The sequence below is a fragment of the Candidatus Neomicrothrix sp. genome (genome assembly GCF_035329545.1).
GTDB classification, from domain to species: domain Bacteria; phylum Actinomycetota; class Acidimicrobiia; order Acidimicrobiales; family Microtrichaceae; genus Microthrix; species Microthrix subdominans.
The window spans coordinates 30909-78023 of sequence record NZ_DAOLGP010000001.1; the positions used below are offsets into that span (position 1 = coordinate 30909).

Consider the following 47115-nt stretch of genomic DNA (forward strand, 5'->3'; position numbering starts at 1 on the left):
GGGAGTCTTCGAAGACCTTCCCCCGCGTCCGTGACACAGCGGATGCTGCGATGACTTTGGGCCTGTTCGACCTTGACAACACGCTGATCGACCGCCGGGCGATGTTCGCCCGCTGGGCGTCGGGCATGTTGGAGCGGCAACAGATCGACGCGCCGGGTGCGCTCGAGTGGCTGATCGACGTCGACGGCAACGGCTACGGCGACAAGAACCGCTGGATGCCGCTGGCGGCCGAGCGATTCGACGTGGCCGAGGCGGCGATCGCCGCTGACCGCGAGGCGCACTGGGTGGCGTCGATCGAGGTCAACGCCTCGGTTGGGGTCGCCCTGACCCGGCTGGCGGATGCGGGCTGGGTGTTGGGCCTGGTGACCAACGGGCCCCCCGGCCAGTGGGACAAGATCCACGCCGCTCGCTTGGCCGGGCACTTCGACGCGGTGGTCGTGTCGGAGTTGGTCGGTGCCCGCAAGCCCGAACCGGAGATCTTCCAGCTGGCCGCCGAGCTGTGCGGCCACCCGCTCGATGGCTGGATGGTCGGCGACCACCCGCACTTCGATATCGAAGGTGGGCGCCGCGTCGGGCTGAACGGCGCGTGGATGCGGGGGCCCGACCCCTGGCCGGATGAGTTGGCCCCGCCGACGATGACCGTCGAGACGATTGAGGAGTTCGTCGACGCGGTCCTCTGCTGAGGATGGCGGCGCCGCTGGGTCCGGCGGGCTCCCTCAGGGCAGGTCGATGTCGTTCGAGGGCAGAAAGCTGAAGGTCAGGTCGCCGAGCTTGACCAGCGTGGACGCCACCCAGCCGCCCATGGCACCAAAGTGGTCGTCGAGGACCGAGCCGTCGGCCAGGGTGGACTCGTCGAGCTCGTAGACCCCTTCGTAGGACACCTCGACCGACCACTCGGTGCTGGTGAGGTGGCTGTCGTGTAATGCCTCGGTGGTCGGCCCCTCACGGTGAAGCCGCTCGGGGCCCACGTTGGGGCTGTCCTCGGGCAGGGCCGCCAGCAGGCTGGCCAGGTCGGGCGTCTCCGACATGCGCTGGATGCGGAACGACACCTCGATCTCGATGCTCGGCGCCTCGGTCAGATCCTCGTCGATGTACCACGAGCGGTAGGCGGTCTGGCTCCACGTCGGCCAATCCAACGAGATGTCGGCGCGGATACGCGGGGGGGTGCCCTCCCCGGGCAACCCGTAGGAGGTCTCCCAGCTCACGTCGCCGAGCAGGATGTCGGTCTGAAAGCGCTCCTCGAAGGCCTGGCGTTCCAGCATTGCCCGTTCCATGGCATCGCGGAGCGAACCGATGGCGTCGGTGAAGACATGATCGAGCATCGGAGGCGACCCTACTGCCGGTGCGCCCCTCAGGCGGATGCGGGGTCGCCCGGGTGCGGGCTCATGATGACGGTCGGCACCGACCCGCCCACCCGGTCGAGCCGCAGCGTGGAGATGAAACGTCCGGGCTGTACGGCCTCGCGGGGTGGGCCCAGCAGGTCGCCGAGCCCGACGGCGGTCGCCGCGAGGTTGGCGCTGGTCAGTGCCAGCCCGAAGAAGGCGGCGGGTCCGCCGGGATCCGCCGGCACGTCGGTCGGCCCGACCAGCTCCAGGATCACATCGCCGACCCAGAAGAACACCTGCACCATCGGTGCGCCGTAGCGGCCGGTCGTGCGTCGGCGGCGCTCCCGGAAGCCGTGAGTCGTCAGGGCGCGCACCGTGCGATCGACATCTGGTGAGCTGACGACGATGTGGTCGATCGAGCTCATCCGGTTGGGGTGGGTTGCGAGGGATGCCTTTGGGGTGTCGGCCACCCATGCGGTCGGCAACCCATCGAGGTCGCCACCGGCGGATGCGGATGGCGGGGAGTCGGCCTGTGAAGTCGACCGCTCGGGCAGAACAAGGTCCCATCGCAGCAGGCCGCGCGGCCCGTCGGCGCCGTGCAGCTGAATGCTCACCGCGCCGAGCTGGATCGCTGGAATCGTTGTCGACCGTTGGCTGATGTCGAATCCGGCAGCCCGCCAGGTCGTTGGATCATCGCCGATATGAAGGGTGCACAAGGTCGGTTCGGCCGCCATGATCGCCGACGCTATCGGCCGGGTGGGCTGGGGCCGTGCCGTGCACTCCCGGTCACTTCGACGGGGTGTCGCCTCGGGCCTGACCGTACGCCGCCAGGGCCCGCTCACGAGCATCGCCGTGGTCGATCAGCGGCAGGGGATAGGTCGTCCCCAGCTCAACCCCGGCATCGGCCAACACCCCGGCCGGGGCCTCCGATGGGCGATGGATCCACTTCGGTGGCAGACCGGCCAACTCGGGCACCCAGGATCGAACGAACTCGCCGCGGGGATCGAACTTCTCGGCCTGGGTCGTCGGGTTGAAGACCCGAAAGTAGGGCGCCGCATCGGGGCCGGTGCCGGCCACCCACTGCCAGTTGCCGACATTTTGGATGGTGTCACCGTCGACGAGCAGGCGGCGAAAGTGGGCTTCGCCCAGGCGCCAGTCGACGAGCAGGTCCTTGACCAGAAATGACGCCACGATCATTCGCACCCGATTGTGCATCCAGCCGGAGGCGGCCAGCTGGCGCATGCCGGCGTCGACGATTGGAAACCCGGTCCTCCCTTGGCACCAGGCGTCGAACTCGTCGGGATCGTTCTGCCAGGGCAGCCGGTCATACTCGCTACGCATCGCCCGGTCGGTCAGGTGCGGGTGGGCCCACAGCAGGTGGGCATACCAGTCCCGCCAGGCCAGCTGGCGGACGATCGCTGCGCCGCCCTCGACAGCGTCCGCTGGCGGCCCCTCCGAGTCGGAGCCGCCGGTCGCGTGCCCCAGCGCCGACGCTGCGCGTCGCGGTGACAGGGTGCCGTAGTGCAGGTCGGCCGACAGCTCGGTCGTGGTCGCCAGGTCGGGGCGGTCCCGCTCGTCCCGATAGCGGGGGGCACGCTGAACGGCGGCGCCCAAGCGACCAAGCGCCGCCTGGGATCCGCCGGAGTGATGCGGGACGTCGCCGGCGTGGTGAAGATTGTCGATCGCCATCGTCTCGCCGGCACCCCAGGCCGCTTGTGACGGCGGGCGGGTCACCTGCGGTGTGTCCTCGGCGAGGGGGTTGCGCTCCGGCCAGGCGTCCCACGGGGTGTCCCGCCAGCGCTTGTAGAAGGGGGTGAACACCTTGGACACCCCGCCATCGTTCGTCGTCACCGACAGCGGCGGAAGCACCAACGTGCCCCAGTAGGTGTGAAAGGGCACAGGCTCGTTGCGATGGTGGCGGGCGGCTGGTGTCGAGGCCAGCGCCTGGTGGACCCGCTTGTCGCGACGGCGGCTACCCGGGGCGGCGTCCGCGTTGGCGTACAGTGCGCCCGCCTCCACCTCGCCGACCACGTGGGGCACGACGGAGGCCGGGTCACCGCGCCGCAACCACAGCTGGCCGCCCGCCGAAGCGAGCTCCTCGTCGAGGGCGCGCAGGTGCGCGCTCAGTTGGGCAAGGCGGTACGGGCCGGCAGGTTCGACGATCGCCGGATCGACCACGAACAACGCCGTGATTCGGCGGCACTTGGACACGGCGGCATTCCAGGCCGGATTGTCGACGAGCCGCAGGTCCTTGCGAAACCACACCACGCCGTGGTCGACCATGCCGTGCTCGGGCGCGCCACCGCCGGTTGCGCGGTCCTGGGGGGTGCCACCCTCAACCACGAGCGGCCGATTCGCAGCGCTTGTTGGTCAGGAGCGGGAGGCCGGTGCCCTGTCTTGCGCCTGGCGCAGTGGGCTGTCCTGCGCCGGGCGGACGCGTCCGGTTCGTGTCGGTCGGAGAGAGATGTCGGCACATTCCGGGCAGTCTGCCGCGGCGAACAAGCCGGCGTTGGCCAATCGTCCATAGGCGACGCACCCGAGGCACAGCGCGAACCCAGCTTCAAGTCCGGCGGCGACGGCGATCCCCGCAACCAGGGCGAAGCCGGCCCCGCTCCAGTCCAATCCCAGCCAAACGATGGCAGCCAGGCTCGACATGACGGTTCCGATTCCCTGGGCAAAGCGCTTGGGGGCGCCGGGCACCAACCGTGGTGAGCCGGGTAGACGGGGAGCCACCACCCGGGTGGCGAGCTGGCCAAGCGGGCTGAGGGTGGGGCCGGTGAGCACCCGGGCCCAGAACCCCAGTGCCAGCGGGATGACCATCCACTTGGCGCCGGTAAACCCGGCGGCGGTGCCGACGATGATCAGGCCGGTGAGGGCGAAGACGCCGGTGGCGACGCTGCGCGCCGCGAGTTCGTCGACCGGATCGGGGAAGGTGAAGAGGGATCGCACCTCGAAACCCTACCTAGTTGACCAAGGTGGTCGGGTATTGCCCTCGGTTTACTACTGCTTGAACGCCGGGTCGGGGGTACCGAACTTCTTCGAGGCGGTCAGCTCCCGCTCGCCCTCGGCCGGGAACGAGCCCGACGGCGGGAACACCATCGCCTCGGACTGCATCGGCTCGACGTAAAACTGGCTGGCCCACTTGCGAAACTTCATGAACGGGCCGTCCCCGGGGGCCAACGCCGGCCGCACCAGGTGGGCCTTGTTTTCCCAGATCGGCTTGTCCTCGACCACCTGGCGGGACACCTCGTCGGCGAAAGCGGTGCCAACGGTCGATTCGAAGTTGGCGTCGCCCATGCGGCGCGTGACGAAGCTGAACTGCAGTTCGCACTTGTTGGCGCTGATCGGTGTGTTGCACCCCATGAGGACCGTGTCGATGATGCCGCTGAACCGGGTGATTGAGAAGCCCGGGCCCCAGCTGTCGGAATCGATCCGGCCGTCGACGACGCCCCGCGGCGTCGGGAACTTCTGGGCCGACCGCATCGTGCTGCGATAGCCGTCGGTGTCGTATCGCTCGAGCTCGGGCACCATTTCGGTGTTGTGGACGTAGCGGAAGTGGGCGGCGTCAACACCGTTCTCGGCCAGCTCCTGCCACGGCGCCTCGATGGTGAACGAGCGGCGGATCGGCTCGGTCCACTCCTCGGTGTTCTCAAACTCCTCGACCTCGGGGAGCTCGAAGCTGGGGGGCTCGTCGTAGGGGTGATACCACGCAGCGATGGCGCCGTTGCGTTCGACGGTGGGGTATGGGGTCGCCACCTCCCGCTTGTTCACCCGATCGGCGTAGGGGATGTTGGTGTTGTGGCCCTCAGCGTCGAACCGCCAGCCGTGGAACGGGCACACGATCTCGCAGTTCTCGACCACGCCACCGTGCCCGAGGTGGGCGCCCAGGTGGGGGCAGAAGGCATCGTTGACGTGGGCCTCGCCATCGTTGTCGCGCCATAGCACCAGGTGGCGGTCGAAGTACTCGAGTGGGACGACGTCGCCGATCTTCAGCTGCTCGGAGTACGCCATGGTGAACCAGCCGTAGGGCACCGGGAACGGCGAACGGGTCGTGGCAATGGGTCCGGTGACCATCTTGTCTCCTTCGAGCGCCCTGGGCGTCGCCAGGAACGAGGTCGGCAAAACTAGAACGTGTTCTCATTCTAGGGCTTCGGGGCCGTGTTGTCGCCTCCGAACCGGTTGGTGTTCCCGATGTCTCGCCGCTCGGTGCGGATGTGAGCGGCTAAAAACGATGCCATGACCGAGTCGTCGCCGATCCACCAGCGCCCCTATGTGCCACCGCCCGGTTCGGTGACCGTGACGCTGATCCGCCATGGCGCGTCCGCCCCGGTCATCCCGGGGCAACGCCACCCGATGTTCGCCGGTCAGGGCAACCCGGCGCTCGACCCGATCGGCGTAGAGCAGGCGCAGCGGACGGCCGAGGCCCTGTGCGAGCCCGGTCAGCGGCCCATCGATGCCATCTACACGTCGACGCTGGTGCGCACCCAGCAGACCGCCGAGCCGTTGGCGGAGCGTCTGGGCCTCACCCCGATCGCCCTGGCCGACCTGCGGGAGGTGTATGTGGGAGAGCTGGAGGGAGGTCTGTTGCGCGAGGCCGGTGCGGCGGGCGATCCGGTGGTCAAGGCGGCGATGCTCCTCGAGCGCTGGGACACGATCCCCGGCGCAGAGGCCGAGGAGGCGTTCTCCGAGCGCCTGGCCCGGGGCCTGGCCACCGCCGTCGAGGGGCGGCGAGACCAGCGGGTGGCGCTCGTCGTCCACGGCGGGGTGATCGCCCGCATGCTGGCCGACCTGACCGGGGCATCCAACTTCGCGTTCAAGGGTGCCGAGAACGGCTCGGTGTCCGAGTTCGTGCTGCTCGCCGACGGGCGTCGCTGGCTGCGCAGCTACAACGTCACGTACTGAGCGCCGACACCCGTGAGGTTTTTCATCGCCGGCCTGGCCAGACGAATGTGACGTATGCCCACCATGCGATCGGCCCCGGTGCGCCAACGAATCCGAGCAGCCGGCCGAACGGCTGACCGGGAGCAGCGCCGTTCTGGCTTACGCTGCGCGCCATGACCGCTCTGTTCCCCCCTGATCGGGCGCTGTTAGCGCGCCCGATTTTACCGACCCGCGCCGAAGTCCGCGCCTCGATACCCGCTGAGTGCTTTGAACGCCGGACGGCCAGGGCGTTCGCCCATCTCGCCTTGTCGCTGGTGCTGGTCGCCGGGATGGTCGGCGCCGCAGCGGCGTGGCTGCCGATGACCTGGGCGTGGCTCCCGGTCTGGCTGATCTACGCCGTGGCGTGCGGCACTGCGGCGACGGGGCTGTGGGTGATCGCCCACGAGTGCGGCCACGGGGCCTTCTCACCCAACCGGCGGCTCGAGAACGGGGTCGGCTTCGTGCTTCACAGTGCGCTGCTTGTGCCCTACTTCTCGTGGCAACGCAGCCATGGCGTGCATCACGCACGCACCAACCACCTCGACGAGGGTGAGACGCACGTCCCTCGTCGCGCCGCAGCACCCAGCCGCGACGCCGAAGGCCGCCCCCGCCGCCCGAGCGGCCCCGTCGCCAACGCGTTGGGCATCGCCCAAACCCTGCTGTTCGGGTGGCCGGCCTACCTGCTGGTCGGCCTCACCGGATCCGAGCGCCGCGGTCGCAGTAACCACTTCTGGCCGGTCCAGCCCTTCGACACCGAGCTGTTTCCGGCTCGCTGGCACCGGCGGGTATGGGCATCGGCGGCCGGGGTAGCGGTCGTCGTCGGTCTGCTTGTCGCGGCGGCGGTCAAGTTCGGAATCGTTGCGGTGCTGGCCCTCTACGTCGGCCCGTACCTGGTGATGAACGCCTGGCTGGTCGGCTACACCTGGCTGCAGCACACCAACGTCGACATCCCGCACTTCGCCGAACCGGAGTGGTCGTGGCTGCTCGGGGCGTTCCAGACGGTCGATCGTCCGTACGGGCGCCTGATCGACACCGTGCACCACCGCATCGGCAGCACCCACGTCGCCCACCACATCGATCATCGCATTCCCCACTACCAGGCGGCACGGGCGACCGACGCGGTCCGTCAGGCCTTTCCGGAGTGGTACCGCTACGACCCGACACCGATTCCGCTGGCACTGTGGCGGGTCGGCCGGGACTGTGACTTCGTGGAACCCGGCGAGCATGGCTGGTGGTTTCAGCCGCCGTCGCCCCGGTGACGGGCCTGGACCTGGGCGCATCGCGTCAGCCAGAGACCGAGTCGGCCACCTTCGACGCGATCGATATGGTGCGTCGCGCCTCGCGCAGGTTGTTGGCGTCGATGCCCGAGGTGACGAACCCCATCGACAGGCCGGTGTCGGGGTCGGCCCAGGAGATCTGGCCGCCGGCGCCGTTGTGCCCAAACGTCCGTGGTGAGCAGCCGGCGCCGAAGCCGCGCAGCGTGTTGTTGCCGTCGTGCCCGGCGATGATCAGCCCGGCGGACCGGTTGGCGGCGAAGCCGAGCATCGGGTCGGGCAAGTTGACGAGGATCTCCTGGGTGGCCAGGCGAAGCGCTTCGGGATCCCACATCCCGTCGGGGTTGGCCATCAGCGCCTGGTAGTAGCGAGCCAGGTCGGCGGCGGTGGCCACGCCGCCCGCACCGGGTACGCCGACGACCCGAACCCCCGGTTTGGCGAACATCGTGAGCACCTCGGGGGTGACCTCGCCCAGGTCGAAGCTGTCGGTGCCGAACACCGCCCGCAACTCGTCGGGGGAGGGCGGCTCGCCGACGGCGACCGGGTTGGCGATTGGGCCTTGAGCCTCGGGCGGCTGCCCCAGCCCGAACGTGAGCCCCAGCGGTCGGCACAGGCGCTCGTCGATCGCCTCGCCCAAGGGCTGGCCAAGAATCGCTTCGACCACCGCCCCCAGTACCCAATGCCCGGACGTCGGGTGATACTCGAAGTGGGTCCCCGGCTCGGTGTCCAGGCGCCATCGGGCAAACGCCTCGTTGCGCCCCTCGGCCGAGTCCCAGAGCGGCGGTCCCAGCGGGGCGTGGGGAAACCCGCCGGTGTGGGTGAGCAGGTGGGCGATCGTCACCGCGTTCTTGCCGTTGGCCCCGAACGACGGGACATAACGGGCGGCGGGATCGTCCAGAGCCAGGCGTCCCTCGCCGAGCAGCTGCCAGATCACCCCGCCGGTGAATGCCTTCGTGCACGAATACACCACGAAGCGGTCGGCGGTCGTCGCCGAGCCGAAGCTGACGTCGAGTATCAGTTGTCCGTGCCGGGCCACCGCCAGCTGAGCGGCGGGGAGTCGTCCCGTGTCGACCTCGGCTTGGATGCGGTCGGCCGCTCGCTGCAGGCCGGCCGGGTCGACGCCCAGCGACTCGGGATCGGCGGCGGTCCGCCCGGCGTCGGTCATGGGCACACGCATGTGGTCATGTCGAGCGGTGGGCGGTCAGCCCGGAAAGTTGGCTTGGGCCTCGGCAACGACGGCGAGTGCCTCGTCCCGGCTGTGCCAGCCACCAACCTTGACGTACTTACCCGGCTCGAGATCCTTGTACACCTCGAAGAAGTGGCTGATCTCGGCCAGCAGATGCTCGGGCAGGTCGCCGATGTCGCTGTACTGATCCTGGCGGTGATCGTCGTGCAGGACGCACAGGATCTTCTCGTCCCGGCCTGCCTCGTCGTGCATCATCATCATGCCGACCACCCGAACCCGCAGGTGAACGCCGGGGTAGGTGGGCTCGCCGAGCAACACCAACACATCGAGCGGGTCGCCGTCGTTGGCGAGGGTGTTGGGGAAGAAGCCGTACTCGACCGGGTAGACCGTCGCTTGGAACAGCAGTCGGTCCAACCAGACGTCGCCGGTGTCATGATCGATCTCGTACTTGTTGCGCGACCCCCGGGGGATCTCGACGACAACCTCGAACCATTCGTCAGTCACCGGTGCAACCTAGCGCTTTGTCTCTCGGCTCAACGCCGGGGGTCGGCGGGGTGGTCCGGCAGTTCGGCCGCACGGATCCCGCGCAGGCCAAACCAGACGAGTTCGGACACCTGCGCTGCCAACTCGGCGTGGTCGATGCTGGCGGGTTTGGCGATCCAGCGCCGACAGGTGCTTTCGGCCATGCCGACGATGCCGTGGGCGAGCAGCACGCGACGCTCGCGGGTGAGGCCGCTGATCACGATGTTGTCGGCCACCAGGTCCGCAATCGCATCCTCCACCCGATGTGCTGCGGCCAAAAAGTCGGGTTCGCGCCGAGTACCGGCCGAGAAGAGCAGATCGAAGGCCGCCCGGTTGTGGTCGACCCAGGCGAAGTAGGCGTCGAAGCCATGCTCGAGCTGTTGGCGGGTGGAGGACTGGTCCACTGTCGCCTTGGCGATCACGCTGGACAGGTCGGCGCCGATCTCGGCGAGCAATTCCAGGAACAGCTCGCGCTTGGAGGAGAAATGTTGGTAGAGGACCGGCTTGGTGACGCCCGCCGCCTCGGCGAGGTCGTTCATCGAGGTCGCATGAAACCCCCGCTCGCCGAAGATATCGAGGGCCACGCCCAACAACTGGCGGCGGCGGGCTGCGGCGGGAAGGCGCATGGCCTCAGGATAGCGGTAGTTACCGCACGGTAACTACGGGTGGGGGCGGACGGCGAAGAGGTTGATCGGGGCTACGATGCCACCGTGTCCGGCGGAGTCAGCTTCACCATCGACGTGGAGGACCACTGGGCCGACCCCTTGGGGGAGCTGCGCTACGAGCAGCTGGCCTGGGAGGTGCTCGGCTGGTTGCAGGGCCTCGGGGTGCGCGGCAGTTGGTACTTCGTTGGGGAACTGGCTCAGCGTCACGGCGACCTGGTGGCCGCCGTCGCTGCTGCCGGCCACGAGATCGGTGTGCACGGGTGGACCCACACCCCGCTTCCCGAGCTGTCCCCACAACGGTTCCGCGACGACGTGCGACGGGCCAAGGGGGTGCTCGAAGACCTGGGCGGTAGCCCTGTCATCGGTTTCCGGGCCCCGACGTACTCGCTGGTGCGGGAGTCGTTGTGGGCCACCGACATCCTCGCCGAGGAGGGCTACGCCTACTCCTCGGGTGTGTCGTCGCGTCGCAACCCGCTCTGGTGGTACCCCGGAGTTCCGCCCCACCCGTTTCGTTGGCCCTCGGGGCTGCTCGAGACCTCGGGCGAGTTCGCCAGGGTCGGGCGCTACGTCTATTACTTCGGCGGGGGGACTTTCCTGCGGGCCACGCCCTGGTGGATGGTGCGCGAGGGCTTCGCCCGCTGGGCGGACGAGGGCGTTGCCTTTCTGTATTGCCACCCCTATGACTTCGATCCGGGCGAGGAGCGCTTCCGGATCCCCGACGTGCCGGCGGTGCTCGCGCCCCTGCTGTGGGCCGGCCGCCGCAACACGTGGAGCCGGGTTGAGGCACTGCTGCAGAACGCTGCGGCACCGCTCGCAGAACGCTTGGATGAGGTGGCGGCGCTGGCCAGCGCCGGTCGGGCCGACCCGATCTCGCTGGCCGACGACGGCACGGTCACCGGGGCGCGGCCCTGGGCCGGCCGTGGGGCGCTGCGGGTGCAGGCGGGATCGTCGCTCGGCGGGTTGCGCCACACCTGGCTGGGCCCGCGACCGGGCTCGCTACCAAAGGAGTTCTCCCATGGCTGATCCCGACGACGCCGCAATCCCTCCGACCGACCCAGTACCGCCGACCGACCCAGTACCGCCGACCGACCCAGTACCGCCGACCGACCCCGTGCTCGCCAAGCGAGCCCGGGCCTCGGAGCTGGCCAACATGGGCAAGCGCCTCGGCTACTCGGTGATCCTCATCGCCATCGTCGTGTTTGCCATCGGCGTCATCACCGGCTTCGAGGAGTGGATGGTGGTCGTCGTCACCACCTGCCTGGCCTTGTCGGCGGTGTTCCTCGTGCCGGCGGTGATCGTTGGCTACGGAGTGAGCGCAGCCAACCGTGAAGAGCGGGAGGAACGGGCGCAGCGGGCCGGCTGAGCCGCCTTCCGCCGAAACCGGTCGCCCCTGCTCAGGCCTGTCGGCGGCGCAGTTCGGGCGCCAGCCGGGCCGCAGCGTCGATCTGATTTTCCCCCTCGAGATAGCGGCAGACGTCGAGGTAGCGCCGGGCCTCGGCCACATCGTGGAGGCGAAAGATGCGCTGGCCTCCGGATCGCAGGTGGCCGAGCACCGCCAGGGTGCCGGCCAGGCGCTGGTCGGGCGGCGACTCGGTCATGACGCCGATCACATCCTTGCGGGAGATCGCCATGAGAACCGGGACGCCCAGCGCATCGAACTCGGAGGCCCGTCGCAGGAGCTCCAGGCTCTGGGCCGGGGTTTTGGCCAGGTCGATGCCCGGATCGATGATCGTGGCCTCAAGGGCGCCCGGCACGCAGCCGAGCTCGTCGAGCTGAGCGCGAAAGTAGACGCCAACGTCCTCGACGACGTCGCCGTAACGATCGTTCTCGAGCAGCTTGGTCTTGGGGGCTCCAGGGTTGTGGGTGATCACGTGTAACGCGTCGTGGCGTACAGCCAGGGCGGCGAACTCGGCGTGTTGGGCGCCGATGATGTTGTTGAGCACGGACGCGCCGGCCTGCAGGGCAGCCTCGGCCACCTCCAGACGGTAGGTATCGACCGACAGCGGCACCTGCGGGAGCTCGGCGGCCAAAGCTTCGATCACCGGGAGCACGCGGGTGAGCTCCTCGTCCAGGCTGATCTCTGCAACCGCTGGGGAGGCGGTCTGGCCACCGATGTCGAGCAGGTCGGCGCCAGCGTCGACCAATTCGGTCGCCCCTGCGATCACCGCTTCGGGGCCCATCGTGGCTCGCGGATCGGAAAACGAATCGGCGTTGGCGTTGACGATGCCCATGATCAACGGGCCGTCGTCGTGGGCGAGCAGGGAACCGTGCGGCCGGGCGGCTGCGGTGGTCATCGGTGCGGAGCAGCCGATCAGGAACCGTCGGCGGGTGACGGGTCGTCGTCGGAGCCGGAGGAGCTCTCGGCGTCGCGCGTCGGTCGGCGCCCCCTGGCCGACGCGGGCACCCGCCATCTGCCCGGCGACGAGTCTTCGGGCACCACGGCGGGGGTGGATTGCGTCTTGAGTGCCTCGTGTTCGGCGGTCAAGGTGCTGTCGTCCGGGACCTCGGGCTCGCCGGCCGGCTCGGGCGGCGGCTCCGGTGGCGGAGCCGCCGGTTCGACGGGAGGAGCGACCGTCGCTGGCGTTGGGTTCATCGTTGGTCGGCGTCGGACCCCGCCGGGGCGGGTGCCGGGTGCGGGCCGGGACGCCGTGACCTCAGCTGGGGCTGCGGTGGGCGCTGGAGGTGAGTTTGGCGGGGGCGCCGGGGAGGGTGGGGTCGGTGCAGGTGCAGCTGCAGGGATCGGTGCCAAAGTAGGTGCCGAAGCGGGTACCGGTGCCGGTGCAGGCGTCGGTGCCGGAGTAGGTGCCGGGTCTCCGTCCGGCCACGGTTCGGACGTCTGGCGGGAATCGACCGCCCTCGACCAGCCAGGCGGCAGGTCGGCATCGTCACCCATCGTGTCCGGTCCGGGATCGGCCTCGCGTGGCGGAAGGGGCTCGAGGTCGACGACCGCCGACTCGCCGGTGTCGGGCCCCAGCCCCGACGGTGCCGGCCGGATGTCGCCCTGGGTCGGGACCACCCGGCGGCGGGGTCGGCTGGCGGGATCCGGATCGGCCTTGCGTTCGCTCCGGGAGACGCGATGAACGATCACGCTCCCGTCGTCGTCGATGGAGTCCGAACCGCTCATGCCCTCGACCTGCGTCCCGACCATGTCGAGTTGGGCTGGCGCGTCGGCCGTGCGCATCGGCACCGGGCGGACGTTGCCGGAGCTGCCCATCGACACGTGCTCGACCTCCACCCCATGGGTGTTGTCCGCCGGGCCCTGGCCCAGCGTCTCCAGGGCCTCCTGATAGGTCGCCAGCGTCACCCGTGGGCTGCGCTTTGGCGGTGCGGGGCCACCGATTCGCACCTGCCGCCGACGGAGGATGGCCTGGGTCACCAGGGTGACCCCAACGAGGGCGATCAGGTCGCCAAAGGAGATCACCAGACCGAACGGAAGCGGGATGACCGCGCCGAGTGGGGTGACGAGGTCTTCGGAGGTAGCCAGATGGCGCGGACCGGTCAGCTCGACGGTGCCCACTTCCGCCTTGGTCATGGCGCCGGAGGAGACCATGGCGTCGGTCGAGACCGGAGTTCCGCCGTTGACCAGCATGGGGACGAGGTTCATGGCCAGGCCGACGGCGACGAGCACCATGCCTCCGACGCGTCGGTTCATCCAGGCCACGTACACGAGGGCGGCGACCGAGGCCAGGCCAAGAACGAACGGGAACACCCCGGTCCAGCCGAACGCATCGGCGACCACTTGGACGACGATCGCACCGACCGCCACCTCCCACGCGGCGGGTCGCCACTGGAGAAGGTTTCCAATGTTGCCGCCGCCGATCAGCCCGATGCCGATGCCCAGGAGGATGGCGAGCAGCACGGGCAGCAGTGCCAAGAGCGCCGACATGGGGGGCAACGCTAGTTCACCCCGACACCGGCGGGCGGCACCCGTCGGCCGAAGCGCTGCGCCGAAGCGGTGACCTGGTTACGGTGCAACCGTGAGCGAACCGACCGACCAGCGACGATCCGACCGAGCGGCGCCACCACCCGCCTCCGGCGTGCCCGCAACCGATGCGTCCGCCGCCGATCTGCCCGGCGCCGGCATCGACGGCCTCGCCGTCGAGCTCGACGGGCGCACGCTGTGGGTCACCCTCGACCGTCCGAAGCAGCGCAACTCGTTGACCTGGGCGATGATCACCGGCCTGAAGACGATCTTCGAACGGGTCCGTAGCGATCGTCGGGTGGGCGCAGTCGTGCTGACCGGTGCCGGTGATCGGGCCTTCTGCTCCGGGGCCGACCTGTCGGGGATGACCGGCGGCTCGGCCTTTGAGATGCATGAGTCCCGGGGGCAACTGCCCGCCCTGTTCGAGGCGATGTGGGCAAGCGGCACCCCGACGATCGCCGCGGTCAGGGGTTACTGCCTGGCCGGAGGCATGGGACTGGCCCTCGCCTGCGACCTGGTCGTCGTCGCCGATGACGCGGTGTTCGGCACCCCGGAGATCAACGTGGGCCTCTGGCCCTATGTGATCTCGGTGCCGCTCCTGCGTTCGATGCCGCCCAAGCGGGCCCTCGAGCTGATGATGACCGGCCGCCGCATCGACGCCGCCGAAGCCGATCGTTTCGGGTTCGTGGCCCGTCTGGTCGCCGTCGACGAGCTTCGCAGCGCCACGACCGAGCTGGCGAGGGGCCTGTCGGAGGCGCCGACCGGGGTGATGGCGCTGGGCCGCGACTCGTTCTACCGGGTGGTCGACGCCTCGGCGACCGACGCCCTCGCCCACCTGCAAGCGATGTTGAGCCTAGGTTCGTCGCTCGACGATGCCACCGAGGGCACAACCGCCTTCCTCGAGAAGCGCCGACCGAACTGGAGTGGATCGTGACCGAACCGACCGAACAGATGCCGGCCCCAGATGCCGTCGTGCTCAGCGAGCGCCGTGGCGACGTCCAGCTGATCACGATCAACCGGCCCCGGCGGCGCAACGCCCTCGACGCCGAGGCGGTCGAGGCCCTTCACCAGGCGATTGACGCCGCCGCCGAGTCCGCACCGCGGGTGTTGGTGCTCACCGGCACCGACGGCCATTTCTGCGCCGGTGCCGACATCACCACCACCGAGGACCCCGACTACACGGTTGGTCTGCGCCACATGCTCGACGCGCTGGTCGGCCTGAGGTTCCCGACCGTGGCCGCTATCGCGGGATCGTGCATGGGCCTGGGCGTGCAGCTGGCCCTGTCGGTCGACCTCCGGGTAGCGAGCGAGGATGCTCGCTTTGCTGTGCCGGTGGCGCGGCTTGGCCTGCTGACGGACCATCAAACGCTCCAGCGCTTGACGTTGGCGGTCGGCTGGGGGATGGCGCGTTCCATGGTGCTTGCGGGTGACGTGTTGAACTTCGACGATGCCTGGCGCCTCGGTTTGGTGCAGCGGCGCGGCGACCTGGACGATGCGTTGGCGTGGGCCGCCGACATGGCCACCCTGGCGCCGCTGTCCCAGGCCGGCGCCAAGCTGGGTCTCGATCTGCTGGAGAAGCCGGTCGCCGACCACCCCCGCTACCGGGAGGCATTTCTGGCGGCCTGGGCCTCTGAGGACCTCGCCGAGGGTCGGGCGGCGTTCGCCGAGCGGAGGACCCCGACCTTTCGGGGCCGGTGACCCGCACTGCCAACAAAGCTTCCAGTCCGCCACAAATACCGTCAGGGAGGTGAAAGGGTCGAGTCCTGGTCGAGACTCATGACGCCAAACGGGTTGACTGTATGTGCTCAGAGGCGCATAATGCAGTTACCGCTTCATCACGCTGGACGCGTTCGGAGCTGTGGGGGGATTCAGATGTCTCGACACGATGATTTCGATGGTGACGGACGGGCCGAGCTGCTGGTGTCGAGTCCTTGGGGCATCGGGCTGTTGGAAATGTTGGGCAGCGCCTTCAATGCTCCCATGATGGCGCCGAACGGCACCCGATTCGGTGGCTGGAACCTGCAGACCGGCGATAACCGGTTTGGGCCGGTCGGCGACTTCGATGGAGACGGACAGGCGGAGATCGTGTTCTCCAGCCCATGGGGCCTCGGGGTCCTCGAACAGCGGAAAAACACGTTCGCACCCCTGATGATGGCGCCGAACAGCACCCGATTCGGTGGCTGGAACCTGCAGACCGGTGACAACCGGTTTGAAAAGGTCGGCGACTTCGATGGTGATGGACGTGCCGAACTCCTGATTACGAGCCCGTGGGGCGTGGGGATCCTGGAGCTTGCTGGGTCGACGCTCGCCGCTCCCATGATGGCGCCGAACGGCACGCGATTCGGTGGCTGGAACCTGCAGACCGGCGATAACCGGTTTGGCCCCGTCGGCGACTTCGACGGCGATGGACGGGACGAGATTTTTGTCTCCAGCCCGTGGGGTGTGGGGATTCTGCAAATGCAGGGGAACACCTTGCGGCCGCTCATGATGGCTCCGAATGGGACGAGGTTTGGCGGCTGGCTACTCAACACCCGCGACAACTTCTTTCGGATTGCGGCCGACTTTGACGGAGACGGCCGTGTGGAACTGCTCGTGACCAGCCCTTGGGGAATCGGGATTCTTGAGTTCACCGGCGGCACCCTCGGAGCGGTCACGATGGCATCCAACGGCACCCGATTAGGAGGGTGGATCGTCGACACCACCAACAACCGCTTCGGCCCTGCAGCGGACTACGACGGGGACGGCCGTGCGGAACTCTTGATGTCCAGCCCATGGGGGATCGGCACACTCGAGCTGAACGGCGGGGCGTTCACATCGCCGCTTATGGCCGCCAACGGAACCCGCGTGGGCGGCTGGGTGGTCGACACCCGCAACAATCGGTACGGACCTGCATTGGACTACGACGGGGACGGGCGGGCTGAACTGCTCGCTACGAGCCCTTGGGGTCTCGGTGTGCTCGAGCTGACCGTCCCCGGGGGTGGTTCGCCGGTCATGGCTCCCAACGGCACTCGCTTCGGCGGGTGGAACCTGCAGACCGATGACAACCGATTCGGCGTCCGCCGCTCCTGCTTCGACCACGTGGTCGTCCACTTCAAGATGCTCGTCGCGCCTTCCGCCGGACTCACCACGTTCATGGACAGGCAGTACAAGGCGATGGAGGACCTGTTCGCCGACTACGGCGTCGCAACCTACCGAGGAACGACAGAAGACCTCAGTGCTGATGCCAGACTAGCGGGCGTAGTCGACCTCGATGTCGGCGCCTGCACCCGCGGAAACCCAACGGCGGAGCACAATGCGCTCTTCGCTAACCGAAACGGTGTGAGGGCCAACGAGCTCGTCGTGTACGTCGTCCGCACGTTGAATAGCAGCGCCGCGACCAACGTTCTGGGGTGTGCGACCCACCCGAACAACCAGCCGGGATGCGCTGTCGTGCAGGCGAAAGCCCGGTGGCTGGTGGCCCATGAAATCGCACACGTGCTTGGGCTCCGTCACTGGCCCAAATCGCCAACAACCAATAGCCGGTACCTGATGTTCCCCAACGTCGGATGGACCGATACTCCGCCGGACATCGTCCAGACGGAGGTAGCAACCATGGTGGACTCGCCCCTAACCCGGGCCTTCTGAAAGGGGATGGAGATGGCCTTGAACATGCCGGAGTTGCGATTGCGTCTCAGCTCGATCGAGGGTGACCCGCAAATGTACGTCGACCTTGGCCCCGACGAAGTTCCCCTCCTGGTGGAACTCCTCAACGACGAGGAAGCGTGGATGGCGTCGCGTGCGGTGTACGCACTGACGAGAATCGCGACGCCGGAGGCCGTAGATGCGATTCACGAGGCGAGCGCCAGTCCCCGTGGCGAGGTCCGTGTCGCAGTAGCGGCCAGCGCGAACCTGCTCCCAGTTCCGGAGGCCGACCAGGTCCTCACCAGACTGCTCGCGGATCCGGATGTCGGCGTGCGGAAGTACGCCATCGGTTCCGTGATGCCCGACAGCGATGCGAGTCTCAAGCAGCTGGTCATGGACATTTCCGACTCGGACGACGCTGTCCTCAAGGGCACGGCAGAATCCCGGGCACGCGACCTGGGCCTGTGAGCCGTCGACGTGGTCGGTGAACGTGCATTGTGGGTCGAATCAAGGAGTTCCGATCACCCTGGCTGACGCTGCGGGCCTTGCGTGAAGCGCAAGGGTCCGACCACCTGACGAACACCGCCCCGGGACAACGCCGCCTAGACGCCGGAGCCCTCCATCGATCCCGTCAGGTCCGCCTGGCTGCGGTGAAAGAGCACGCAGCTGAGCTTGCGGTCGTTGCCCTTCTCCCACGAGACCGACGTGGGAAACCAGGTCTCGATGTCGAGATCGGAGTCGCGCCACACCTGGCCGACGAAGCCCTCGAAGCGCTCGAAGCAACGCTCCTCGGCGAAGTTTCGCACTGCGTCGTCGCCCGGGTAGCCGTCGGACAGGCCCTCGTTGAAGCTGTCCGTGGCGTACACCTCGTACTGATGCGCCTGCTCGCAGGGTAGGAGCAGCACCATGATGTCGCGTTGGCTCGGATCGGGCGCCGGGTCATAGCAGTCGCCGAGCTCCAGGTTCTCCACCCCGCCCGGCACCGCTCCATCCGCCGGCTGGGACAGGTCGCGCTCGGTCGGCTTGGCCTCGGTCGTCGTCGTGGCCTCGGTCGTCGGCGGGATGGGCACGGCGTCGCCCCCACCGCCGCAGCCGGTGAGCAGCACAGCGCTCAACGCCACGAGGGCCGCCACGTTCCGCATTGGTCCTCCGGTCATCGCAGGCCCGGGGTCACAGGCTGGGAATCCAGTTGTTGATCCAGGTGAACGCAAACCACAGGCAGAAGGCGAACGGCGGCAGGGCCACCAGGTAGACGATCCAGCGTTTGGAACCGACGAACAGCCCGACGCCGAAGGCCACCAACCAGATGCCGAAGGTGGCGCCGGTCCAGGCGAGAACCTTGGGCAGGTGCTCGGGATGCCAACCGAGATCGTCCAGCTGGTCGGTCGCCCCCTCCGCCAACTCCACGCCGGCCTCACCGGCCACCTCGGTGCCCTTGGCCTGGTTGCCCTTGGTCGTCGCCGCCGGGTTGCCCACCAGCTCGGCCGCGACGATGATCCGTTCGGCGGCGGAGTACTTGGGGTGGCAGGCGGTGAGCGTCAGGCGGTTGTCGCCCTTGTCCTCGAGTACCGATACGTCCGAGGGGGGCACGATCCAGTGGGCCGGGCCCTTCTCGCCGGAGAAGTCGGCCGGCGGCGGCAGCACCCGGTAGGTGAACTCGCCCTGGCGAGTGAACACGCTGATCAGGTCACCCGGCACCAGCTCGTCGATGCGGTGGAACGGTGAGCCGTAGGTCACCCGGTGACCGGCGATCGACGCGTTGCCCTTCTGCCCCGGGAACGGCGTCCCCAGGTAGTGCCCCGGACCCTTCTTGAGGTCGTCCTTGTCGGTGCCCTCGACGAACACCTTGCGCATGTCGATGCCCGCCCTATTGAGGTTCGGCTTGAACTGGATGATGCCCAGGCTTTCCCCTTCTTCCGGCTTGGGGAGTTCTTTGGTGTCGGCCGGGTCGATTTTGCCCAGGCTGGCTGCGACCTCGCCGAGGTCTTGGTCGGCCGCTGCCGAGTCGGAGGTCAGCTGGCCGGCGAGCTCGTTCTGTGCGTTCGATTCCTCCAGCCCGGTACCCCACAGCTGGAACGCGACGAACAGAAAGGTGATCACGCCGAGCGAGATCATCGTTTTACCCAAGCCGGAGAGGAAGCGGGCCAACATCGTTTCAACTCTAGGTGGGCCACCGGAGCGGAAGGCACAGGCTCGGACGCCGTTCTCAGGCCCCGCTGAGGTCGGTGGGCGCTCGACGCCTACGATGGACTGTCCATGGCCCCCGTTGTCCAGCTCTCCTCGGCGGTCGCACTGCTGGGCAGGTTCCCGGCGCTGGCCGGTGTCGATCTGACGCTTGAGCAGGGTGAGGTCGTTCTGTTGCAGGGGCCCAACGGCGCCGGCAAGACCACGTTGCTGCGCGTGTGTGCCGGTTTGGTGCCGGTCGTCGAGGGCACCGCCGTCGTGCTCGGTTCCGACCTGGTGGCCGACCCCACGACCGTGCGTCGTCGGGTGGGATACCTCGGTCATGGGTCAGGTCTGTACCCGGACCTGACCATCGCTGAGAACCTGCGCTTTTGGTCGAAGGCGGCCGGCATCGATCTCGGCCCCGACGATTCCGCCCTCGACGTCGTCATCGATCGACTCGGGCTTGGCGGTCGGCTGACCGACCTGGCGGTGGCACGGCTCTCCGAGGGTCAGCGCAAGCGGACCGCCCTGGCCGCGCTGGTTTTGCGCCGTCCGGAGCTGTGGCTGCTGGACGAACCCCACGCCGGCCTCGACCGGGCTGGACGGGACCTGACCGACGAGTTGATCCGAGAGGCGGCGGCTGCTGGGGCCACCGTAATGATGTCAAGCCACGAACTCGATCGTGCCCGCACCGTCGCCGGCCGGATCGTCACCGTCGCCGGAGGGGTCGTCGTCGCCGACCCGAACCCTGCTGACCCGTTGCCTGCTGACCCGTTGCCTGCTGACCCGTTGCCCGATCGGGCTCGGCTCGACTCGGCGGTGACCGATGGCTGACGCGACCCGCCGTGTTTTTCGAGATGTAGCCCTCCTCGCCGGCAAGGACCTGCGCCTCGAGGCGAAGTCCCGGGTGGGGCTGGCCCAGGTGCTGCCCTTCGGCGTGCTCGTGCTCGTCGTCATGGCCTTTGCCCTCGATGCCGAGAGCCGCCTGCTCATCGAGGTGTCGCCAGGACTGTTCTGGGTGACCGTCACCTTTGCCGCCGTCCTGACCGTCGGCCGTTCGGCCGCACTCGAGATCGAACCCGGAGTGGACGACGCGCTGCGCCTGTCCGGCATCGCCCCGATGGCGATGTTCCTCGGCAAGTGGATCGCCGTCGCCGTGCAGCTGCTCGTGTTGGAAGCGGTCCTGGTGGCGGCGATGGCGGTGCTCTACCGAACGCCGTTGTCGGGGCCGGCGCTCGGTATCGCCACGATGGTGACCGCCACGGCAGGCATCGCTGCGGTCGGTACGCTGCTGGCGGCGCTCGCCTCGACAACCCGGGGACGGGAAAGCCTCATTCCCCTGTTGATGTTGCCGGTGCTCGCCCCGGTGCTGATCGGTGCAACCCGTGCCACGGACGTGGCGTTGGGTGGCTCCGACGGAACCGGCGGATGGCCCTGGGTGGCATTGCTCGGGGTGTTTGCACTCAGCTATGTGTCGCTTGGCGTGCTGGCCTACCGGCCGCTGATGGAGGATTCATGACAGCTACTCGAACCGGTCCGGCCGCCGATGTCCGCACCGACGCTCCGCAGGGCACCGGCTCGACCGCCACCCGCGTGCTCGGCGTCTTCGTCGTCGTCGGCGGTGTGCTGCTGGCGGTGCTCGGCCTGGCGGTCACCAAGCCTGACGTCGACCTGGGCGAGCGGATGCGACCGATCTACGTCCACGTTCCCACCGTCTCCGCGGCCTACCTGCTGTTCGTCGTCAACGCCATCGGCTCGGCGATGTGGCTGTGGCGCAAGTCCCGGTTCTGGGACCAGCTGGCAGCGGCCGCCGCTGAGGTAGGGCTCATCTTCCTGGGCCTCACGCTGCTCACCGGGTCGTTCTGGGGTCGCATCACCTGGGGCGTCTACTGGGACTGGGACGCCCGGCTCACCTCGACCTTGGTGATGTTCCTCGCCTACCTGGGATATGTCGCCCTCCGCGGGTCGATCCTCGACCCGACGACCCGGGCCACCCGAGCCGCCGTGCTCGGCATCGGCTCGGCGCTGTTGATCCCGCTCGTGCACAAGTCGGTCGACTGGTGGCGGTCCTACCACCAGGGCTCGACGCTCTTCGGTGAGCTCGACCCGTCGATGGGCGGCCTGCAGCTGTTCACGCTGTTTCTGGGCCTGAGCGTCGGCATGGCCCTGGCGGCCTGGCTTCTCATCCACCGGTTCCGCGTCGGATGGCTGACGCTCCAACTTGAAGAGGGCGGGTTGACCGAGGCGATCGACGCCCGTCGTGCCGAGGCTGCGTCGGCTGCCGATGGCGTCGAGCGCCCATCCCAGGGGGTCACCACTGCCCCAGCCGAGGAGGCAAAATCGTGAGCGCATTCCTGGCCCAACAGATCACCGGTGCCGACCCGTGGCCCCTGATCTGGGCATCGTTTGCGGTGACCTTCGGCACCTTCGGGGTGTACGCGGCGGTGCTCGTACGGCGAGGTCGCCGGCTGAGCCGCGAGGTGCCACCCGAGCGACGTCGTTTCCTCGTCCAGGGGGGCCATGATGGGACGTCCCATGGCTGACAACTCGCTCGACCTCACCCCCCGAACCGGCCCCGACGATGCCGTCCCGCCCCGCAGCCGGTCCAGTCGGCGCGCCTGGGGTTTCGTCGGCGTCGTCGTGCTCGTTGGCTTGGTTGTCGCCGTCGTGATGGGTCTGTCCGACGCCACGATGTTCTTCCGCAACGTCGACGAGGCGGTGGCCGAGCGAGCCGAGCTGGGTGATCAGCCGTTCCGCATGCAGGGGTCGGTGATACCCGAGAGCGTCACCAAGACCCCCAACGGCGTCTCGTTCGACCTGACCTACAACGGTGCCACCGCCAGCGTGGCCCACTCGGGCAGCGAACCGGCACTGTTCGAGAACACCGACATTCCCGTGGTCGCCGAAGGCCGCTGGAAGGGCGACGTGTTCCAGAGCGAGCGGCTGGTCATCAAGCATGACGAGAACTACGACGAGGAAAACCCCGACCGGATCGACGCAGCCCGCGACGCCGGGCGATGAGTAACGGATCCACCTCGCTGAGCTGCGGTTCCCGCTCGTGAGCAACGTCGCCCTCGGGCGTTTGGGCATCACGATCGGCATGGTTGCCGCGGCCATGGGTGCCATCGGCACCGCCTTCGGCATCATCAGGCACCGACCAGCCATGGTGCAGTCGTCGCGCACCTATGCCTGGGCGGTGCTCGCCGGAGCCATCACAGCGGTCATTGCCATGGAGCGGGCCCTGATCACGCGCGACTTCTCGGTGAAGTACGTCGCCGAACACGGCAGCTCCGCCACCCCGCCCCTGTTCAACGTGGCGACGATGTGGTCGGCGCTCGAGGGATCGATCCTGCTGTGGGTCATCATCCTGTCCGGGTACCTGGCGTCGGTGGCGTGGCGCTTCCGCAAGCGCATCGACGACGAGCTCGTCGGTTGGGCGATGGTCACGCTGTTCGCGATCGCCCTGTTCTTCTTTCTGCTGTTGCTGGGGCCGACCAACCCGTTCGTGTCGACGACGGTGCCGCCCGGGTTCGACGGCCCGGGCCCCAACCCGCTGCTGCAGAACCACATCCTCGTCGCCTTCCACCCGCCGCTGCTCTACCTGGGCTACGTCGGGTTCTCCGTGCCCTTTGCCTTTGCCATCGGGGCGCTGATCACCGGGCGGCTGGGCGAGGGCTGGCTGATCGAGACCCGTCGCTGGACGCTGCTTGCCTGGGGCGCCCTCACCGGCGGCATCATCCTGGGCGCCTGGTGGAGCTACGAGGTTCTCGGCTGGGGCGGATACTGGGGGTGGGACCCGGTCGAGATCGCGTCGTTCATGCCCTGGTTGACCGGGACCGCCTTCTTGCATTCCGTGCTGGTCCAGGAGCGTCGGGGCATGTTGCGGGTCTGGAACCTGGCGCTGCTGTGCTCGACGTTCGCGCTGACGATCTACGGCACCTTCCTCACCCGGTCCGGCGTGGTCAACTCGGTGCACGCCTTCTCCGAGGGCACGGTGGGCCCGATGCTGCTCGGCGCGTTCGGCATGGTCGTGGCGCTGTCGATCGGGCTGATCGCCTGGCGGGGCGATCTGTTGCGGGGCGAGGGCCGGATCGATCGGGCCATGTCCAAAGAGGGGGCGCTGCTGGCCAACAACATCCTCTTCGCCGCCTTCACGTTCGTCATGTTGCTCGGCACGACATTTCCCCTGGTCGTCGAGGCGCTCAACCGTGGCACCCTGTCGATCGGTGAGCCGTACTTTGAGCGGATGTCGGGCCCGATCGGGCTGGGCCTGCTCGCGTTGATGGCGGTGGCGCCCGTGTTGCCCTGGCGCAACGCCGCCCCGGAGCTGTTGTCCAGACGGTTGCTGTGGCCGGCCTGGAGCGGTGCCGCAGCGCTGGTGATCGCCCTGGTGCTGGGGGCGAGGGGCCTGATGCCGTTGGTGGCGATCGGGCTGGCCGGGTTTGCCGGGGGTACCGCCGTGCGGCACCTCATCCTCGCCGTGCGCCGCCACGGGGTCAGCGGGCTTTTCGGTCGGTCCTCGGGCGGCATGGTGGTGCACCTGGGGCTGGTCGTCGTCGCGCTGGCCTTCACCGTGAGTTCCGCCTACGCCAGCAATGGCCAGTTCACGATGTCCGAGGGGGACACGGTGGAGCTGGCGGGGCATACGCTCACCTACGAGGGCGTCGTCCAGCGCGACCTGCCCCAGGGGCTCGAGTACACGATGGCGGTTCGCATCGACGACCAGGTGTACGAGCCCAAGGTCACCCGCTTCGCCTCCAGCGGCCAGGTGATCGGCACGCCGTCGGTGAAGACCGGCCTGCGTCGCGACATCTACCTGGCCGTGTCGGCTCCGCCGACCGAGTCCGAGCCCCGCATCACGCTGCGGGTGATCATCCAGCCCGGTGTGTCGTTCCTGTGGATCGGTGGCATGGTGATGGTGATCGGTACGGCGATGGCCGCCGTTCCGGAGGCGGGCCGGGCCCGGCGTCGCGGCATCTCAACGGTCGATGATGGACCGGCAGGGCGCGCTCCCATCGAGGGGGGTCCGATCGACGATCCGGTGGACGCCGACGCCGAACCGATCGGCGTGGGCGCAGCCGAGCCTCCGGCCCCGTGAGCACGACCGCGCGGCCGGGTTCCCCGGACGCGACCGTAGGGGGGTCGGAGCCACCCCGGACCAACGTGCGCCGGGTGGCGCTGGGTGTCGCGGGAGTGATGGCGCTGCTGTTCGGCGTGTTGATCGTGGCGACCACGCGCAGCGACGACCCCAAGGAATCGGCCAGCTCGCCGCTGGTCGGGGCCGAAGCGCCGCCCCTCGTCGCCGACACGCTCGACGGCGACACGGTCGACCTGCGCGACTACCGGGGTAGCTGGGTACTGGTGAACTTTTTCGCCACCTGGTGCGTGCCCTGTCAGGTCGAGCATCCCGAGCTGGTGCGGTTCTCCGAGCAGCACGCCGCGCCCGGTGACGCCCATGTGATCTCGGTGGCCTTCCAGGACGAGCCTGCCGATCTCAAGGCCTTTTTCGCCGAGAACGGGGGCGACTGGCCGGTGGCGGTCGGCGACACCTCATCGATCGCCCTCGACTACGGGGTGGTCAAGTTGCCGGAGAGCTACGTGGTGGCGCCGAGCGGCGTGATCGTCGCCAAGGTCGCCGGCGGAGTGAAGGCCGACGACATCGATCGGTTGATCGCGGCGGCCAGCGGGGCGAGCGCTCAGGTCGGCAACGATGGCTGAGGTGCGCACGCCGGCGCGGAAGTGGCGGTCGATCGCCTGGGGCCTCCTCGGCCTCGTCGTCGTTGTGGCGCTGGTGATCGGCGCGTTCGGGCGCCGGCCGACGGAGGGCGAGGATCGCGTGCAGGCGCTCGCCGGCCAGATCAAGTGCGTCACCTGCGTGGGCGAATCGGTCGCCGGGTCGCAGAGTGACTTCGCCGTCAACGCCCGTGAGGACATCCGCACGCGGGTCGACGATGGCGACACCGACGAGGAGATCCTCGGCTACTTCTCGTCCCGCTATGACGACGTTTTGTTGAACCCGTCGGCATCCGGGGTGAACTCGCTGGTGTGGATTTTGCCGATCGTCGTCGTTGCGGTTGCGATCGCCGGCGCGGTGTTGACCGTCCGTCAGCGCCGTCAGACAAGCGCCAGCCGCCCGAGCGCCGAGGATCGTCGTCTGGTGGAGGCTGCGCTCCAGGACTTTCTTGCGGGGGGTGAGCCCCATGGATGAACCCTCCGACGCTGGGCCGACCGCTGCTGGGTCATCCGATGCTGGACCTACTGATGCTGGACCTACTGATGCTGGGGATCCCGGGACCGGCCCGTCCGGTACCGAGCGGCCCGAGCACTCCCGGGGCGACAGCGCTGCGCATCGCGCCGACGAAGCCGAGCGCGACGAGTTGCTCGCCACGCTGCTCCGCCTCGACGAGGACGCTGCCGCCGGCGACCTCGACGCCGAGGAGGCCGACGCTGTTCGCGACGACCTCACGCTGCGCCTGGCCGCCGTGCTGCGTCGCCTCGACGCGCCCGCCCGGCCGGCTCAACGGTCGCGTCGATCCGAGGCGTCCACCGGCACCGATGAGGATGGAACCCAACGCGCGGAGGTCCCCCTCTGGCGTCGGCGCGGCAACCTGGCGGTCGTCGCCACGCTGGTGATCGTGGCGGTCGTCGGCGGCGTTCTCGTCGCCCAGTCGGCCGGCACCCGAGCTCCGGGCGGGGCGATCTCGGGGGCCACCGGCTTCTCCGAACGCCTCGATGCATGTCGCACGCTGCGAGCCGACTCCGGCGCCGAGATCGACTGCTACGAGCAGCTGGTCGAGGAACGGCCCGACGACATCGAGGCCCTCACCTACAGCGGGTGGGCCCTGGCCCGGGCCGGCCGGACCGACGAGGCAACCGACCGGTTCGACCGGGTGGTGAAGGTCGACCCGAGCTATCCCGATGTGCGGGTGTTCCGGGCCTCGGTGGCGCTGCGCTCCGGCGACCCCGAGGCCGCCCAGGACGAACTCGATGCCTTCTGGGCCTCCGACCCGCCCCCGGGCATGGTGACCATCCTGCGGGACCAGAACCTGGAGTCGGCGGTGGCCGAGGCCAACCTTCCCGACAACGTTCGGCGCTGCTGGAAAACCGTGGATGATGCCGCCTCGGCAGCGGCGACGACAACGACCCCCGGCCAGGACCTGCCCGACCTTGAGAGCGCCTTGGGCCTCACCGACGGCTTGAAGTGCTTCGACGACCTGATCGAGGCCAACCCCGACGACGTCGTCGCTCTCACCACCCAGGGGTTGGTGTTCACTGCGCTCGGCCAGGGCGTCTTCTACGACCGGGCGGTGCAGCGCCTCAACGCCGCCCTGAAGATCGACCCCGAAGAGCCGACGGCGCTGTTGTTGTCGGCGGGCATCGCCAACGCCCAGGACCGGCCCGAGCTTGCCATCAAGTTGTTGGACCGCTTCGACGAGGTGGGGGAGCGGCCGAGCGGTCTGTTGCCGCCTGAGGTAACCGCCGACGCGATCCGTCAGGTGGCCGAGGGACGCCTTGACGCCGGTACCAGCCCGACCTCGACAACGCAGCCCGAAAGCGGCCCGTCACAGACCACCGCCGGCGGTTCGAACCCAGACGGGGGCTAGCCGTGGGCTAGCCGGGCAGCGCTGATTTGGGCGGTGGCGCTTCCCAGTCGCCCCGCACGATGCGACCGTCGTCGACGGTGAAGGTCCAGAGCGACCCTTTGGTGAACCCAGCTCGACCCGGCACGATCATGCCCCGCCCCTGGGCGCGGCGCACCAGGTCGGGAATGACGTCGCCGTGGCTGCACATCAGGACGTCTCCGTTGTGTTCGAGCCCTTGGGCGATCACCGCCCAGGAGGTGTCGATGTCGGTCCCTTCGGCCAGTCCATCGAACAGCTCGACATCCAGCCCGGCGGTCACAGCAAGAGGCTCGACCGTCTGGTTGCAGCGGGGTAGGGGGCTCGACCACACGGCGTCGATGGGCTGGTCGATCAGTCGGTCGGCCAGCCAGATCGCCTGACGGCGGCCCTTGTTGTCCAAATGCCGCTGCGTGTCCAACGGATCACCGTCGTCGCGCTTCCCGGCCCTGCCGTGACGGACGAGGTAGAGGGTCACCCGGGCAACGCTACTACCGGACGGACCGCCTCGGATGGGACACCGTTAGCCTCCGCTGGTGGCCGACCTGCGGACCGAGCTGACCGAGATCGTCACCGGCCTGGGCACGCTCGGTTTTCGCGACATGCATCATGGGGTCAACGCTGCGCCCCGGGCGCTGGTCGGGGTGGCCCCTGCCGTGCTCGGCCGGGTGGGTGATCACCTCGACGATCCCGTGCTAGGACCCCTCGCTCGGGCGGCGTTCACCAACGGAGCCGCCTTCCTCGCCGCCACCGAGGGCCTGCGGGGCCGGGTGCCTCATCGGGTCGAGTGGAAGGGACCCCACAAGCCGCCGGGCTTCGAGACCGTGCCGGCCGACCTGCGCATCGACCACGTCTACCTGGTGAGCTGCAAATACGGCTCGGACATCCTCCACAACGTCAGCCCTGCTCACCTGATCGACCGCCATTTGGCCCAGAAGCGCCACCCCACGACGGTCGACTGGTTCGCCGAGGTTGCCCCCGAGGCCTATGGCGACCTGTACCGTCGAACGGTGGCCTGGTCTGGCTTGGACCTTCCGACAGAGGTGTCCCAGCTCGATCGGGATCAGCGCCGATCGTTGCGGGCGGCCCTACCCAAGGGAACTTGGCCAGACGACCTGGCCGAGGGCTACCGATCGTTTGCCGGCGAGGTGGCGCAGGCGACGGCCGAGCGCTGGCGTGCGGGGCTCGCTACGCCTGGCCAACGCGAGGAGATGGTCTGGCGGCTGTTGCGGTTGCAATCGGCGCCCTATTTCGTGCTCGGCCAGAGTCGCTCGGGCGAGCCGCGTCGCTACCGGGTGGACACCCCATGGGACTTTCGTCGCCGCTACGCCCTCGAGTCCTTCGAGGTGTTCGCAGAACCTGCCGGTCAGGCGGTCGTTCGCTGGCGGGCGGAGGTGCGCGACCGTCGGGACCTACTCGAGGAGGACGGGTCGTTCGGCGGACCCCAGCAACCGCAGGCGCTGCCCTTCGAGCCGGCCGATGGTCGGCGCACCGTCGAGGGTCGGGTGGAGCTGCGCTGGAGTCACGGCAAATTCTCGGGCAGCCCAGAGGCCAAGGTGTACCTCGCCACCCCGCCCCACGACGTGCCCGGCTATACGCAGTTGCTGTCCTGAACCTGCGCCGACCAGCTAAGGCGTCCCGGAGCGCTCGCCGACCGACGATCTGCACCTCATCGCCGTGTTGAAAGACATCCGTAGGTCCTTGACCGATTGATGGGACGTACGACCGGCCGACCCGCCCATTCCCGGCCTGGGTCCGGCCCTCGGTACCATCGCAGGCTGATCGACGACCGCCCCGGACCGGCGGCCGACGACCTCTGCACGCCGAAGCTCGTGAAAATGCATGAAGGAGCCCACCCTGTGACCACCGATGACGGACCATCACCCATCACCACCGACGACGTCACCAAGGTGGCGGCCCTCGCCCGGTTGGAGCTGACCCCGGCAGAGCTGGACACCTTCACGGGCCAGCTGGCCGACATCCTCGACCATGCCGCCGACCTGTCGTCGATCGACCTCGATGGCGTCGAGCCGCTGGGCACGCCGGTGGCGATGGAGAACGTGCTTCGGGCCGATGTTCCCGGTGACACGCTGGACCGCGACGAGGTGCTGGCCGCAGCACCCGCGTCGGAGGACGGCAAGTTCAGGGTCACCTCCATCCTGGGGGAAGGCTCATGAGCGCCGGATCAGCACTCGAGACCGCTGCGGCCGTCAGGGCCGGCGAACGCTCCGCTCGCGAGGTGATCGACGAGTCGCTCGCCGCCATCGACGAGGCCAACGCCGACCTCAACGCCTTCCTGTGCGTCACCGCCGACGAAGCGCGGGCCGCCGCCGACGCAGTCGATGCCCAGGTGGCGGCCGGCGATGACCCCGGCCCCCTTGCCGGCGTGCCCATCGCGCTGAAGGACAACCTGGTCACCCGCGGCGTGCCCACCAGCTGCGCCAGCAGGATCCTGGCCGGCTGGGTGCCGCCCTATGACGCCACGGTCGTCCAGCGCCTCAGCGCGGCCGGTGCCATCAGCGTCGGCAAGACCAACCTCGACGAGTTCGCCATGGGCTCCTCGACCGAGAACTCGGCGTTCGGACCTACCCGCAACCCCCACGACCGGGAGCGGGTGCCCGGTGGTTCCTCGGGTGGTTCGGCCGCAGCGGTCGCCTCGGGCATGGTGCCCCTGGCGCTCGGATCGGACACCGGCGGTTCGACCCGCCAGCCCGCCTCGCTGTGCGGGGTGGTGGGCGTGAAGTCCACCTATGGCACCGTCTCTCGGGTCGGCCTGGTCGCCTACGGCTCATCACTCGACCAGATCGGTCCGTTCGCCGCCAACGTCGCCGACGCCGCGCTGTTGCTCGAGGTGATCGGCGGGCACGACCCGGGCGACTCGACATCGCTCAACCGGCCGGCACCCGACGTCAGCAAGCACTTGGACGACGGCGTCGACGGCCTTCGGGTGGGCGTCATCTCCGAGCTGATGGGTGAGGGCATCGCCCCCGAGGTGGTCGCCCGCATCCGGGCTGCCGCCCAGGCGTTGGAGGCCGCCGGCGCCATAGTGGAGGAAGTGTCGATCCCATCGATCTCCGCCTGTCTGTCGGCCTACTACATCGTCGCCCCCGCCGAGGCGTCGTCCAACCTGTCCCGCTATGACGGAGTGCGGTACGGCAATCGGGTGGAGGCGGCCAACGTGACCGACATGATGACCGCCACCCGCACGCAGGGCTTCGGCGATGAGGTGAAGCGCCGCATCATGTTGGGTACCTATGCCCTGTCGGCCGGCTACTACGACGCCTTCTACGCCACCGCCCAGAAGGTGCGCACCAAGGTGCGAGCCGACTTCGATGCGGTGTACACGAGCCACGACCTGTTGATGTGTCCCACGTCGCCGACGCCGGCTTGGCGACTCGGAGAAAAGACCGACGACCCGCTGACGATGTACCTCAGCGACATCTGCACGATCCCCACCAACCTGGCCGGGCACCCGGCGGCGTCGATTCCCTTCGGCACCGACGGCGCCGGGCTGCCCATCGGTGTGCAGCTGCTGGGGCCTGCCCTGGGCGAGACCACGATGTTCCGGGCGGCCGCCGTGCTCGAGCACAGCGCCCGTGGAGACGGAGCGAACGCCGAACGCCACGGAGACGGCTCATGAGCAGCGCAGGTACAGCAACGACCGCCGGATCAACGACGGGCACATCGATGACGATTCCGGCTCCGTCGAGCACCACGGTGGACCTGTCCAAGTGGGAGATCGTCATCGGCCTTGAGGTGCACGCCGAGCTGGCGACGGCCACCAAGTTGTTCTCCGCTGCACCCCAGCTCTTCGGCGCTGCGCCGAACACCAACATCGACCCGCTCACCTTGGGGTTGCCGGGCAGCCTGCCCGTGCTCAACGAACAGGCGGTCGAGCTGGCGATCCGGGTGGGCCTGGCCCTCAACTGCACGGTGCAGCGCTCGGTGTTCGCCCGGAAGAACTACTTCTATCCCGACCTGCCCAAGGACTACCAGATCAGCCAGTACGACCAGCCGATCGACATCGACGGCTGGTTGGAGCTGCCCTCCGGCAAGCACGTCGGCATCGAACGAGCCCACCTGGAGGAGGACACCGGGAAGTCGACCCACGCCGGCGATACCGGTCGGCTTCAGGGCGCCTCATCTTCGCTGGTCGACTACAACCGGGCCGGCGTGCCCCTGCTTGAGATCGTCAGCCGGCCCGACCTGCGCGACGCCGATCAGGCCCGGGCGTACGTGTCCGAGCTGCGGTCGATTCTGGTGGCGGTCGGCGCGTCCGACGGCAAGATGGAGGAGGGCTCGATGCGGGTGGACTGCAACGTGTCGGTTCGCCCCCAGGGATCCGACACCCTCGGCACCCGCTGCGAGATCAAAAACGTCAACTCGCTGCGCTCGTTGGGCCGGGCGGTCGACTACGAGGCCGCCCGTCAAGTGGACCTGATCGAGGGCGGTGGCACTGTGCGACAGGAGACCCGTCACTGGAACGAGAACGACGGCCGCACCCACACCCTGCGGGTCAAGGAGGAGGCGGACGACTACCGCTACTTCACCGATCCCGACCTGGTGCCGTGCGACCCGGGCGACGAGTGGATCGAGCGGGTGCGGGCCGAGCTGCCCGTCCTGCCCGCCGCCCGCCGGGCCCGCCTGGTCGGGGCGACGGGAGGTGGCGGCGAAGGGGTCGCCATCGTGGTCGAGCGTGGGTTGGACGGCCTGGTGTTGGCTGCGATCGAGGCCGGGGCCGATGCCGGGCGGGCGCTCACCCACGCCGAGCACAACCTGTCGGACGAGCGCTCCGCCGAGTTGGACCCGTCTGCGTTCGCCAAGCTGGTGGGCATGGAGATCGACGGCAAGCTGTCGGCCACCCAGGCCAAGACCGTGTTGGCCACGCTGGTCGCCGAGGGCGGCGATCCAGCCGAGGTTGCAGCGGCTGCCGGTTTCGAGGCGATGGACACCTCCGAGCTGGAAGGCATCGTCGACGGGCTGATCGAGGCCAACCCCGCCGAGTGGGCCCGCTTCTGCGGCGGCGACCAGAAGGTGACCGGTTTCTTCGTGGGTCAGGTGATGCGGGCGACCAAGGGCCAGGCCGACGGCAAGGTGGTCACCCAGCTCCTCAACGCCCGCAAGGGCTGACGCCATGTGGACGCGGCATCGTCGAGTTCGAGTGCCGGGGCAGCCCCGCCGGGGTCGTAGCGCCCTGCTGGTTTGGGCCATCTCGATCGGCGCTGTCGGCTGCTGGCCGGCGGATGTGGCTGCTCGACCACGCCCCCACCGGCGTTTGCCTTCCCGGTGAAGTCGTCGGCCACCCGCTATGCCCGTACTCACCATCACTACCCGGCGGCGGACATGTTCGCCCCGTGCGGCACGGCGGTGGTGGCCCCCACCGGTGCGGTGGTCGAGGAGATCGAGACCCGGGACCGGCAACGCCAAGGGCACCGGCTGCCACCTGCACTTCGGGCTGTCGCCCGCTTGTCGAACCGGTTGGCAGAACCGCAGGGGCAAGCTCGCCCCTCAGCCCTACCTGGACTCGTGGCGCAAGGGCGTCCGAAACGACCCGGCCCCGGCGATCGCCCGCATGACCTGCCCGTGAGCAGATACTCCAGCCGGTGCGTGGCGGTCGGACGCACGGGGTTCCTCAACAACCATCAATCCTGGGCGTTCCTCCGGCAGGCGTCGCAGCGGCCGGTGAGGGCGAAGTGCAGCTCATCGATCTCGAAGTCGTGGGTGGCGAGGAGGTCGCTGCGCAGGCGATCGATCACCGCCTGATCCACGCCGAACACCCGGCCGCACCCGCTGCACTGCACGTGTCCGTGATGGTGCTCGGCAAGGTGGTACACCGCAGGTTCGTGACCGAGGTGGACGTGTTGCACCAGCCCAACCTCGCCCAGGGTCCGCAACGTCCGGTAGACGGTGGCCAGGTGGAGTTCCGGATGCTCGCCCTGGAGCCGATCGGCCAGATCCTCGGCGCTGATGTGTGCGCCTGGGTCGGTGGCGAGCTCGGTGAGCACCAGCCGCCGTGCCGCCGTCACCCTGCCGCCACGGCTGCGAAGGTCGTCGATTAATTCGTCGAGTCGACCTGGCTCCACCCGCTCATCCTAGGGAACAGCACTGCTCGGTAACCGGCATCGAAAACGGAGCGGGGCTTGGGCACGGAGTGCGAAATCGACAGCGGTGCGGTGCGAGATCGCCCACAGCCCCTTGCCTTGGCGTTCCAGTGAGGTATCGTCAGAGGTACGTGTACAAGCAGCTGGAGCGACATGCCGTGACGATCCGACGGAGTCTCCTGGTAGGAATGCTGCTCACCGTTGCGATCGGTGCGATCCTGATGGCCAGTCCGTTGCGTTCGGTCACGTCTGACGCCTTCGACAAGGTGAGCGTGACCCGCTCGGCCAAGGAGGGCAAGACCAGTGCGGCGGGCTCGGAACTCAACGTGTCGGGCGCCTCGGCCGAGGATATGGACCGCTCGCTGGTCGGTGTGGCCACGCTGGGAGCGGTTTTCCTCGGTCTCACCGCGCTGATGGTGGGCATCGTCGCCATCAGCCTGCGTTTCTGAGGCCGGGTCGTTCTCGAATCGGGGTGGGTCGGATCGAGCCCGAGGTGGCAGGCTGTGCCCGATGACCGAGGATCTTGCGTGAGCTCCACCGAGCCGATGAGCTCCACCGAGCGACCCGGCGATGCCGAGTCGACCGACCTCCCGGCGGGCGTCGCCCCCTCGGTGCTCGAGCTGTTTGGCAACACCCCGTTGGTCCGGCTCGGCCGCCTGTCCGAGGAGGAAGGCCTGGCCGCCACCCTGGCGATGAAGATGGAGACGACCAACCCTGGCGGGTCGACCAAGGATCGTCCGGCGCTGCAGATGATCCTCGACGCCGAGGCCGCCGGCGAGCTGGTTCCCGGTGGCACGATCGTCGAACCGACCAGCGGCAACACCGGCGTTGGCCTGGCGATCGTCGCTGCCCAACGGGGCTACGACTGCATCTTCGTCATGACCGACAAGGTGGCTCCCGAGAAGGTCGATCTGCTCCGCGCCTACGGGGCGGAGGTGGTCGTGTGCCCGGTGGCGGTGGCACCCGAGGACCCCGAAAGCTACTACTCGGTGGCCGAGCGGCTGGTCGAGGAGACCCCCAACGCGTATCGGCCCAACCAGTACGCCAACCCGTCCAACCCGGCCGCCCACACCGCCTCGACCGGCCCCGAGCTGTGGGCACAGACCGAGGGGCGCATCACCCACTTCGTCGCCGGCGCCGGCACCTGCGGCACGATCACCGGCGTGGCGACGTACCTCAAGGCGCAGAACCCCGAGATTCAGATCATCGCAGCCGACCCCGAAGGGTCGGTGTTCTCCGGTGGCTCCGGGCGGCCCTACCTGGTCGAAGGGGTCGGCGAGGACTTCTTCCCCGACGCTTGGAACACCGACCTCTACGACGGCATCATCGCCGTGTCCGACGCCGACAGCTTCTCGATGGCCCGACGGGTGGCCCGCACCGAGGGCATCCTGGTCGGCGGTTCGGGTGGCATGGCCGTGGCCGCAGCCCTGCGGGTGGCCGCCGCGGCCGGGCCCGACGACCTGGTCGTCGTCCTCAACCCGGACTCGGGGCGGGGCTACCTGTCCAAGGTGTTCAACGACGACTGGATGGCCAACTTCGGGTTCACGACGTCGTCCGGGCCGACGTTGGCCGACGCCATCGAGCGCTCGGGCGGGCCGCGCGACCTGCTGTACGTCAACCCCGAGCAGCCGGTGCGGGAGGCGATCGACGTGATGCGCACCAACGGCATCAGCCAGCTGCCGGTATGCAAGAACACGCCGCCCTTCGCCGCCGCCGAGGTGATGGGCTCCGTCGACGAACTGGTGCTGATGCGGGCCGCCGCCGACGATCGGGCCACCTTGGACCTACCGGTCGAGTCGGTGCTGGGCCCCAGCCTGCCGACGATCGGGATCGGCCAGGAGGTCAATTTGGCGATCGAGCAGCTTCGCACCGCCACCGCCCTCCTCGTGCTGGGCGGCGGCAGGCCCTGTTGCATCCTGACCCGCAGCGACGTGCTGGAGTTTCTCGAATTTGGGGATGACCTGGGAGGAGATCGCCATGTCGACTGACGCCACGCCCGGACGGGCCCACGGTTTCGCCACCCGGGCGATCCACGCCGGCCAGCCCCACGACCCGATCACCGGCGCGGTCGTCACCCCGATCAGCCTGGCCACCACCTTCGCCCAGCCCGAGGTGGGCGAGCTGATGGGCGGCTTCGAATACGGCCGCACGGGCAACCCAACGCGCGTCGCCTACGAGGCCTGCCTGGCCAGCCTGGAGGGAGGCACCGATGCGGTGGCCTTCGCCTCGGGGCTGTCGGCCGAGGACGCACTGCTCCGGCTGGTTGCGCCCGGCAGCAGGATCGTGCTCGGCGACGACGCCTACGGCGGCACGTACCGGCTGATCTCGGCGGTCCATGCCGTCGAAGGCCGCGATCACCTGGCCTTCGACCTGACCGACCCGGGCAAGCTGGAGGCCAACTGGCCCGACGATGCGACGATGGTGTGGCTCGAGACGCCGACCAACCCGCTGCTCACCTGCCTGGACATCACGGCGATCGCCGAGGTGGCCCACGCCCACGGGGCGATCCTGGTGGTCGACAACACCTTCGCCACCCCGGCGCTCCAGCGTCCTTTGGAGCACGGCGCCGACGTCGTCGTGCACTCCGCCACCAAGTACCTGGGTGGCCACTCCGACGTGGTCGGTGGCATCGTCGCCACCTCCGATGAGGAGCTGGCCCAGCGGCTGCGCTACCTGCAGAACGCCGTCGGCGCGGTGCCCTCGCCCTTCGACTGCTATCTGGTGCTGCGGGGCCTCAAGACTTTGGACGTCCGCATGGAGCGGCACAGCGCCAACGCCGCCGTGATCGCCGAGGCGCTCCAGGCCCACCCGCAGGTCGAGCGCGTGCGCTACCCGGGGTTGGAGAGCCACCCCACCCACCGGGTGGCCGCCCGGCAGATGTCCGGGTTTGGCGGCATGGTGAGCTTCGAGTGTCGAGGCGGCGAGGCGGCGGCGCTCGAGGTGGTCAGCCACACCGAGCTGTTCACGCTGGCCGAGTCGCTCGGCGCAGTCGAGAGCCTGATCGAACATCCGGGTCGGATGACGCACGCGTCCGCAGCCGGTTCGCCCCTCGAGGTGCCCGCCTCGCTGGTGCGCTGTTCGGTGGGCATCGAGGATGCGGCCGACCTGGTCGCCGACCTGACCGCTGCGCTCGACCGCCTCCCCTGAGTCCCAACGGGTCCGCCGGACCCCCGTGGTGTCAGCTCGACGCCGGTGCCGGGTCGGTGAGCAGCGCTGCGATCCGATCGAGGGGAAGGTCGAGCAGCGAGTCACCGGGACGCACCGTCGCACCGAGCGAGGCGAGGTGGTCGCTCGCTGCGGCCCGGGCCTGGCGACGCGTGGGTGGGGGATCGATCTCCGAAGACCGGGTCAGCCACTCGGCGATCACGTTGCGGGGGTTGGCATGCCCGCGTCCGACCAGCGGCGGGCCGGCAGGTGAGGCCGGGGCCTCGCCGTCGATTCGGCGGGCGACCAGCAGGTCGGCCCCCGCTACCGCCCGCTGGGCCGGTTCGAGGCGCCACCACCTCGACAGGTGGGCCTCGACCCAGCCGCGGCCTCCGGTCGTATCCCGCTGCTCGGGATCGGCGCTGCGGTCGGCTGTGTCGACGTCGCACACGAGCACCGCAGAGGGCGCCGCCAGCGCCAGGAGGGCTCGGGGCAACCATGCCCCCGGATCGCCGCGCAGGTCGACGACCGGGACCGCTCCGCTGCGCAGCTTGGGCGCCTGGTCGCCACCGATCAAGCGCCGGACCCCGATCACCTGGGCGTCCGGTCCGGCCTCCTCGGTGGCGGCGCTCAGCGGCGCCGAGTCGGCCTCGATCGCCGAACGAGCAGCGGCCGGACCCTGGGAGTAGAGGTTTTCGGCCGCCTCGCCCTGGGTGCCCTCGCGGCCGGTCGGTGCGAGCAGATACAGGTCGGCGCGGCCGCCGATCGCTTCGGCACCTGCGTAGGTGACGACGTCGGGCCACATGGCCGAGATGGCGAAGGCGGCGCGCATCATCTCGCGCTGCACCTGCCAGCCGAGGGTCGCACGGGTCTCGCCGAAACCGTAGGTCACCGCCACCCGCCCGTCGGGCCCCGCCAGCGCATCGGTGGCGACGGCGAGGAACGCGGCCATGCCCTCCGGAGTGAAGGGCGGGTTGACGATGACCAGGTCGGCCCAGTCGGCCAGCGATCGGGGCAGACCAACCCGCACGTCACACCACCGCAACAGCGGTCCGCGCCCGTCCAGGCCGGTCGACCCGAGGGTCGCGAGGACGGAGTCGTCGACGTCGACGACGGCCACCTCTTCAGCCCGGCCGTCGGCGGCGAGCGCGTGGGCGTCGAGGTCGCGTCCGCCCAGCACGAGCACGTGGGCGCCCCGCAGATCGAGGTGGCGGTCGAGCACGTCGAGGCGGGCGGCTACGCCGTCGTGGGTGGCCGGGCGGTGATCGAGATCCCGACGCGGTGCGTCCAGCCCGAGCGACCAGGCCTCGAAGCGGGTGTGCAGTTCCGGGTCGGTGAAGGCTCCTGATTCCGAGGGCCCGTCGAGTGCCCAGCCTTCGATCAGCTCGGCCCGCAACGGGTCGGAGAGCTCCCAGCGGTCGTCCGCGAGGCTCAGGCCAGGTGTGGCCTCTTCATCGCCGGCGGCGGTCGTCAAACCTGCGAGCAGCGCCTCGATACCCCGCCGCGAGATACCGCTGGCGGCGACGAGCTCACCGACCGAGGCCGGTCCCTCGACGAGCAGCGCGACGGCCGGGCGCAGTGCGATCGTCGCCAGGCCTGCAGGAGCTTTCGTTGCGCTGATGACCTGCTCCTCGTTCGTGCCGTGCTCGTCGTTCATGATGTGCCCCCCAGCGATGGTGCATTGCGTCGGCCGAGTTGGTCGAGAGCGTTGAGCACGGGCGTGTCGGCGATCAGCTTGGTGAAGCTGACCCGTTCGCTGGCCAGGGTGGTGGCGATCACGCCGGCCAGCGCGAGGTGGCGGGCCCTGGGTGACCAGCGACGAACCGCGTCGACCGCCAGTGCCGCCCCGAGTGCGTTGGCTCCGGTATCGCCCAGCATCGCCCGCTCGGCGAGATCGTCGCCGAGCAGCCCGAGCGCCGTGCCGATCACCGCGCCGGACTCGGGGCCTGGCTGACGCTGCGCCGGGACGGCCGCCAAAGCGGTTGCGACGAGGAGTGAAACCTTGAGTGCCCGGCCCGGCCGGAGGTCGAAGAGGTTGATCAGGTTGGCAGAACCGGCGATCAGTGCGCCGTCCGCCGCCACGACCAGCGGGTGGGATCGGCCACGGGATCCCAGGGTGGCGGCCAGCAGGCCGGCGGCGCCGATGGCGACGGTCTTGACCGCCCCGGTGGTCACCTCGCCACGGGCCAATGCCCGGAGATGCCCCCCGATCCCCTTGGTGTCGGTGACGCCGAACAGATCATCGAGACCGCCGGCGAGGCCCGCCCCCACGACGGCGACCAACCCGGGCGTTGCGCTCGCCGGAGCGTCGCCTGCGATCACCGTCCCCACCATCACGCCGGAGGCCAGCCCGATGACCGCCGCCGGGCCTCCGAGCAGGGTGACCGGTTCGGCCCGGTGGTTGGTGCGCTGCCAGCGCGCCGCACCGCCCGGGACCCGTCCGGGCAGCACCCGAAGCGACCCCGAGGCCGCAACGGCGGCGGCACCGGTTGCCAGGGGTCGGGAGACGGTGAAGCGGAGCGGCGTAGGCGGTGACACCCATGCCACGGTATCGGTCCCGGCGAGCCACCCTCGATGCCGTGCCGGGCCTCGGCCCGATAGGTTGCCTTGGTGGGCGAGAAGGTCGCCCGGGAGCATCGATGGAACATCGGAGGAGTGGGGAGTGAGAACGTTGGCCAGCCGACGGCGGTCCGTGGCCGCTGGTGCCCGACATCGCACAGGCCGATGGGCGGCAGGCCTCGTGCTCCTCGCCGTGGGCTGCTCCTCGACGGAGGATTCTACGGCCGATTCCGGACCTCAGCCGTCTGGCGATCCGGCCGAGCTGGCCTCGCAGGTCGTGGCGCGGTTTCCGGCCGAGGAGGCGACGGCGTTGGCCGTTGACGAAGACGGTCAACTGTTTGTCGGCGAACGTCTCAGCGGACGGGTGTCGAAGGTCGACCCGGACTCGGGTGAGGCCGAGGCGCTGTTCACCGTCGACGACCTCGACACCGATCTGGAACAGGGCGGACTGCTCGATCTCGCCATCGACACCGAGGGCACCCTGCTCGTCTCCTACACAGCCACCGACGGCCACCTCGTGATCGACGAGGTCGCCGGCTCCCCGGGGAAGCTCACCCGTCGTTGGGACGGGCCGGTTGCTGCGGAGCGATCAAACGGTGGCCGTCTGGCCGTGCTGGGCGGCGATACCGCCGAACAGGACACGCTCGTGGTCGGGGTCGGCGACCTGCTCGACTCCGAGTCGAGTCCGCTGCCCGACACCGCCAACGGAAAGCTGCTCGTCGTCAACGATTCGGGTGAGGCCAGCCCGTTCGCCACGGGGCTCAACAACCCATTCGCGCTGGGGACCGATGGGAAGAACACGGTGTGGGTCGCCGACAACGCCCCGGGCGATAACCCTGAGCGGCTGTTGCGCCTGACCGCCGCCCGTTCCGAGAAGGTGGCCTCCTGGACCGACACCCGGGTGCCCTCCGGACTGGCGGTGCTCGACGACCGCACCTTGGCCATCTGCTATTACGCCACCGGCGAGCTGGTGCTCGTCGATGCAGACAACCCCCAAGGGGGCTCCGGACCGCTGGTGGCGGACGATTGCCGGTTCGGGGTGCAGTCGCTCGGCGACCGGCGCCTGGCCTACGCAACCGACGATGAGGTGGTCATCGTCGACGTCGCCGGCTGACGATCTCACTCGGCCGGCGGGAGTTCCACCAGGCGATCGTCGGCGGTGATCAACCGGGTGCTCAACCCGATCGCCATCACGGTCGTCGTCACCGCCACCGAACCGAGGATGAGGTACATCACCGCCAGCTGCACCCTCACCGCGGCCGCCGGCTCCACTCCGGCCAGAATCAATCCGACCATCGCCCCGGGCAAAAAGACCAGCCCCACCGACTTGGTCGTCTCGATCTGGGGGATGAGGGCCGTTCGTGACGCGGCTCGCAACTGGGGCTGGACGGCCTGGCGGCCCGAAAGGCCCAGCGCCAACCGTGCCTCGACCCGGTCGCGTTGTTCTCGAAGCTCCTCGATCGTGCGACGAGCGGCCAGGACGGTCGAAGACAACGAGTTGCCGATCACCATGCCGGCCAGCGGCACGATGGTGCGCGACGTCATCGGAAAGATCCCTGCACCGAATAGGACACCGAGTGAGATGATCGTCGTGGTCGAGAAGGCGATAAGGGCCAGGGGGAACGCTGCGGGCACCTCGGGGGCACGTCGGCGAACCGTGATCGCAGCGAAGAGCACCATGGCGACCAGCCAGCACCAACTCCACGCCAGCGGCGCGCCGTCGCCGACGACCAGCGTGAGCGCCCCGCCGATCAGCGCCAGCTGGCCCGCTGCGCGTAGCGCAGCCCACAACAGCGACCGCTCCACACCGAGCCGTCGCCAGGCCGATACCGCCAGCGCAAGGGCCACCAGGATCGCCGATGCTGCCAGACCCCACGTCGTCGGCTCGGTGGCGCCGGATTGGGCGATCAAGGCGGGCCGAGTCGAAGGTGGTGGTCGGCCAGCCGCTCGGCCTGTTGGGGATCGTGGGTCACCCACACCAGGGTGGTGCCGCCTTGGGCCAGGCTGAGTGCCAGCGTCTCGAGGTGGGCCGTCGCCTCGGGGTCGAGGCTGGATGTCGGCTCGTCGGCGAGCAGGACCGACGGCCGAGTGGTGAGCGTCCGGGCCAGGCACATCCGCTGCGCCTCGCCTCCCGACAGCCCGGTGGCCTCACGATCGGCCATCGATGGCTCGAGCGCCACGGATCTCAGAAGCGACGACACCTCGTCGTCGCTCAGCGCAACCGCGGTGCGCAGGTTGTCGGCAACCGTGCCGGGGAACGGGATCGGCCGCTGAAAGACCATGCCGACGTCGCGTCGGAGCGCTCGGGCCTCCCAGTCGGCGACGTCGACGCCCCGGTAGGTGACCGTCCCGGACGACGGCACCACGAGCCGATTGCAACACCGCAACATCGTGGACTTACCAGCGCCGGAAGGCCCCGAGACGACGGTGATGCCGCCCTGAGCGATGTCGGCCATCCCCAGCGCAAGCCGCTGGACGACCCCACTGGCGACGATCACGTCTCGGAACGCGAACAGCGTCTCGGTCACGAGGTGTCAGCCGGTGCTGGGCTCGGTGGTCGCCAACGCCACCCGCTCGCGGATCAGCGCCACCAGCATCGAGATCGCCGAAGTGTTGCGTCCACCGTGAGGGATGATGACGTCGGCGAAACGTCGGGTTGGCTCGACGAACTGTACGTGGCTGGGACGGACGGTGGTCAGGTACTGGCGCACGACCGTCTCGGTCGTTCGCCCTCGCTCGGTCACGTCGCGCTCCATCCGCCGGATGAAGCGGAGGTCGTCGTCGACGTCGAGATAGACGGCCAGGTCGAGCAGTTCTCGCAGGTCGGGGTCGTGCAGCACGAGAATCCCGTCGACGACGATCACCGCTCCGGGGTGGGCAGGCTCGGTGATCGACGACCGGGTGTGGGTGGTGAAGTCGTACACCGGCACCTCGACCGCAACGCCCGATCGCAAACGGTTGAGGTGCTCGAAGACGAGTGGCCACTCGAACGCAGCGGGGGAGTCGTAGTTGACCTGTGCCCGCTCCGACATCGGCCGGTCGGACTGGTCGAAGTAGTAGCTGTCGACGGTGAGCATCGTCACGTTGACGAGGTTGACGGCCTCGACGATCGACCGGGTGACCGTCGTCTTGCCCGAACCCGACCCTCCGGCGATCCCGATAACGAACGGTCGCTGCGGTTCCACGGAGCCGCAGGCTATCGGGCCTCCGGACCTCGTCCTGTTGGCACAAAGGGTGTTGCGACGGTGTTTCCGCCTTCAGGCGGCCGTGCCGAAGCCTCTCGGTTGCACCGAGACGCTGAACTGTTCGAGGCACACCTTCATGCCTCGCGTCTCGGTGAAGTCCTTACAGCCGGACTGCTTCAGCCCGAGCACCCGGTCGTAGAGCTCGCCGATGTCGGGCCTCGAGTGCTCTCGTGCCAGTTCGTTGAGCTTCTGGCGGAGGCGCGCACGGAACAGCACCACCGGGTCGGCGTGCTCGCTGTAGTAGCGCACCGCCTCGATGGCGTTCTCCTTCAGCGCGTTGGATGCGTCCTTCACATCGCCGGCGGTACGCCGGCCGTTGGGCTTCGGCTGGGCCTCGTTGCTCAGCTCCAGCGTGAAGGAGTACTTGAACTTGAACTCCACCTCGATGTCACGCGTCAGGGCATGATGGACATCTTCGTTGATGCCGCTGTGGCGGCGAACGACGTAGTAGACGCCGAGACGCAGAGCCTTGAGTAGCCCGGGCTCGGTTGCGGGCAGGATCACCTCGAAGCGATTGCGTCGGAGGTGAGCGACCAGCAACGCTCCGGCCGGTGCCGACGGGTAGCGCTGGAAGGTCTTGGGTGGGTGGTATGGGCCGATGATCAGTGGGCACGTCATGATGGGCCTCCTCGGTGCGAGCTTGGTGACCGACCTTCAACATAACCTTTTCACCGTAAGGGTGAAAGTGATTTAAAAATTGAGAATCCCTTGATCCGGGGTGCCTGAGCGGCTCCTCAGTGCTTGGACCGGCTGGCAACCGGTGCCAGGCAGGCGAGTAGCACGCCAACCGCGATACTGACGCCGGCGGGAACGTAGATCTGGCGGATCTCCTGGCCGACGGTCAGACCGGTGATCAGGTCGAGCCCGACGATCAACCACACGAGCTGGACGACCCCGAAGGTCAGCACGGTCGCGCCGGTCGCGATCAGGCCGATCTGCATCGCCTTGCGGTTGCGGGCCATCCATGCGGCGAGGATGACGAGCGCCCCAAAGCCGGCAAGTAGCGCCAGCGCCCGCAGCGATACCGTCCACGCCAGCGGCGCTGCGGTCGAAGACCAGACACCCCACGACAGTCGCGTCGGTGCTGCGATGGCGACCAGCTCAAGCCCTGACCGCTCGAGCAGCTTGCCCTGGTCGAGTACGACGTAGATCAAAGCGCTGACCGGTAGCCACACCGAGACCACCCCGGCGACCACCCTGGCCCAGCGCCCCGACCCCGGCGTCGACCCGGATTCGGACGGCGGCTGCACCCGGCGTGGCGCCGCCAGCGGTGCAGGGGCCGACCAGACGCTGCTGGGAGCGGGCGCGGGAAGCGGCTTCGCGGCGGCTCGGGGCGGCTCCGGGCTCGACAGGTCGTGCACCGCCGTCGCCGCCCCGCCGTCCGGCTGGTCCCAGGCCGACGGAGCGGCGGGAATGCCCGGCGTGACCGAGGTCGGTGTGCCCCCGGTGGGCGAGGTCGGCGCCGACGGCGATTCCGGCGGCTGCGATCCGGCCGGGTCGATTTGCGGGTTGACCTGGGTCGACGTTCCGTCTTCCTGCGGCGGTCGAGGAGGTGTCACCACATCGACGGCGTCCGTCTTCGCCAATCCGTCCGCGGCGGGCACCTCGGAGCGGCGTCGCCGTTGAACAACGAGCGGTCCTTCGTCGTCAGCTGAAGCTCGGTTGCCCACGTCCTGGTTTGCGTCCCGGCCTGCGCTTTTCCCGGCGGTCGGACGAACACCCCCGGGCGTCTGCGACCGATCGCCCACACCCGGGGCCGAAGCGTTGAGCGTCGCCCCGCAGTGGGTGCAGAACCGGGCATCATCGAGGGTATCGGCGTGGCAGTGTGGGCAGGTCACAGCGAGCGGTCCATGGCTGAGCGTTTGGGCGACAGAAGCGGCGGTCGGCGGTGGCCAGGGGGCGCTGCCGCTGCCAGGCAACGTAGCCCAGGACGCCTGAACGACAGCAGGTGGGTGCCGGTATGATGCGGGTCGGGACGGTCTCTGCTCCGACGAGCGACGCCCGAACACCCGGTCGACGACGGCCATGGCGACGAACGAAACCGACCTGTTGATGGACTCCCGATGACACCTCCCGCCTCCCGGCCGACGATCGATGCCGCTGGGCCAACCGAGGGTCGCTTCGTCGAGCCTCGGTCACCCTGGTATTGCCTCGATCTGGCCGAGTCGGCCGACCAGCTCGACGTCGACCTTCAGCGGGGCCTGAGCGACGTGGAGGCTGACCGGCGGCGGGAACTGACCGGCCCAAACGAACTGGTGGGCGAACCCAAGCGGCCCTGGTGGAAGCGCTTGCTCGACCAGTTTCGCGGCGTGCTCATCCTGCTTTTGCTCGGGGCTGCGGTCATCTCGGCTGCGGTCGGCGACTTCAAGGACCCGATCGTGATCGGGGTGGTCGTCGTCATCAACGCGTTGCTCGGCTTCGTCCAGGAACAGCGGGCCGACCAGGCGATGGAAGCGCTGTCGAGCATGCTGACCACCCAGGCGCGGGTACGGCGGAACGGCTCGATCGAGGAGATCGCGTCCGCCGAGGTCGTGCCCGGTGATCTGGTGCTTCTCAAGCCGGGGGACCGGATCCCCGCCGACGGTCGCTTCGTGCTGGCCACCTCGTTGTCTGTCGACGAGAGCACCCTCACCGGTGAGTCGGTTCCCGCCGACAAGGATGCGGCCCCGCTGCCCGCCGATCGGGTCGACGGCCAGGGCGACGTGGCGCTTGCCGATCGATCCAACATCGGTCACATGAACACGACGGTGGTGCGCGGCACCGCCGAGCTGCTGATCACCGAGACCGGCATGGCGACCGAGCTCGGGCGGCTGGCGGGCATGATCTCGGCCGACGAGGCCGGGCTGACCCCCCTGCAGCAGGAGCTCGAGCGGTTGGGCAAGCGCCTGGCGCTGATCGCCGGCGTCGCGGTCGCCTTGGTCATCGCCGTCGGCATGTTGCGGGGCGACACCTTTGCCGAGGCGATCCTGGGTGGCGTGGCGCTGGCGGTTGCCGCCATCCCCGAGGGGCTTCCCGCCGTCGTCACGGTCACGCTCGCCCTCGGCGTGCGACGGATGGCCGAACACAATGCCATCGTCAAGCGCCTGGCATCTGTCGAGACGCTCGGCTCAACGACCGTGATCTGTTCGGACAAGACCGGCACGCTCACCCTGCACCAGATGACGGCCACGCACGCCTGGTGCGGCGGTCGAACCTACGAGATCGATGGGCTGGGCTATGGCCCCGTCGGGGCGATCGATCCGCCCGACACCGACACGATGCATCGCCTCGTCACCGCTGCCGCCCTGGCGAGCGATGCAGTTTTGCGGACCGGTCCCGACGGCGTCCACGAGCTGGTCGGCGATCCGACCGAGGGTGCGCTGATTGTGCTCGCCGGCAAGGCGGGGGTGACCGCCGAGACGATTCGGGCCGAGTGGCCCCGCCTGGCGGTGCTGCCATTCGATTCGACCCGGAAGCTGATGGCGACGGTGACCGAGGACCCCTTCGGCGGTTCCGGGCGGTTGCTGGCGGTCAAGGGGGGCAGCGACGTGGTGTTCGGTCGGTGCACCTCGCTGCTCGTCCCCGGCGGCATCGCCGACCTCGACGAGGCCCGCAGCGCGGAGATCGCCGAGGTGATGCGGGCCCTGGGCGCGGACGGCCTGCGGGTGCTGGCCATTGCAGGCAGGGACCTGGCGGCCGACTGGGACGGGGATCCCGAGGACGAGCTCGACGACCTGGTGCTCTACGGTGTGGTCGGAATCCTCGACCCGCCCCGCCAGGAGGCCGGCGTTGCCATCGGTGAGTGCCGCGACGCCGGCATCGCCGTCAAGATGATCACCGGCGATCACGCCACCACCGCCGCGGCGATCGGTCGGCAGCTCGGCCTCGACGGCGAGGTGGTCACCGGCGCAGATCTGGACGACATGACCGACGACGAGCTGGCCGGCAGGATCGAGGCGATCTCGGTGTGCGCCCGGGTGTCACCCGAGCACAAGGTGCGGGTGGTGCGTGCCCTCCAGGCCAACGACGAGGTCGTGGCGATGACCGGCGACGGGGTCAACGACGCGGCGGCGTTGCGCAGGGCCGAGATCGGTGTGGCGATGGGCATCACCGGCACCGAGGTCACCAAGGAGGCCAGCGACCTGGTGCTGGCCGACGACAACTTCGCCACGATCGTCGCAGCGGTCGAGGGGGGCCGGGCGATCCGCTCCAACATCGTGCACTTCGTGCGCTTCCAGCTGACGACCAGCCTGGCGGCGGTCGCCACGATCCTCACCGCTCGGATCCTCGACCTGCCCATTCCGTTCAGCCCGATCCAGATCCTGTTCGTCAACATCATCGCCGACGGCCCCCCGGCGATGAGCCTGGGTGTCGATCCGCCGGCGCCGGACGTGATGAAGCGCAGCCCACTGGGCCGCACCGAGCCGATCCTGACCAACACGCGTCTCCGCCGAATCCTGTCGACCACGGCCGTGATGTCGGCCGCGATCATCTGGGTGCTGATCCGATACCGCAGCGCCGACGCGCTGCTGGCGTCGACGATGGCCTTCACCACGTTTGTGTTTGCGCAGCTGGTCAACTCGCTCATCGTCCGGTCCGACGGCCGAGGGGTGTTCCGCCGCCACACGCTCACCAACCCTGCGCTGTGGCTGACGATCGCGGCGGTCAGCGCCATGCAGGTGGCGGTCGTCGAGGTGCCGGTGCTCCAGCGCATCTTCGACACGGTCGGGCTCACCTGGCACCAGTGGGGACTGTGCCTGGCGGTGGTCGCTGCGTTGCTGGTCGTCGAGGAGGTCTGGATTCGGGTACGTCTGTGGATCTGGCCTGATACCGACCTGACCTGACCTCGCCTCCTCGCTTCGCCACG

The 47115-nt window shown here is 69.0% G+C and carries 47 protein-coding genes and 1 pseudogene; 27 read left to right on the forward strand and 21 right to left on the reverse strand.

What is annotated here, in order from left to right; translation table 11 throughout:
* On the forward strand, positions 1–683 hold a 683-nt coding region (locus tag PKD89_RS00155), incomplete at its 5' end, for an HAD family hydrolase (RefSeq protein ID WP_289011264.1).
* 33 nt (positions 684–716) lie between these two features.
* Here PKD89_RS00155 and PKD89_RS00160 read toward each other — a convergent pair.
* The 5 genes from PKD89_RS00160 to PKD89_RS00180 are packed head-to-tail and all read right to left on the reverse strand — an operon-like array spanning position 717 to position 5399.
* Positions 717–1322 carry a hypothetical protein gene (locus PKD89_RS00160; protein ID WP_287389697.1) on the reverse strand — a complete coding sequence of 202 codons (606 nt, stop codon included), beginning with the start codon at positions 1320–1322 and terminating at the stop codon, positions 717–719.
* 29 nt (positions 1323–1351) lie between these two features.
* Positions 1352–2059 carry a hypothetical protein gene (locus PKD89_RS00165; protein WP_289011265.1) on the reverse strand — a complete coding sequence of 236 codons (708 nt, stop codon included), beginning with the start codon at positions 2057–2059 and terminating at the stop codon, positions 1352–1354.
* Between the two features lie 52 nt (positions 2060–2111).
* A complete protein-coding gene (locus PKD89_RS00170) occupies positions 2112–3668 on the reverse strand; it encodes a cryptochrome/photolyase family protein (protein ID WP_287389696.1) in 1557 nt (518 codons plus the stop codon).
* 27 nt (positions 3669–3695) lie between these two features.
* Positions 3696–4274, reverse strand: coding sequence for a DUF4395 domain-containing protein (locus tag PKD89_RS00175; RefSeq protein WP_289011266.1), 579 nt, complete (start codon positions 4272–4274; stop codon positions 3696–3698).
* A gap of 51 nt (positions 4275–4325) precedes the next feature.
* Positions 4326–5399: a Rieske 2Fe-2S domain-containing protein gene (locus PKD89_RS00180; RefSeq protein ID WP_287377032.1), complete on the reverse strand. Its 1074-nt coding sequence runs from the start codon at positions 5397–5399 to the stop codon at positions 4326–4328.
* Between the two features lie 162 nt (positions 5400–5561).
* Here PKD89_RS00180 and PKD89_RS00185 point away from each other — a divergent pair, with 162 nt between their 5' ends.
* Positions 5562–6227, forward strand: coding sequence for a histidine phosphatase family protein (locus PKD89_RS00185; RefSeq protein WP_287377029.1), 666 nt, complete (start codon positions 5562–5564; stop codon positions 6225–6227).
* Positions 6228–6379: 152 nt separating this feature from the next.
* On the forward strand, positions 6380–7504 hold the full coding sequence (locus PKD89_RS00190; protein ID WP_287389694.1) for a fatty acid desaturase: 1125 nt from the start codon (positions 6380–6382) through the stop codon (positions 7502–7504).
* 25 nt (positions 7505–7529) lie between these two features.
* Here the strand turns inward: PKD89_RS00190 and PKD89_RS00195 are convergent, their stop codons facing one another.
* From PKD89_RS00195 to PKD89_RS00205, 3 genes are read right to left on the reverse strand one after another with little or no spacing between them, the layout of a single operon-like run.
* A complete protein-coding gene (locus PKD89_RS00195; protein ID WP_287377027.1) occupies positions 7530–8696 on the reverse strand; it encodes a serine hydrolase domain-containing protein in 1167 nt (388 codons plus the stop codon).
* 24 nt (positions 8697–8720) lie between these two features.
* Positions 8721–9209 (reverse strand): inorganic diphosphatase, encoded by a 489-nt coding sequence (locus PKD89_RS00200; protein ID WP_287377025.1) that lies wholly within the window; start codon positions 9207–9209, stop codon positions 8721–8723.
* Between the two features lie 29 nt (positions 9210–9238).
* Positions 9239–9853, reverse strand: coding sequence for a TetR/AcrR family transcriptional regulator (locus PKD89_RS00205; protein ID WP_287377022.1), 615 nt, complete (start codon positions 9851–9853; stop codon positions 9239–9241).
* Positions 9854–9937: 84 nt separating this feature from the next.
* Between PKD89_RS00205 and PKD89_RS00210 the strand changes: the two genes are divergently transcribed.
* Together PKD89_RS00210 and PKD89_RS00215 are read left to right on the forward strand one after the other, a co-directional pair.
* Positions 9938–10915 (forward strand): polysaccharide deacetylase family protein, encoded by a 978-nt coding sequence (locus tag PKD89_RS00210; protein WP_289011267.1) that lies wholly within the window; start codon positions 9938–9940, stop codon positions 10913–10915.
* Positions 10908–11255: a hypothetical protein gene (locus PKD89_RS00215; RefSeq protein WP_324332208.1), complete on the forward strand. Its 348-nt coding sequence runs from the start codon at positions 10908–10910 to the stop codon at positions 11253–11255. Before PKD89_RS00210 ends, PKD89_RS00215 begins: the two co-directional genes overlap by 8 nt.
* Before the next feature lie 31 nt (positions 11256–11286).
* Here PKD89_RS00215 and folP read toward each other — a convergent pair whose 3' ends face one another.
* Together folP and PKD89_RS00225 are read right to left on the reverse strand one after the other, a co-directional pair.
* Complete coding sequence (folP, locus tag PKD89_RS00220) at positions 11287–12186, reverse strand: dihydropteroate synthase (RefSeq protein WP_287377017.1); 900 nt, start codon at positions 12184–12186, stop codon at positions 11287–11289.
* Positions 12187–12203: 17 nt separating this feature from the next.
* On the reverse strand, positions 12204–13778 hold the full coding sequence (locus PKD89_RS00225) for a DUF5317 family protein (RefSeq protein WP_289011269.1): 1575 nt from the start codon (positions 13776–13778) through the stop codon (positions 12204–12206).
* A gap of 91 nt (positions 13779–13869) precedes the next feature.
* Between PKD89_RS00225 and PKD89_RS00230 the strand changes: the two genes are divergently transcribed.
* From PKD89_RS00230 to PKD89_RS00245, 4 genes are all read left to right on the forward strand, one after another.
* Complete coding sequence (locus PKD89_RS00230) at positions 13870–14748, forward strand: enoyl-CoA hydratase/isomerase family protein (protein ID WP_287377012.1); 879 nt, start codon at positions 13870–13872, stop codon at positions 14746–14748.
* Entirely contained in the window at positions 14745–15512 is a 768-nt protein-coding gene (locus PKD89_RS00235) for an enoyl-CoA hydratase-related protein (RefSeq protein ID WP_289011270.1), read from the forward strand. Before PKD89_RS00230 ends, PKD89_RS00235 begins: the two co-directional genes overlap by 4 nt.
* A gap of 174 nt (positions 15513–15686) precedes the next feature.
* A complete protein-coding gene (locus PKD89_RS00240; RefSeq protein WP_287377005.1) occupies positions 15687–17438 on the forward strand; it encodes an FG-GAP-like repeat-containing protein in 1752 nt (583 codons plus the stop codon).
* 12 nt (positions 17439–17450) lie between these two features.
* Entirely contained in the window at positions 17451–17903 is a 453-nt protein-coding gene (locus PKD89_RS00245) for a HEAT repeat domain-containing protein (protein ID WP_287377003.1), read from the forward strand.
* A 134-nt stretch (positions 17904–18037) separates the two neighbouring features.
* On the opposite strand, the gene PKD89_RS00250 is transcribed toward PKD89_RS00245, so the two are convergent.
* Positions 18038–18577, reverse strand: a complete 540-nt coding sequence (locus tag PKD89_RS00250; RefSeq protein ID WP_289011271.1) for a septum formation family protein — start codon at positions 18575–18577, stop codon at positions 18038–18040.
* A gap of 28 nt (positions 18578–18605) precedes the next feature.
* Complete coding sequence (locus PKD89_RS00255) at positions 18606–19586, reverse strand: sortase (protein WP_287377001.1); 981 nt, start codon at positions 19584–19586, stop codon at positions 18606–18608.
* Positions 19587–19748: 162 nt separating this feature from the next.
* Here PKD89_RS00255 and ccmA point away from each other — a divergent pair.
* The 9 genes and pseudogenes from ccmA to PKD89_RS00300 all read left to right on the forward strand — a co-directional run.
* A pseudogene (gene ccmA / locus PKD89_RS00260) lies at positions 19749–20435 on the forward strand (heme ABC exporter ATP-binding protein CcmA); the annotation flags it as partial.
* Positions 20428–21120 (forward strand): heme exporter protein CcmB, encoded by a 693-nt coding sequence (locus PKD89_RS00265; RefSeq protein ID WP_289011273.1) that lies wholly within the window; start codon positions 20428–20430, stop codon positions 21118–21120. The pseudogene ccmA and the gene PKD89_RS00265, both read left to right, overlap by 8 nt.
* The gene (gene ccsA, locus PKD89_RS00270; RefSeq protein ID WP_289011274.1) at positions 21117–21947 is read left to right on the forward strand and encodes a cytochrome c biogenesis protein CcsA; all 831 of its coding nucleotides are present in this window, start codon (positions 21117–21119) and stop codon (positions 21945–21947) included. Before PKD89_RS00265 ends, ccsA begins: the two co-directional genes overlap by 4 nt.
* Positions 21944–22144 carry a hypothetical protein gene (locus PKD89_RS00275; RefSeq protein WP_287376992.1) on the forward strand — a complete coding sequence of 67 codons (201 nt, stop codon included), beginning with the start codon at positions 21944–21946 and terminating at the stop codon, positions 22142–22144. The genes ccsA and PKD89_RS00275 overlap by 4 nt, the downstream gene beginning before the upstream one ends.
* On the forward strand, positions 22137–22622 hold the full coding sequence (locus tag PKD89_RS00280) for a cytochrome c maturation protein CcmE (RefSeq protein ID WP_287376989.1): 486 nt from the start codon (positions 22137–22139) through the stop codon (positions 22620–22622). The genes PKD89_RS00275 and PKD89_RS00280 overlap by 8 nt, the downstream gene beginning before the upstream one ends.
* A 37-nt stretch (positions 22623–22659) precedes the next feature.
* A complete protein-coding gene (locus tag PKD89_RS00285; protein ID WP_287389680.1) occupies positions 22660–24699 on the forward strand; it encodes a heme lyase CcmF/NrfE family subunit in 2040 nt (679 codons plus the stop codon).
* 74 nt (positions 24700–24773) lie between these two features.
* The gene (locus PKD89_RS00290; RefSeq protein WP_289011275.1) at positions 24774–25319 is read left to right on the forward strand and encodes a TlpA family protein disulfide reductase; all 546 of its coding nucleotides are present in this window, start codon (positions 24774–24776) and stop codon (positions 25317–25319) included.
* Positions 25312–25809, forward strand: a complete 498-nt coding sequence (locus PKD89_RS00295; protein ID WP_287376983.1) for a cytochrome c-type biogenesis protein — start codon at positions 25312–25314, stop codon at positions 25807–25809. The genes PKD89_RS00290 and PKD89_RS00295 overlap by 8 nt, the downstream gene beginning before the upstream one ends.
* A complete protein-coding gene (locus tag PKD89_RS00300) occupies positions 25802–27205 on the forward strand; it encodes a tetratricopeptide repeat protein (RefSeq protein ID WP_289011276.1) in 1404 nt (467 codons plus the stop codon). Before PKD89_RS00295 ends, PKD89_RS00300 begins: the two co-directional genes overlap by 8 nt.
* Positions 27206–27212: 7 nt before the next feature.
* Here the strand turns inward: PKD89_RS00300 and PKD89_RS00305 are convergent, their stop codons facing one another.
* Positions 27213–27698, reverse strand: coding sequence for a phosphoglycerate mutase family protein (locus tag PKD89_RS00305; RefSeq protein WP_287376977.1), 486 nt, complete (start codon positions 27696–27698; stop codon positions 27213–27215).
* 58 nt (positions 27699–27756) lie between these two features.
* On the opposite strand from PKD89_RS00305, the gene PKD89_RS00310 reads away from it, so the two are divergent.
* From PKD89_RS00310 to gatB, 4 genes are all read left to right on the forward strand, one after another.
* Entirely contained in the window at positions 27757–28833 is a 1077-nt protein-coding gene (locus PKD89_RS00310) for a hypothetical protein (RefSeq protein WP_287376974.1), read from the forward strand.
* 246 nt (positions 28834–29079) lie between these two features.
* Positions 29080–29397, forward strand: coding sequence for an Asp-tRNA(Asn)/Glu-tRNA(Gln) amidotransferase subunit GatC (gene gatC, locus PKD89_RS00315; RefSeq protein ID WP_287376971.1), 318 nt, complete (start codon positions 29080–29082; stop codon positions 29395–29397).
* A complete protein-coding gene (gene gatA / locus PKD89_RS00320; RefSeq protein ID WP_289011277.1) occupies positions 29394–30860 on the forward strand; it encodes an Asp-tRNA(Asn)/Glu-tRNA(Gln) amidotransferase subunit GatA in 1467 nt (488 codons plus the stop codon). Before gatC ends, gatA begins: the two co-directional genes overlap by 4 nt.
* Positions 30861–30907: 47 nt before the next feature.
* Positions 30908–32350 carry an Asp-tRNA(Asn)/Glu-tRNA(Gln) amidotransferase subunit GatB gene (gene gatB / locus PKD89_RS00325; protein WP_289011278.1) on the forward strand — a complete coding sequence of 481 codons (1443 nt, stop codon included), beginning with the start codon at positions 30908–30910 and terminating at the stop codon, positions 32348–32350.
* 512 nt (positions 32351–32862) lie between these two features.
* On the opposite strand, the gene PKD89_RS00330 is transcribed toward gatB, so the two are convergent.
* On the reverse strand, positions 32863–33303 hold the full coding sequence (locus tag PKD89_RS00330) for a Fur family transcriptional regulator (protein ID WP_287389671.1): 441 nt from the start codon (positions 33301–33303) through the stop codon (positions 32863–32865).
* 206 nt (positions 33304–33509) lie between these two features.
* Between PKD89_RS00330 and PKD89_RS00335 the strand changes: the two genes are divergently transcribed.
* The 3 genes from PKD89_RS00335 (at position 33510) to PKD89_RS00345 (ending at position 36468) form a co-directional block, all read left to right on the forward strand.
* On the forward strand, positions 33510–33770 hold the full coding sequence (locus PKD89_RS00335; RefSeq protein WP_287376963.1) for a hypothetical protein: 261 nt from the start codon (positions 33510–33512) through the stop codon (positions 33768–33770).
* Between the two features lie 78 nt (positions 33771–33848).
* Positions 33849–35309: a cystathionine beta-synthase gene (locus PKD89_RS00340; protein ID WP_287389667.1), complete on the forward strand. Its 1461-nt coding sequence runs from the start codon at positions 33849–33851 to the stop codon at positions 35307–35309.
* Positions 35299–36468: a cystathionine gamma-synthase gene (locus tag PKD89_RS00345; protein ID WP_287376957.1), complete on the forward strand. Its 1170-nt coding sequence runs from the start codon at positions 35299–35301 to the stop codon at positions 36466–36468. Before PKD89_RS00340 ends, PKD89_RS00345 begins: the two co-directional genes overlap by 11 nt.
* A gap of 31 nt (positions 36469–36499) precedes the next feature.
* Here the strand turns inward: PKD89_RS00345 and PKD89_RS00350 are convergent, their stop codons facing one another.
* Both PKD89_RS00350 and PKD89_RS00355 read right to left on the reverse strand, forming a co-directional pair.
* Positions 36500–38122 carry a bis-aminopropyl spermidine synthase family protein gene (locus tag PKD89_RS00350; protein ID WP_289011280.1) on the reverse strand — a complete coding sequence of 541 codons (1623 nt, stop codon included), beginning with the start codon at positions 38120–38122 and terminating at the stop codon, positions 36500–36502.
* Positions 38119–39003 (reverse strand): hypothetical protein, encoded by an 885-nt coding sequence (locus tag PKD89_RS00355; RefSeq protein ID WP_287376953.1) that lies wholly within the window; start codon positions 39001–39003, stop codon positions 38119–38121. The genes PKD89_RS00350 and PKD89_RS00355 overlap by 4 nt, the downstream gene beginning before the upstream one ends.
* Before the next feature lie 298 nt (positions 39004–39301).
* On the opposite strand from PKD89_RS00355, the gene PKD89_RS00360 reads away from it, so the two are divergent.
* On the forward strand, positions 39302–40138 hold the full coding sequence (locus tag PKD89_RS00360) for a PQQ-dependent sugar dehydrogenase (protein WP_289011281.1): 837 nt from the start codon (positions 39302–39304) through the stop codon (positions 40136–40138).
* Positions 40139–40143: 5 nt separating this feature from the next.
* Here the strand turns inward: PKD89_RS00360 and PKD89_RS00365 are convergent, their stop codons facing one another.
* From PKD89_RS00365 to PKD89_RS00385, 5 genes are all read right to left on the reverse strand, one after another.
* Positions 40144–40935 (reverse strand): ABC transporter permease, encoded by a 792-nt coding sequence (locus PKD89_RS00365; protein ID WP_287389664.1) that lies wholly within the window; start codon positions 40933–40935, stop codon positions 40144–40146.
* On the reverse strand, positions 40932–41552 hold the full coding sequence (locus PKD89_RS00370; protein ID WP_289011282.1) for a phosphate ABC transporter ATP-binding protein: 621 nt from the start codon (positions 41550–41552) through the stop codon (positions 40932–40934). Before PKD89_RS00370 ends, PKD89_RS00365 begins: the two co-directional genes overlap by 4 nt.
* A 6-nt stretch (positions 41553–41558) precedes the next feature.
* Positions 41559–42209, reverse strand: a complete 651-nt coding sequence (udk, locus tag PKD89_RS00375; RefSeq protein WP_289011283.1) for a uridine kinase — start codon at positions 42207–42209, stop codon at positions 41559–41561.
* A 72-nt stretch (positions 42210–42281) separates the two neighbouring features.
* Positions 42282–42887: a hypothetical protein gene (locus PKD89_RS00380; protein ID WP_287376940.1), complete on the reverse strand. Its 606-nt coding sequence runs from the start codon at positions 42885–42887 to the stop codon at positions 42282–42284.
* Between the two features lie 116 nt (positions 42888–43003).
* Complete coding sequence (locus PKD89_RS00385) at positions 43004–44107, reverse strand: zinc ribbon domain-containing protein (RefSeq protein WP_289011284.1); 1104 nt, start codon at positions 44105–44107, stop codon at positions 43004–43006.
* A gap of 225 nt (positions 44108–44332) precedes the next feature.
* Here PKD89_RS00385 and PKD89_RS00390 point away from each other — a divergent pair, with 225 nt between their 5' ends.
* Complete coding sequence (locus PKD89_RS00390) at positions 44333–47092, forward strand: cation-translocating P-type ATPase (protein ID WP_289011285.1); 2760 nt, start codon at positions 44333–44335, stop codon at positions 47090–47092.
* The last annotated feature ends 23 nt before the right edge of the window (positions 47093–47115 follow it).

Bases quoted from the DNA above. Each gene is read 5' to 3' on its own strand.
- PKD89_RS00160 (WP_287389697.1), bottom strand. From the start codon at position 1,322: ATGCTCGATCATGTCTTCACCGACGCCATCGGTTCGCTCCGCGATGCC.
- PKD89_RS00165 (WP_289011265.1), bottom strand. From the start codon at position 2,059: ATGGCGGCCGAACCGACCTTGTGCACCCTTCATATCGGCGATGATCCA.
- PKD89_RS00180 (WP_287377032.1), bottom strand. From the start codon at position 5,399: ATGGTCACCGGACCCATTGCCACGACCCGTTCGCCGTTCCCGGTGCCC.
- PKD89_RS00185 (WP_287377029.1), top strand. From the start codon at position 5,562: ATGACCGAGTCGTCGCCGATCCACCAGCGCCCCTATGTGCCACCGCCC.
- PKD89_RS00190 (WP_287389694.1), top strand. From the start codon at position 6,380: ATGACCGCTCTGTTCCCCCCTGATCGGGCGCTGTTAGCGCGCCCGATT.
- PKD89_RS00195 (WP_287377027.1), bottom strand. From the start codon at position 8,696: ATGCGTGTGCCCATGACCGACGCCGGGCGGACCGCCGCCGATCCCGAG.
- PKD89_RS00205 (WP_287377022.1), bottom strand. From the start codon at position 9,853: ATGCGCCTTCCCGCCGCAGCCCGCCGCCGCCAGTTGTTGGGCGTGGCC.
- PKD89_RS00215 (WP_324332208.1), top strand. From the start codon at position 10,908: ATGGCTGATCCCGACGACGCCGCAATCCCTCCGACCGACCCAGTACCG.
- folP (WP_287377017.1), bottom strand. From the start codon at position 12,186: ATGACCACCGCAGCCGCCCGGCCGCACGGTTCCCTGCTCGCCCACGAC.
- PKD89_RS00225 (WP_289011269.1), bottom strand. From the start codon at position 13,778: ATGTCGGCGCTCTTGGCACTGCTGCCCGTGCTGCTCGCCATCCTCCTG.
- PKD89_RS00240 (WP_287377005.1), top strand. From the start codon at position 15,687: ATGTCTCGACACGATGATTTCGATGGTGACGGACGGGCCGAGCTGCTG.
- PKD89_RS00245 (WP_287377003.1), top strand. From the start codon at position 17,451: ATGGCCTTGAACATGCCGGAGTTGCGATTGCGTCTCAGCTCGATCGAG.
- PKD89_RS00250 (WP_289011271.1), bottom strand. From the start codon at position 18,577: ATGCGGAACGTGGCGGCCCTCGTGGCGTTGAGCGCTGTGCTGCTCACC.
- PKD89_RS00255 (WP_287377001.1), bottom strand. From the start codon at position 19,586: ATGTTGGCCCGCTTCCTCTCCGGCTTGGGTAAAACGATGATCTCGCTC.
- PKD89_RS00265 (WP_289011273.1), top strand. From the start codon at position 20,428: ATGGCTGACGCGACCCGCCGTGTTTTTCGAGATGTAGCCCTCCTCGCC.
- ccsA (WP_289011274.1), top strand. From the start codon at position 21,117: ATGACAGCTACTCGAACCGGTCCGGCCGCCGATGTCCGCACCGACGCT.
- PKD89_RS00280 (WP_287376989.1), top strand. From the start codon at position 22,137: ATGGCTGACAACTCGCTCGACCTCACCCCCCGAACCGGCCCCGACGAT.
- PKD89_RS00295 (WP_287376983.1), top strand. From the start codon at position 25,312: ATGGCTGAGGTGCGCACGCCGGCGCGGAAGTGGCGGTCGATCGCCTGG.
- PKD89_RS00300 (WP_289011276.1), top strand. From the start codon at position 25,802: ATGGATGAACCCTCCGACGCTGGGCCGACCGCTGCTGGGTCATCCGAT.
- gatA (WP_289011277.1), top strand. From the start codon at position 29,394: ATGAGCGCCGGATCAGCACTCGAGACCGCTGCGGCCGTCAGGGCCGGC.
- gatB (WP_289011278.1), top strand. From the start codon at position 30,908: ATGACGATTCCGGCTCCGTCGAGCACCACGGTGGACCTGTCCAAGTGG.
- PKD89_RS00335 (WP_287376963.1), top strand. From the start codon at position 33,510: ATGCTGCTCACCGTTGCGATCGGTGCGATCCTGATGGCCAGTCCGTTG.
- PKD89_RS00345 (WP_287376957.1), top strand. From the start codon at position 35,299: ATGTCGACTGACGCCACGCCCGGACGGGCCCACGGTTTCGCCACCCGG.
- PKD89_RS00350 (WP_289011280.1), bottom strand. From the start codon at position 38,122: ATGAACGACGAGCACGGCACGAACGAGGAGCAGGTCATCAGCGCAACG.
- PKD89_RS00380 (WP_287376940.1), bottom strand. From the start codon at position 42,887: ATGACGTGCCCACTGATCATCGGCCCATACCACCCACCCAAGACCTTC.
- PKD89_RS00390 (WP_289011285.1), top strand. From the start codon at position 44,333: ATGACACCTCCCGCCTCCCGGCCGACGATCGATGCCGCTGGGCCAACC.